Genomic DNA, 57,671 nt, shown 5'->3' with positions numbered 1-57,671 from the left:
CGCAGAACGGCCGCCGCCTGTACCTGCACGTGTTCGCGTGGCCGATGGGTCATCTCCACCTGCCGGGCCTGGGCGACCGGGTCGAGTACGCGCAGTTCCTGCACGACGCGTCCGAGGTCAAGCGGGTACAGGTCGACCCGTCCGCACCCGGGCACACCTACCTGACCGGCCTCCCCGACAACACCCTGACCCTCAAACTCCCGAACCGCGCACCCGACGTCGACACCTGCGTCATCGAACTCTTCCTGAAGGACTGAGCCCACCGAGTACTGCGGCTCCCCTGAACGACGAAGGCACCCACCTCGACCCGGTGGGTGCCTTCGTCCTGTCCGAGTGTCCAACTGACCTGGTGAACTGCGGGGCCGTGAGACAGGTTCTGGTGGGCTCGCACCTGATATTGCCTGTCCGCCGCACCCGGAAGGTGTCGCTCCTCCCGGCAACCGGCAATGCCCGACGACCGGCCTGGGCACGCCGAGCCATGGCTGCCAAGATGCACGACTCGACCGGGCACCGGCGGCTGCTGTTCTACTGGCGGATCGTGGTGGGGTCGGTGGGCGGCGGGGTGAGGTGGAGGGCGGTGAGTTGGGCGGTTGCCTCGGCGTCGACGGGGACGCCCCAGGCGCGGAAGAAGTCGCTCAGATCGTGGCCGGCCGTACGGCTGCTGAGTACGACGAGGTTGCGCAGCCGGAGCACCTCGTCCGTGTAGTCGCTGGCGTACGGACGCTCCACCCGGACGAGCTTGTGCAGGTTCGGCCAGAAGGTGTCGCCGAACGCCAGGCGGAGCTGCTCGAACATGACCAGCTTCTCGTAGGGATCGAACGTGGTGCCGTAGTTGACGCCTGGGGAACGGAGCTTGCCGGGGGCGCTCTGCCAGGGCGTGAGGCCGGTCTTCGCGTCCGGTGCGTGCAGCCGCGGCTGCTGGCCGTACTTCGTGGCGAACACCGCGTTCACCGCGAGCGAGTAGACGTTGACCGTCACCTCGGTCAGCGAACTCGGCTTGTAGGTGATCTGCTGATGCTGGTGGCCGAGCTCGTGGTAAATGCCCCAGCCACGCGTCCGCAGCGCCGCGACGGTCAGCATCCGGTCCTGGATCGGCGGCGGGAACGACATGTGGCCGTGGGTCGCGTACGCCCCGACCCCGGTGATCGCGGACGGGTACCCGACGAAGTGGTACCGATGCGCGAGGCGGACGTGCTGCGGCGCGGATCCGTCGTACCCGCTGGTGGCGTCCTCGATCCGGATGATCTCCTCGTAGGTGGACAGCAGGTCGGTGTGGTTCTCGGTGCGGTACGTCAGAGCGGACGCACGCTCGACGGTGATCATCGCGTGCGGGCTGAGAAGTTCGACGTACGGCGTGAGGCGCTCGTCGAGCTGGCGCTGGAACTCGGCCTCACCGGTGCAGCCGAGGACGAAGTACGGCATCGGCTGAGCCTGCTCGCCGATGCTGACCTTCGCCTGGCCGGTGTCGCCGATCAGCTTGAGGTAGACGACGCCCCCGCCCGCGTCGGTGACGGTGTTGCGGCCGACCTGGAGCGGGTACGCCCGCGGTGACTTGAACTCCTTGCGCGCGTCGGCGTCGGGTGCGCCGATCACGAGCGTCGGCGCCAGGCTTCCGGCGTGGACGACCACGTTGAGGGCGGTGTCCGCGGGTAGGTAGTAGCCGGTGGAGCGGAGTTCGCTGGCGCTCAGCGAGTTCTGCGTACGGGCGAGTTCGGTCGTGCGCGCCGACGGCAGCGCGGGGATCGTGATCGTGCTGGTCTGGGCGTGCGCCAGACCCGGTACGGCGGCCAGCGCCACCCCGGCTCCGGCTACTTGAAGGACCCGTCGCCGGGTGAACTGCCCCGCGAGCTGAGGGCGGGCGTGCGGCATCATCGAACAACCTCCTGGTTGAACTTGCCAGCACCCGGCGACCCGGCCGGCGCTTGTCGCCGGCCCCGGTTGCTTGCGGAAACTCAGGTGAAGGAAACGGTGTGGGTGGCGCCCTTCGTACCGCCGACGGCGACGTCCAGCACCAACTGCTTGCCGGAAGCAACCACCGTGACGGCGGGATCCTGCGCGACCACGGCACCGACCCGCCGATCGATCGTCACGCGAACCGTGGTGACGGTGCGACTCGGATCAGCCACCGCGACTGTCGTCGTCCGGCCGTCCTTGCCGACCACTACGGACGCCGGACCGTCACAGGCGATCTCGGCGACCGCACCGGCCGCCCAGAAGTTCGCCAGGACCAGGTTCTCGCGGTGCGACCGGATCGCTTGAACAATCGGATTGTTGACAAGGATCGTCATCCCCGGATCGGCGGCGCGCTCGGCCGTCTGCCGGCTGGTCGCATTAGGTAGCACGACATATGCGTAGTCGCCGGTCGCCGTCCCGTGCTCGAGGACGAGCTTCGCGTAGCGGCGGGTGTACGGCGTGTTCGAGCCGGCCGTGTCGTTGCCGTTGTTGATCTCCGCCCAAGACCCGGTCCGATCCTCACGCTCCACACGGAGGCGGCCACCGGCCGGGAAGACGTAGCCGGCGACGCCGTCCAGATGCGCCCAGCAGGGATCCTCGTGCGTGCCGTCCGTGGCGGGGCGCCCGTCCAGCGCGAGCGCGGCCGTCCCGTTCTCGTGGAGATTCCGATTGTCGACAATCGTCTCGACCGGGTAGCCGTCGGTCCCGGCGATTCCGGCGCCGAGGGCAACGACCGAGTCGCGGAGGCAGAACCAGGACTTCCTGGCCTGCAAGGTCTTGTCGTGATTGATCAGGTGCATGCCGACCGCGCCGGCGACGTTCTTGTACGACGCTCCACCGACCCAGTCGGCGTACGCCGCGACCGTGCCGGTGCCGCTCCCGGAGCCACCGGGCTGGCGCGGTTGCGTGCTGACCGTCGTACCGGGCATCCGTTGCGCGTCGACCGTCGGCCAGTACGCGTCGTCGAACTGGGACTGATCCCCGTTGTACAGGTAGGTCATGCCGTCGCCGACGTACCAGCCGCGGAGGTTCTCGCCGTTGCCCCACTCGTAGCGGGCCATCCGCTTCGACGACATCGCGATCGCGAACGTCCAGCCCGGGCGGCGGTGCACGACGCGGTCCTGGTTGTAGAACTGGTAGTGCCGCGGGAGCGCCGGCGCCGGTACGACGCCGGTATCGGCGAGCAGCGCCTTCGCGCGGGAGATCTCCGGGATCGACGCGCCCGGGAGGTAGTCGTCGAGACGATCGCGGGTGATCCAGCCCTTCGCGAGCGCCTTGTACCGCGAGGCGTACGGCTCCGCGACGCCGCTCGCGAGGAGCAGGACCGTCGACGTCGTACCGTGCCCGTTGCGGTGGTCGCCGGCGCGTTCGCGGGAGATCGCGCGGCCGGAGACACAGTCCATCATCAGACCGTCGACGATGAACGGCGCGAAGCTCGCGTCGACCGCGTCCAGGAGGACGGCGCGGTTCGGGTCGGCGATCTCCCAGGTGGAGCCGCCGAGCAGGGCGATCAGGTTCGCGACACCGCCGAGCGCCACGTTGCCGTACGTCCCGACGTACGCGAGGTTGCCGTGCTGGACGAACGAGCCGTCGCGGTAGAAGCCGTCGCCGCTCGTGACGTAGGTGAAGACGCTGTTCTTACCGGACTCGGCGACATCGCTGAGGGCGTCGCGGGCTGTCGACAATTTGACGGTCGACTTTCCGACGATGCCGCGGAGCGCGACGATCAGCGCCTTGTCGACACGGTTGGCGCCGGTCTCGCGGAGCGTCGGCGAGTTGGTCCGCCGGTTCGGGTCCGGGACGAACCGGTCGACGGCCGTCAGGTACTTGGCGATCTGCTCGGCGGACAGGACGTCGTACGCGAGCACGCAGATGTCGAGCAGCGCCCGCGGCGTACCGATCTCCCAGAACCACCAGTTCCCGGTCTCTTTGAGCGTCTCGTTGTAGGAGGTGGCGTTCAGGAAGTCGAGCCCGCCACTCAGCAACTCCGCCGCGGTCGTGTCCAACTGCGTCCCTCGCGTGGCGCGGGCCAGCGCGATTGTTTTCAGGCGCGTGTAGCTGATCGAGAAGTTCCCGCTCGACGGGCTCAGCGGCAGGTCCGACCAGAGCATGGTCCGGTCCGCCGAGGTGATCATCCTGTCGAGGTACTGCTGCGCCTGTGAGCCCAGGGCGGCGAGCGCCCCGGCGTACGCCGGATCGGTCGCGTCGATCGCCCCGCCGGTGTTGAGCTCGGCCCACCGCGCGCGGAGTACGTCGTACTCGTCTTCCGCGAACGCGCGGGTGGGCAGCCCGAGCGTGCTGAGCGCACCGGCGGCAAGGCCGGCCTGAAGCAACAGCCGACGACGGATGAAGGGCGGCATCGCGGACTCCTCAGGGCGGTAGTAAACGCTTACCGCCAAGCCTGCCGTCTGCTCGTAACAGTCGTCAACAGCTGACTGTGATCAGTTCTGATCACTTCACGGGAGCAGGTCCCGGACCACCGCATCGGCCAGCAACCGCCCCCGATCGGTCAGCACAAGCCGCCCCGCCCCCGACCCGCGATCGCCAATCCCGCCGCCGTCGACCCCATCGGCCCCATCGGCGCCGTTGTCCGCGATCAGCGCGAGGCCGTCGGCGACCACCTGGTCCGCGGCGGTCCGGCCGGCCTCGTCCAGGACCTCGAGAGGCAGTCCCGCCGACAACCGCACCTCGAGCAGCACTCGCTCGACGCGCCGGGTCTCCTCGTCGAGGGTCTCCCGCGCGTGCGCCGGGCTCTCGCCGGCGTTGATGCGTTCGGCGTACGCGGTCGGATGCTTGACGTTCCACCAGCGCACCCCGCCGACATGGCTGTGCGCGCCCGGCCCGATGCCCCACCAGGTGTCGCCGCGCCAGTACAGCTCGTTGTGCCGGCAGCGCGCCGCCGTACTGCGGGCCCAGTTGGACACCTCGTACCACCGCAGCCCTTGGGCCGACAGCAGTTCGTCGGCCAGCACGTACTTGTCTGCCAGGTCGTCGTCGTCCGGCATCGGCAGCTCACCGCGCCGGATCCGCCGCGCGAGCTGCGTACCGTCCTCGATGATCAACGCGTACGCGCTGACATGGTCCGGCTGAGCCGACAACGCCGACTCCAGCGACGCCCGCCAGTCGTCGAGCGACTCCCCCGGCGTCCCGTAGATGAGGTCCAGGTTCACGTGCTCGAACCCGGCCGCGGTCGCTTCCTTCACCGCCTGCAACGCGCGGCCCGGCGTGTGCTGCCGGTCGAGGATCCGCAGTACGTGCGAGGACGCGCTCTGCATCCCGAAACTCACCCGGGTGAAGCCGGCTTCCAGCAACGCCTCGAGGTATGCCGGGTCGACCGACTCCGGGTTCGCCTCGGTCGTCACCTCCGCGCCCGGCGCGAGACCGAACTCGTCCCGCACCGCGGCCAGCATCTTCCCCAGATCGGCGGCCGGCAGCAGGGTCGGCGTACCGCCCCCGAAGAACACCGTGTCGACCGGCCGGTCCAGATCACCCAGAACCCGCCGCGCCATCCGGACCTCGTCGACCGCGGTCCCGGCGTACGACGCCTGCGAACCGCCGCCGCCCAACTCGCGCGCGGTGTAGGTGTTGAAGTCGCAGTACCCGCACCGCGACGCGCAGAACGGCACATGCAGGTAGAAACCCAACGGCCGACCGGCAGCCTCCCGGACAGCACCATCCGGCAACGCCCCGTCCCGGGGCGCAACCTCCCCCTCGGGCAATGTCGACGGCACACCCCCATCGTACGGACCACACGCGGCGCCTAAGGACAGGTATTCCTCTGCCGCGGCCGCGCCCGCCACGCTCAGCCCGACCGCGAGCGACCCCCATCGGCCGACCACCTCCTGTCGTCAGGCCACCTGGGGTCGTTTCTTGATCGGATCGCCGAGCGGCAGTGGTAGCGGAGTGTGCGGGGACGGTTACATTCGGCTCATGGAGACCGAGGCTCAGCCCGTCGGACGTGCCACCCGGAACGCGGTCGTGGTCGCGATCATGCTCGGAATGCTGCTCGCGGCCCTCGATCAGACGATCGTGGCGACCGCGCTGCCGACCATCGTGAGCGACCTCGGCGGCGCCAACCACCTGTCCTGGGTGGTCACGTCGTACCTGCTCGCCGAGACGATCATGACCGCGCTGATCGGGAAGTTCGGCGACCTGTACGGGCGCAAGCCGATGTTCCTGCTCAGCGTCGTGCTGTTCCTGGCCGGCTCCGCGCTCTGCGGGATGGCGGACTCGATGCTGTGGCTGGTCGGCTCCCGCGCGATCCAGGGGCTCGGCGCCGGCGGGCTGATGGTGACCGCGATGGCGGTGATCGCGGACGTCGTACCGCTCAGCGAGCGCGGCCGGTACCAGGGCGTGATGGGCTCCGTGTTCGGCGTCTCCACGGTCGCGGGACCGCTGCTCGGCGGGCTGTTCGTCGACCACCTGAGCTGGCGGTGGGCGTTCTACGTCAACCTGCCGCTCGGCATCCTGGTCCTGATCGTTGCCTCGATCACCCTTCCTTCGGTGAAGGCCGCGGTCGGGCCGAAGATCGACTACCTCGGCATCCTGTTCATCGGTCTCGCCGCGACCGGGCTGACGCTGGTGACGACGTGGGGCGGCAACGAGTACGCGTGGACGTCGACGGTGATCATCGCGATGGCGGCCGGATCCGTGGTCGCGCTGGTGCTCTTCGTCCTGGCGGAGCGGCGGGCGGCGGAACCGTTGCTGCCGTTGCGGTTGTTCCGGTCCGGCGTGTTCACGGTGTGCTCGATCATGAGCTTCATCATCGGGTTCGCGATGCTCGGCGGGGTCACGTATCTGCCGACGTACCTGCAGTTCGTCCACGGCGCCTCGGCGACGGAGTCCGGTCTGCAGATGCTCCCGCTGGTACTGGGACTGCTGGTCGCGTCGGTCGGCGTCGGCCAGGTGATCAGCAAGACCGGGCGGTACCGGCTGTTCCCGATCGTCGGCACCGTGCTGATCGGCGTCGGGCTCTTCTTACTGTCTTTGCTGGACAATCAGACGTCGTACGTCGAGACCGCCGGGTTCATGATCGTGCTCGGACTCGGCGTCGGGCTGTGCATGCCGGTGCCGACGGTCGTCGTGCAGAGTACGGTCGACTACTCGGACCTCGGTGTCGCGACCTCCGGCGTGAGTTTCCTGCGGACGATGGGCAGTTCCTTCGGGGTCGCGGTCTTCGGCTCGATCTACGCACATCAGTTGCCGGAGAAGCTCGGTGCCGCCGCTCAGGCCGCGCAGGTCGATCCTCGTCTGGCGTCGACGGTGGAAGGCGTCCGTGGGTTGCCCGATGCGGCGCGTTCCGTCATCACCGCGGCGTACGCCGACTCGCTCCATGTCGTGTTCCTCTGGGCGGTTCCGGTCGCCGGTCTGGGTTTCCTGACTGCCCTGCTGCTGAAGGAGGTTCCGCTCCGCGACACCGCGCGAATGGCGGCCTCGGACGTCGGCGAGAACTTCGCGGCGCCGGCGTCGTTCGACTCCGAACGCGAACTGCAGAAGCTCGCCGCCCTCGTCGTACAGCACCACAAACGCAACCCCGCGCCCGAGGTCCTGGCCGAGTCCGGGATCCCGCTCAGCCACGCTCAGGCCTGGATGATCATGCGGGTGTTCCGCGGCGGCGCCGAGTCCGGCTCGGCCACCCTCGCCGAGATCACCGGTGAGCTCCGCATGCCGCCTGGTGTGCTGGAGCCACTCGCCACCCAGTTGGTTGCCGACGGCTACTTGTCCGAGACCCTCGGCCACTACCGCTTCACGAGCCTCGGGCTGGAGATGTTCCAGCGCTTCGTCGGCGCGTTCCGGATCTGGATGCTCGACAGGCTTACCGACTGGGACCCCGAGAACTCCGAGGCCTTCTCCCAGGCCGTCGACCGGATCGCCGAACAGATGATCGACCAGGGTCAGTCCCTCACCACCGGCAAACACGCCGCCGCCCTCACCACCACCGGGTGACCAACCGCTTAAGACTGCTGGGTCCACAGGCGCCTCGGAGGGTAGCCGTCGGGCCGGTCGGCGACCAGGTTGACGCCGCCGGTTCCCGTGGCGGCCCTGAGTCGCAGGCGATTGGACTTCATGGTGTAGGTGAGGGGCACACGGAGGGCTTCCAGGAAGTCTTGTTCCATGGCCGCGGCTCGGCCGCTGGGGTTGGTCGGGGTGATGCTGAGGTGCGTGAAGGTGAGCGTGTCGTCGGCTCGGGCAACAGTTGCGGCGTAGGCGCTGCTGCCGGTTGAGCCGCTGGCCAGGGTTCCGTTGAGGACGAGAGTTGCGGGAACGGCGCTGCCGTAGTACCCGAAGTGGCCCGTGTCGCGGAGGATCGCCTCGACGGTCCACAGGGTGCCGTCGAGTGGAGGGTCGGGTTCGGCGAGGCGGATGTCCAGCAGGACGAACGTCGTACGGCCGTTGGTCAGAGTGAAGGTGTCGCCGTCCACGGTCCACTCCGGCTCGTGGACCAGGAATCCGAAGAACCAGTCGTCCTGAGTCGAGAACTCCGGACCGCAGTTCATCTGGGTCTGGATCGGGCCACTCGCGAACCGCAGCACGCCGTCCTCAATGATCTCGCTGCTGTCGAACCGCAGTACGCCGTCGTCGAGCATGATCCCGCCGCTGAGCGAGTTACACCCGGCCCGTGCGATCAGTACGCCGTCCTTCCGAATCTGCACCCTGATCCGCGTCCCCGGTACCACCGCCCGCTCCACACCGTCGTCCTGCACCGACACGGACAGGTACGTCTTCCCGATCGGCGACCCTTCCCCACCGATCAGCGGCCCGTACACCACCGTCATCTCGCTCCCCCTTCCGCTCCGGATCATCCCGCCGATCGTGACGCTGCACCAGACTTGCGCCCGCGCCGCCCGGCTCTGCGAACACCCCACGGTGTCTGGGAACAAGCTATTTCCTGTCCCCAGACACCATTGGTTGTTCCCAGACCCCGCGCCCGGCCACCGCGCCCGGCCACTGGGCTCGCGGCGGCGCGTATGCTCGCGCGCATGCTGAGTGATGGGGTGCGGACGATCACCGCTGGTGGGGTTGAGCATTGGGTGCGGGTGGCTGGGGCGGCGAACGACGGGGTGCCGTTGGTGCTCGTGCACGGCGGTCCCGGTGAGAGTTCGTACTCGATCGAGCAGTCGGTCGGGGACGAGGTCGCGAAGCTGGCCCCGGTCGTGTTCTACGACCAGCGCGGGTGCGGGCGATCGGCGCGTCCGGCCGATCCGTCGACGTACACGATGGAGCGGCTGGTCGCGGATCTCGACGAGTTGCGTACGGCGCTGGGCGTCGAGCGGATCGTGCCGTGGGGCGCGTCGTTCGGGTGCCTGCCGGCCGCCGAGTACGCCGTTGCTCATAGCAACCATGTGGAGGCGCTGATCCTGCACGCGCCGCCGATCACCGATCCGCTGCACCCGGGGCTGTGGACGATGCGGCCGGGTGCCGTCGACGTGTTCCTCACGCCGGACGAGCGGACGGCGCTCCGTACGCAGCTCGACGACGTCACGGAGCCGATCGAACGTACGGTCGCCGCGCTCGGGGCGATCGCGGGCAGCGCCAACGCTGCCCGGTTCTTCTATCACGACACCGCGAACATCCCGCCCGACGACGACAACGCGCCCGAGTCCAACCTGGAGATGGCGATGGCGCTGGTCGGCAACGAACGCGTGGAGCTCGCCGACGACCTGGCCGCCCTCGACGTACCGGTCCTGATCCTCGCCGGCCTCTGGGACCGCCACGTCGGCTTCGACATGCCCCGCGACCTCGCGACCCGGCTGCCACGGGCGACCCTCGAGATCTTCGACCGTTCGGCGCACTCGATCCACGACGAACAGCCCGGCGAGTACGTCGAGGCGATCCGCAGGTTCCTCGCCGGGACCGTTGACCTCGCTGCGCGCGACCGACAGGTGCTCCGATGAGCCTCTTCGCCGCTGTCGAGTACCCAGGCCGCGGTCTCGCGATCGGCCGCGACGTGGACGGCGTCCCGTTCTTCGCGTACTGGCTGACCGGCCGCTCCCCCGCCTCCCAGGCCCGCGAACTCGTCGTGCACGACCGCGAGATCATCGTCCGCGACACCTCCGGCGGCCCGCTCGACGACCTGCGCCACTACACGGCGGCCACCCGCGGAGACGACTGGGTCATCGTCGGCAACGGCACCCAGGTCGCCGAACTCACCGCCACCCGCGAGCACCAACCCGACCTCCAGCTCGCGCTGCGACAACTCACCTACGAACCCGACCCACCCATCCGCACGCCCCGCATCACCGCGACCGCCACACTCAACGGCCCGGACCTGACCGAGGTCATGATCGGGTCAGCCCGCGCGAACGACGCCGCGCCCGAACTCACCGAACATCCGTCGCTCTACGCGGCCCGCATCGCGCTGGGTACAGCACTCACCACGACGACCTACGCCGGCACAGCAGAACACGTCATCACCAACGGCGTCCCGAGAACCGTCGCGATCCCCGCCAACTGGTCCTCGCTGACCGACGAGATCTGGCAGTCGTTGCAACCTGCTCTCCGCGTCGCCGCGATCACAATCCGCCTGGACACCACCAACTTCACCGACGCGATCCTGCAATCCCGATAGGTACTCCACCGGAGATCACCTGCCGCTCCCCCACGCGCGCCCGCCGGCACGCGAGGGGAGAGGTGGCCGGGAGACTTCTGTTACTCGTACATCTTGTCGAGTACGTCGGCGTACTGGGTTTCTACGTGTTTGCGTTTGAGTTTGAGGCTGGGGGTCATTTCGCCGGATTCGACGGTGAGGTCGCGGTCGAGGATGGTGAACTTCTTGATGGTTTCCCAGCGGTTGAGGCCGGCGTTGAGTTCGTCGACGTAGCCCTGGACCATGGCGTGCGCGGCGTCGGACGTGACGATCTCGGCGTACGGCTTGCCGGCCAGGCCGTTCGCGGCCGCCCAGCCCTCGATCGAATCGGGGTCGAGGGTGACGAGGGCGGAGACGAAGTTACGCAGGTTGCCGTGCACGATGAACTGGCTCGCGTACGGGCAGATCGTCTTGAAGCGGCCCTCGATCACCTGCGGCGCGACGTACTTGCCGCCGGAGGTCTTGAACAGGTCCTTCTTGCGGTCGGTGATGAACAGGTACTCGTCCTCGAAGTGCCCGATGTCGCCGGTGTGGAACCAGCCGTCGGCGCCGAGCACCTCGGCGGTCTGCTCGGGCTGGTTGTGGTACCCGCTCATGACGCCGTCGCCCTTGATCAGGATCTCCCCGTCCTCGGCGATCTTGAACTGCGTCCCGGGGAACGCCGGCCCGACGCTTCCGAGCCGGTACTGCGTCGGCCGGTTCAGCGTCGATCCCGCCGAGGTCTCCGACAAACCGTACCCCTCGAGGATCAGCAGCCCCGCGGCGTGGAACCACTCCGCCAACGACTTGTCGAGCGCGGCCGACCCGGACACGAAGAACCGGATCCGGCCACCGAAGCGGGCCCGGATCTTCGACAGCACGAGCCGATCGGCGGCCGCGTACTGCGCGCCCAGCAACCCGCCCGGCTCCTTGCCGGCCTGCCGCAGCGCCGAAACCTTGGCACCGACCCCGAACGCCCAGTCGAACAGCTTGGCCTTCGCCCCGCCCTCGGACTGGATCATCGTCACGATCCGCCCGTGGGCCTTCTCGAAGATCCGCGGCGCCGCGGCCATGAACGTCGGTTGTACGACAGCCGCATTGTCGACAATCTTGTCGATCCGCCCGTCGACCGCGGTGGCGAACCCGAGCTGGAACTGGACGGCGAGCAGCACCTGGCCGAACACGTGCGACAACGGCAGCCACAGGAACTGCAGGTCGTCCGGTGACAGCACCTGCATCCCCTCGACCGCGGCGCCCTCGTACGTCCACACCGAGTGCGGCAGCCGCACTCCCTTCGGGCGTCCCGTCGTACCGGACGTGTAGATCAACGTGCACAGGTCGTCCGGCGTAATGCCTGCAATCCGATCGTCGACAATCGACGGGTGCTCGGCCAGGTAGGCGTCACCGAGCGCGTCGAGTTCGCCCAGGCCGATCACCCAGTCCCCATCGCTCTCGAGAGGCGTACCGTCCAGCAGCACGACCTTGCGCAGCGACGGTGTCTCGTTCCGGTGCTCGCGGAGCTTGTCCACCTGCCCGGCGTCCTCGGCGAACACCACCTGGACGTCGGCATCGGCCACGATGAACGCCACGTCGGACGAGATCGTCGACGGGTAGATCGTGGTGGTCGCGGCGGCGGCCAGCACTGCGGCCAGGTAGCACTCGATCCACTCGATCCGGGTGCTGGACGCGACGGCGACCCGCTGCTCAGGCTCCACGCCGAGCGCGATCAGGCCGGCGGCGCGCCGGCGGGTCAACGCCTCGGTCTCGCGCCAGGTCACCGACTTCCATTGGTCGGCGCGCGGGAACCGGAACGCCTCCCGTTCAGGGGTCGCCGCCACCCGGTCCAGGAACATCTGGGCCATGGTGTCCTTGCGGTTGCTGAGAAGCGCGAGCTGGCCGGAATCGGCGACAGGCTTCATAACTGGCCTCCATCGGGGGTCAAGTAACCGGAGGGTAATCGCTGGGGCCTATGCCTGACCATGGCACTCGCTTGCCCACCTGCACCTTCTCCATTACGTTTCCGCAACATGCGCATACGGTCGGTGGCTCTGGCCTCACTATCCGTTCTACTCCTCTGTTTCGGCGCTCCGGCCCACGCGGTGACCCCGCCGGCGGAGTTCGGGTCGGACTACGACGACCCGCGGACGCCCGCGCCGAAGGTCGCCGTACCGGACACCAGGCACTGCGAGGTGCAGATCGTCCGGAACCAGTTCCGCAACTTCGACCCGTACCAGGCGACGTACACGCCCCCGGCCGCGTGCCAGGGTCCGTGGGCCAAGGTCGTGCTGCGGATGCACGGCGAGGTGAAGGGCGTGCAGTACGACCGCCTCGGGCACATCACGATCGGCGGCGTCGGCGTCTTCCGGACGTCGACCCCGGAACCGAGCACCGACGGTATCGCCTGGGACGTCGAGAAGGACGTCACGTCGTACAGCCCGCTCCTGCGGACGTCGCAACCCGTCGTCATGGAGCTCGGCAACGTCGTCAACGACACGTACACCGGCGTGCTCGACATCACGGTGACGCTCGACTTCTACACCACCGACCGCCACACCCCGGCTGCCCGGACCGCCAACGACGTACTCCCGCTGCAGAACCAGACGCGTGAGAACTCGGACCTGATCGGTACGGCGACCTTGCCGCGCAACACGACCCGCCTGCTCGGCGAGGTCTACGTCACCGGATCAGGCGGCGGCTGCGAGGAGTTCTGGGACACGTCCGCGCCGGCCGAGACCGGGTACTCCTGCCCGGACGGATCGCCGTACCGTGAGGTCGACGTCAGCATCGACGGCAAACTCGCCGGGATCGCGCTGCCGTACCCGTACATCTACACGGGCGGCTGGTCGAACCCGTACTCGTGGCGCCCGTCCCCCGCACCGCGCGCGTTCGATATCAAGCCGTTGACGTACGACCTCACGCCGTTCGCCGGACTGCTCACCGACGGCAAGCCGCACGAGTTCCGCGTGCACGTCGACGGCGTACCGGCCGGCCAATCGGGCTGGTTCACCGTCCCGAACCTGCACGTCTGGACCGACGCCCACCGTGCGCAAACGACCGGCAAACTCACGTCGTACGCCGTCAGCCCGCTGGCCAAGACCGATGACGTGACCGGCGCACCGAACGCGGCGGGATCCGTCAACACCAAGGCATCTCGCACGCTGACGATCAGCGGGTACGTCGACACTTCAAAGGGCCGTGTCCGGACGAGCGTCCAACGCGCGCTGAGCAACGTCTCCAAGCACACTTGGGACGCCGGCGAGTCCCGCGCGCGCTGGACGCGAACTGGCGCGACACCGCGACGACGATCAGCAACGGCCGCGTCGACCGCACCGACCTCGACTACGGCAAGAACGGCGTACTCACCTTCTTGCCCAACGCAACGACCCCCGGCGGGTACGACGTCGTCACGGACCTGAAGATCCACGACACGATCCGCACCCCGGCGCGGACCAGCACCGAGACGTACGACGGTCGCGCGTCCTGGATCTACGGCGTACCGCGGGACCAACGGCACCCGACCGGGACCCAAACCGTCCGCTTCCGCGCGCTCGGTCACGGCTGCTACGACCACACCTTGACCGCGGTGAACGGCGTGTACACGAAGGACTTCTACCGCTGCTGAGCGAGACAGTTGCGGACTGTCTCCGCATCCGGATGGTCGAGCGCGTCCAGGATCTCCAGGGCCGCTGCGTAACTGGCGCGTGCGCCGTCACCGCGGCCGGCCCGGTCCTGGACGCGAGCCATCGCCATCAGGCAGTCCGCGGTGTCGAGCCGCCGGCCGAGCGCCCGCAGTACATCGACGGCGACCGTGTACAGGGCGATCGCCTCGTCGAACCGCCCGAGGCCGGCGAGCGCGTAGCCGCTGGTGTCGCTGGCCACCGCACGACCGAACTCGGAGTCCGACTCGGTGTACAGCTTCAGGGACTGCTGGGCGTAGTCCAGCCCAGCCTGGTACTCACCGAGCTCGGAGTGGTACCACCCGAGATTGTTGAGGGCGTTGGCCCGCGCGTCGACATGTCCGGTGCGCTCGTAGATCCGCAGCGCCCGCTGGGTGTGCTCGATCGCCCGCCGATGGTCCCCGATCCGCGTGTACACCCGCCCCAGCCCGAGTGATCCGTGCGCGATGGCCGCCTCGTCGTCGAGCTCCTCCGCGATGCCGAGCGCGAGCTCGTGCTGCCGGATCGCCTCGTCCCACTCGCGCATCGCCATGTGCCCGCGGGCCAGGTCGCGGCGCGTGTGCGCCTGCTTGGTGAGATCGCCGAGCCGTACCGCGGCCTCGAGCGCCAACTGTTGCGCCTGCGGGTACCCGGACCGGCCGCGGAAGTCGAGATAGTCCGCGATCGTCCATACACAAAGCCACAGCGCCGCATCGGCACGCCCGGCCGCGGCCCGCAGTACGGCGAGATTGTTCGGCTGCTCCGCATCGAACCAGGCGAACGCCTCGTCGCGGGTCGTCGGCGCGACCACCTCGACGTCCGCGGGAAGCTCCGGCAGCTCGACCCGGACCCTGCTGGGCGCCAGCAGGACCGCGGCCGCGAACCCGGTGTGGACGAGGTAGCCGAGCAGCCGCTCGAAGGCCGCGTCCGCTTCGGCGGGCTCGCACAGCTCCTGCCCGTAGGCGCGCAGGAGGTCGTGCAGCACCCATCGATCCGGCTCGATCTCGATCAGCTGATGGTTCGCCACCAGCTCCGCGGCCATCCGCCGCGCCGCACGGATCGGTACGCCGGCCAGCGCGGCCGCCGCTCCGGGCGTGATCTCGGTGCCGGGATGCTGCGCGACCAGCCGGAACATCCGCGCCAGCTCCGGTCGCAACTGCCGGTACGACCAGGAGAAGATCGTCCGTACGCCGACACCGTCCGCGGTCGACAACGCGTCGAGCGGACTCTCACCGAGCGCCCGGACGAACGACGCCAGCGACCGCCGGGGGCGCAGCGCGATCTGCGCCGCGAGCAACGAGAGGGCCAGCGGCAGACCGGCACAACGTTCGACCAGCGCGTCGACGCTCGCCGGATCCGACCCGAACCGCTCCGCACCGATCCTTGCCGCCAGCAACTGCTTCGACTGCGGCGGGTCGAACACGTCCAGCCGGATCGGCTCCGCCTGTTCCGTCGCCACCAGACCGGCGAGCTCGTTGCGGCTGGTGACGACGGTGCAGCATCCGGATCCGGTCGTCGCGAGTGGGCGGACCTGATCGGCGGAGCGCGCGTTGTCGAGGACGACCAGGACGGCCCGTTCGGCCAGCAGGCTGCGGTACAGCGCGATCTGTGCCTCGGCGTTCGCCGGCAGCCGATCGGGCGGCGTCCCGAGTGCGACCAGGAAGCGCGAGAGGATCGCTTGCGGGTCGGCCGGTTCCGCGACGGGCGAGAAGCCGAGCAGGTCGGCGTACAGGATGCCGTCGGGGAAACGGTCCTCGACCCGACGGGCCCAGTGGACCGCGAGCGAGGTCTTGCCGATGCCGGCCGCGCCGATGACCAGGCCGAGGTTCGCGGTCGGGAGCAGTTCGTCGAGGCGCCGGAGGTCGTCGGTGCGGCCGGCGAAGGCGGGAATGGTGGCGGGAAGCTGATGCGGTACGACGCCCGTTGCGGTGCCCGTGCCCGTTGCCGTGCCCGTTGCGGTGAGGAGTTCGGTGTGCAGGGTTCTGAGTTCGGGGCCGGGGTCGGCGCCGAGAAGCTCGCGCAGCCGGTCGGCGACATCGCCGTACGTGGCCAGAGCAAGCGCCGTGCGGCCGGAGGCTTGATGGGCGCGGATCAGCTGCGCCCAGAAGCGTTCACGGGTCGGGTGGCGCTCGGCGAGTTCGGTCAGTTCGGGGACGAGGTCGGCGGACTCACCGGCGGCGAGGCGCGCGTCGACGTACAGCTCCTGCGCCTGGAGGTGCTCCTCGTCGAGCCGGGGGATCAGGTCACGGGCGTTCAGGCCCGCGAGCGGCTCGCCGCGCCACAGTGCCAGGGCAGCGGCGAGGGGCTCGATCCGGTCGGCGGGATCGGTGAGCGCGGCGGCGCTGCGGACCAGGGACCGGAACACCTCGACGTCGACCTGCGCGGGATCGACGCGGAGCGAGTAACCGCCCGCGTCCGTGCGGACCATGGTTCTGCCGGTGTCACCCAGCGCGGTGCGCAGCCGGGAGACATAGATCTGCAGCGCCGAGCGCGGGTTGCCCGGTAGCTCGTCCTCGTTCCACAACAGCTCGACGAGGTCGTCGATCGGCGTCGTCCGATTGACCCGCAGGACGAGCGCAGCCAGCAGCGCCGCAACCCGGCGCGACGGCAACGGTACGACGTCGCCGTCGGCCGTCCTGACCTCCACGGCCCCCAGCACCCGGAACTCCAGCCCGGCCACCTCCCTCGCCAGAGCCCTCAACCCTAGGGCATGTCTCCCTGTCCCGCAGTAGGCGTGGGACCGGGAGACATGCCCTAGGGCACGGGAGGTCAGCGTGCAGCGAGGAGTTCGGCGATCTGGACCGCGTTCAGGGCGGCGCCCTTGCGCAGGTTGTCGTTCGAGACGAACAGGATCAGTCCGCGGTTACCCGGGACGGACTGGTCCTGGCGGATACGGCCGACGTACGACGGGTCCTGACCGGCCGCGAGCAGCGGGGTCGGGAGGTCCGTGACGGCGACGCCCGGCGCGGCGCCCAGGAGCTCGGTCGCCTGCTCCGGAGTGATCGACTCGGCGAACTCGGCGTGGATGCTGAGCGAGTGGCCGGTGAAGACCGGCACCCGGACGCAGGTGCCGGCGACCGGAAGGTCCGGGAGGTGCAGGATCTTGCGGCTCTCGTTGCGGAGCTTCTGCTCCTCGTCGGTCTCACCGGTCCCGTCGGCAACGATCGACCCGGCCAGCGGGAGCACGTTGAACGCGATCGGCCCGGCGTACACCTTGGGCTCCGGCAGCGTGATGCCGTCGGTGCCGCGGGCCAGCGCGCCGCCGGTCTGCACCAGCTCACGCGCCTGGTCCTCGAGCTCGCTCACGCCGACGCCGCCGGAGCCCGAGACGGCCTGGTAGGTCGAGACGACGAGGCGAGTCAGGCCGGCCGCGCGGTGCAGCGGGGCCAGCACCGGCATCGCGGCCATGGTCGTGCAGTTCGGGTTGGCGACGATGCCCTTCGGGATCGTGGCGAGGTCCTCGGGGTTCACCTCGGACACCACCAGCGGTACGTCCGGGTCCATCCGCCAGCCGGACGAGTTGTCGACGACGACCGCACCGGCCGCCGCGACCTTCGGAGCGAGCTCCTTCGACGCCGTCTTGCCGTTGGAGAACAAGGCGAGCTCGAGCCCGGAGAAGTCCGCCGTCGCCGAGTCCTCGACGACAACCTCCCGGTCCCCGAACGCCAGCTTCTTCCCCGCCGACCGCGCCGAGGCGAAGAACCGCACCTCGTCCACCGGGAAGCTGCGCTCAACCAGCAACTCCCGCATCACGCCGCCGACCTGACCCGTCGCACCGAACACACCTACTCGCATGAGTCAGACCCTAGTAGGTCCACACCACACCCGCCCGCCCGTTTCACCATCCGGCGCCCCGCCCAGACCCGCATTTCGTGGGTTGGCGTCCGCGATGCTGGGTTTGCGCCCGGGATCCTGGACGCAAACCCAGCATCTGGTGGGTATACCCACGAAAGGGGATCAATCGAAGCCGGTGAGTTGTCCGTGTGCGGGGCGGGGTGCGGATGGGGTTGGGGTGTGGGGGTTGGGTGTGCCGGTCAGAGGTCGGCGGCCAGGGTGCCGCCGTTGGCGACGTCGGTTTTCTCGATTTCGGTGAAGACGATGCGGACCGCTTCGCGCTTGGCGCCGAGGATGGCGATCGCGGAGTCGGTGACGGCGGCGACGAACTCGCGGCGCTGGTCGAGGGTGCGGCCGGAGAGGAGTTCGACGGTGATGTTCGGCATGAGGGGCGTCTCCTAGCGTGGACGGTTCCGTGACATGGGACAGTGTTTCAGATTCAGGACAGCGCTTTCAGGACAGGGCCGCCGCCGGGCGGGTGCCGACCTCGTCGGGGTCGGTGTTCAGCGAGTCGACCAGTTCGTCGACGTCCGCGCGGTTCTCCGGCGCGAGCAGGCCGAGTCCGACGTACACCACCAGAGAAGTTGCCAGCGGCAACGCGACGACCAGGGTGGTGTCCGTCGAGCCGACGCCGTACTTGACGATCGCCCACGCGATCAGCCCGGTCGCCCACGACGCCAGGGCGGCCCGTGGTCCGCTGCGCCGGAACCACGGCAGCAGCCCGAGCATCAGCGGGATCGCGATCGGTCCCATCGTCGCGGCGACCAGGTCGACGACGATCTTCAGGACGACGCCTTCACCGTTGGTCGCGATCGCGATCAGCATGCTCACCGTGACGAACGTGAACGTGACGATCCGCGCCATCTTCAGCGCCGCGCCGTCGGTCAGCTGCCGGACGCGCGGCACCAGCACCGGCGCCAGGTCCCGCGTGATCACCGACGAGATCGCGTTCGCGTCGGAGGCCACCATCGCCATCGTGTGCGAGAAGAACCCGGCCAGCACCAGCCCGATCAGCCCCGTCGGCAGCAGCAGTTGCGCGAGGGCGACGTACGACTGCTCGGCCTTGCCCGGGTGCACCAGCAGCGGCGCCGCGCACATCGGGATGAACAGGATCAACGGCCAGACCAGCCACAGCACCGAGGACAGCAGGGCCGACTTCTTCGCGGCGGATCCGGACGGCGCGGCCATGTACCGCTGCGCCAGGTTCCACATGCCGCCGTTGTACTCGAAGGTTTTGATGAACAGGAACGCGATCAGGAAGATCGGCGTGTACGGCCCGTTCAGCGCGTCACCGTGCCCGGCCGGCAACTGGTCCCACATCTTCCACAGCGTCGGTACGCCGTCCAGGTGCGCGAGCACTCCGATGAACATCGCGACACCGGCCCCGAACTGGATCACGAACTGCCCGAAGTCCGTCAGTACGTCGGCCCACAGCCCGCCGAGCGTGGCGTACAGCATCGTCACGACGCCGGTGAGCAGGATCCCCCACCGGATCGGCACCCCGGTGAAACCGTTCAGGAGTACGGCGATCGCGACCCATTTCGACGCGATGTCGACGACCTTCAGCGCAGCACCGGAGTACGCGAGCGCCTGCTGCGTCGACAGGTTGTAGCGGCGCGCGAGGTACTCCAGCGGCGACACGACCCCCTGTTTGGCCCGCAGCCGGTTCCAGCGCGCCGCGAACAGGAACGCGCCGATGCCGACACCGACGCCGATCGTCATCGCCCACCAGACGTAGACGGTGATGCCGTACGAGTACGCGACCGCCGCGAACGCGACGAACATGACGGCGCTGTAGCCGGACATGTGGTGCGAGATACCGGACAACCACCACGGAATCCGGCCACCGGTCGTGAAGTAGTCCACGACCGTCTTGATCTTGGTGCGCGACCAGACTCCGATCAGCACCATCAGCACGAAATAGCCGACCAGGACCGACCAGTCCAGAACGGTCATCAGAGAGCCTCCCAGGGGCGATGGGTTGGTTGAGAGGTTCCATTGACCAGAACCTGGTGTCAAGACACGGAACCTGGAACATTTCCGCGCCCAGTTCCAAGGCTCAACCACGATTGACAGGTGGTTTCGCTCAGTAGAACCTAGTTCCGTGACTCTGCAGATCAGGCACGCCACCCATCCCGAGCAGCTGCCCGGCTTCGACACGGCCGCGCTGCGCCGCCACTACCTGGTGGACGAGCTCTTCGTCCCCGGCGCCGTCACCGCGGTGCTCACCCACCACGACCGGATCGTGCTCGCCGGCGCCCGCCCGACGGACGGGCCGCTGACGCTCGGCACCTACCCCGAACTGCGCAGCGAGTTCTTCCTCGAACGCCGCGAGGCAGGCATCGTCAACGTCGGCGAACCCGGCACGGTCACCGCCGACGGAACGAAGTACGAGCTGACCACCGGCGCCTGCCTGTACGTCGGACGCGGCGTCCGCGACGTGGTCTTCGACGGACCTGCGGCGGCGTTCTACGTGTTCTCCGCGCCCGCGCACACGAGCTTCCCGACCGCGCAGGTCAACCCCGGCGAGGGCAATCGCCTCGAGCTCGGCGATCAGCAGACCGCGAACCGCCGGACGATCGACCAGTTCATCCACGCGGACGGCGTTCAGAGCTGCCAGGTCGTGCTCGGCGTGACGACGCTGCACGCGGGCAGCACCTGGAACACGATGCCCGCCCACACCCACGACCGCCGGACCGAGTGCTACCTGTACTTCGGGCTCCCGGAGACCGAGCGGATCGTGCACCTACTGGGCGAGCCCGACGAGACGCGGCACCTGCTGGTAGCGGACCGGCAGGCGGTCATCTCCCCCAGCTGGTCGATCCACTCCGGCTGCGGCACGTCGTCGTACAGCTTCGTGTGGGCGATGGCCGGCGAGAACCAGGCGTTCGGCGACATGGACGGTGTCGACGTACGGGACCTGCGGTGACGGCTTTCAGTCTCGAAGGACGTACGGCGTTGGTCACCGGAGCCCGGCGTGGGATCGGCGCGGCGATCGCTGCCGGGTACGCCGCTGCCGGCGCCGAGCTGATCCTGATGGCCCGGGACGCGGCGCTCGAGGACACGCTCGAGGCGATCAAGCAGAACGGCGGCGGCGACGCGTCCGTGGTGATCGCGGACTTCGCCGACCCGGCCGCGGTCGAACGAGCGGCCGCGGAGATTGTCGACAACCGGAACGTCGACATTCTGGTCAACAACGCCGGCACGATCCGGCGGGCGCCGGCGGCCGAGACCACGACCGCGGACTGGCAGCACGTGATCGACGTGAACCTCAACTCCACCTGGGCGGTGACGCGCCCGGTCGGGGCCGCGATGGCGCAGCGGCGGACCGGGAAGATCGTCACGATCGCGTCGTTGCTGAGCTTCCAGGGTGGGATCACCGTCCCGGCGTACACGGCGAGCAAGCACGCGGTGGCGGGGCTGACCCGGGCGCTGGCCAACGAGTGGGGGCCGGCCGGGGTCCAGGTGAACGCGATCGCGCCCGGGTACATCAGCACCGACAACACCACGGAGCTGCGCGCCGACCCGGAGCGGGAGGTCTCGATCCGGCAGCGCATCCCGGCCGGGCGCTGGGGACGGCCGGAGGACGTCGTGGGAGCCGCGGTGTTCCTCGCGTCGGCGGCGGCGGACTACGTCAACGGGCACGTGCTCGCGGTCGACGGTGGCTGGCTGGCGAGGTGAGGAGTGGCAGGATGTCCGACATGAGTTCGCCCTCGGCCATCGACAAGACGTTGATGGTGCTGGACGCCGTACTGGAGCACTCGCGGTTCACCGACGTGGTGAACGCGACCGGCCTGGCCAAGTCCACGGTGCACCGGATCATGGCGTCGCTGGTCGAGCACGAGTTCGTCACGCAGGCCGACGACGGCTCGTACCACCCGGGGCCGAAGGCACTCCGGCTCGCCGGTCACGCCCTCACGAACGTCGACCTCGCCACCGTGGCCCGCCCGGTACTCGCGGACCTCGTCGCGCAGACCCGGTGCACGGTCCACGTCGGCCTGCTGAACGGCGACGAGGCGATCTACGTCGCGCGGCTCGACGGCCCGAAGCCGTACCGGATGCCGTCACGGGTCGGCAAGGCGATCTGGCTGCACTGCACCGGTATCGGCAAGGCGCTGCTCGCGGAGAAGGACGACGAGGCGCTCGACGTCCACATCACCCGGACCGGTCTGCCCGCCCGCACTCCCCTGACCCACACGTCGGCGGCCACGCTGAAGGCCGATCTCGCCCAGATCAGGTCCCGCGGCTACGCACTCGACGACGAGGAGAACGAGCCCGGCATCCGCTGCGTCGCCGCGGTCATCCACGACCACACGGGCGCCGCGATCGCCGCGGTCAGCATCTCCACCCTCTCGCTGGAACAGTCGATCGCCCAGGTCGCCCTGATGGCCCCCGCCGCCATCGAAGCCGCCCGCAAGATCTCCGCAGCCCTCGGCTACCGCGAACCCACCAGCTGATCCCCCGCCTGCCCCCCTGCCTGATCCCCCGCCTGACCCGCCGCCTGACCCGCCGCCTGGCGCGCCGCGGCCCAGCGCACGACCGGGACCGAGAGGATGCCGACGGCGGCGAACCAGAGGCCGAGGATGATCCAGCCGGGGACGCCCAGGCCGAGTGGGAGCAGGGCGAGGACCGTGGGGGCGACCATGGTGCTGATCGACATGCTCGTGTTCCAGACGCCCTGGTACTGGCCTTGGGCGTGACTCGGCGCCAGGTCGAAGCTGAGCAGGAACGATCCCGAGGACTGCAGCAGTTCGGCGATCACCTGCACCAGAGCGCCGACGGCGAGCAGACCGACCGCGATCGCGGCGTTGCCCCAGGTCGCGCCGGCCAGCAGGACCATCGATGCCAGCAGCAACAACCCTGCGGTGCGGGTGGCGCGGGCGGCCGTCGACGGATCGGCGATACCGCGCGACGAGCGCACCTGGAACAGCGAAACCACGACGGTGTTGATGATCAGCAGCAGCGCGATCGTCCAGCGCGGAGCGTCCGTGTGATCGACCACCCAGAGCGGGATCGCGACATCGAGAACGGCGAAGTGGATGCTCATGCCTGCGTTGAGCGCGGCGACCGCGAGGTACCCACGGTCGCGCAGCGCGATCCACACCGGCCCGCCGTCGTCATGGGGTTGCGGCGCGACCCGCGGGATCGCCAGGACGACGAACGCCGCGATACTGCTGAGGACGGCGTCGAGCACGAACATCAGGCGGTACGCCGTACCGGTGTCGAAATGCAGTGCGAACGCGCCGATCCCCGCCCCGGCCATGATGCCGATGTTCGTGACGGCCCGCAGGTACGCGCGGGCCGCGACCCGGCCGGCGCCGTGCGTGATGGCGGCGATCAACGCGGCGCGCACCGCTCCGGCGCCGCGGTCGACCATCGTCAGCACGATGCTCACGACCAGGAACTGCCAGAAGGTGTGCACGAACAGGTACACCAGGGACAGGCCGCACACCGTCAGGCTCAGGACGACGAACAACCCGCGCGGCCCGCGCCGATCGGCGAGATGCCCGAGCGGTACGGCGGACAGCAGGCCGAACAGGCCCGCGATGGTCAGACCGAGCCCGACCTGAGCGATCGAAAGGCCGACGATCCGCGTGAAGTACAGCACGCTGACCGTCATCAGCAACCCGTTGCCGACCCGGCTGAGCAACGTCGCCAGCGCCAACGCCCGCAACGGCCCCGGCTCCGGCAGCACCCCCTTCACCACAACCCTTCCCCTCTCCTCATTTCCCTGGCAGACCCACCAAATACCGTGGCTGACCCATCAAATGGGGGGTTAATGACCCGTGACACGGGTGTGGAACCCCGCATTTGCTGGGTCAGCCAGGGAAATTGGAGTTGCGCGGTCGGGAGGGGTGCGGGCCGGGGGCTCATCCGCGGGAGAGGCCGCGGGAGAGGACGCGGTGGGCGGTGTCGCGGAGTTCGTCCATCAGGTCCACGCCGGAGTCGAGCATGCGACGGAGCTTCGCCGGGTCCTGGGCGCCGAACATCTCCGCGATGGTGACCTCGTGGTCCGGGCGGCTGATGATCTCGATCGGGTCGCCGGCGCCGATCGTGCCTTCGCGGAGCACCCTCAGGTACGCGCCGGGGCAGCCGGCCTGGTGGAAGCGCTTGACCCAGTGCGGCTCCTGCATACGGTGCTGGAACGTGATGCACGGGATGCGCGGCGCGCGGACCATCACCTCGACCTCGTCGCCGATCCGCCAGACCTCACCGAGCAGCGCACCGCTGATGTCGACGCCCTCGGTCCGCAGGTTCTCGCCGAACAGACCGGTCGGGATGTCGCGGCCGAGTTCGGCGGCCCACCAGTCGGCGTCCTCCTCGGCGTACGCGTAGAGCGCGAGATCCGGGCCGCCGTGGTTCTTGGTGTCGCAGACCCGGTCCCCGGCGAGACCCAGCTCGCCGACCCGGACCCGGCCGGGCTGCGGGCGCTTGTCGATCGCGGTGAACCCCGTCTCCTTGGGACCCGGGATCAGCTGCTCCACCACATTGACCGTCAACAACCGCATACCGTCATCCTCTCCCGCGAAACCGCTCCGGAGCCACCGGTTTAAGCGGGAGTACGGCGACGATCAGCAGGGTGGCCGCGGTGGCGGCGACCCCGATCCAGGCGGCCGCGCCGTACCCGGACTCGCGGGGGAAAACGCCTGTCGTGTGGGTCGCGAGGATGAGGCCGCCGAGGGCGCTGCCGGTGGAGAAGCCGACGCTCCGGACGACCGCGTTCACGCTCATCGCGCTCGCGGTCTCGGCAGCCGGGGTGACGGCAAGGATGACGACCGGCATCGCGGCGGAGAACGCGCCGACGCCGAAACCGAGGATGCCGATGGCAAGGATCGGTTCGACCAGGTGTGATCGGGCGACCGCGAAGAGTACGAACGCGGCGAGGACCACCGCAGTACTTGCTGCCAGCAACGACCTGGCACCAAGGCGTAAGGCCGGGATCAGCCGGCCGGCGACGAACCCGAGGAGCGAGAACGGGACCAGGACCAGACCGGCCTGGAAGGAGCTGAGGCCGAAACCGTACCCGGCCGCCGCGGGTGTCTGTACGTAGCGGGTGATCAGGCTGAAGAGCAGGTACATGCCGACGCCGCCGACCAGCATCACGAGGTTCGCGGCGGCGACCGCGGGATGCCGAAGGAGCCTGATGTCGACCAGCGGACTCCCGGTGCGGACCTCGAGGAAGGTCCAGCCGATCAGGAGCAGGAGCGCGGCCGCAAGGAGCGCCGTGGCCGGGGCAGGGTGATCACCGATCTCACCGATGGCGAGGAGCAAGGCAGGCAGGGCGATCGCGAGCAGGATCGCACCGCGGACGTCGAGACGGGACGACGGCCGGTCCGGGGCCTGCGGTAGCGCGAAGACGGCGGCGACAAGGGCGGCCGCGGTGATGACGAGGCCGAGCCCGTACGCCGCGCGAACGCCGGCGAGGTCGGTGAGCAGCCCGGACAACGGGTAGCCGATTCCGATTCCCGCGGTCGACGCGACGGACAGCAACCCGATCGTCCGCGCGGCCCGCTGCTCGTCCAGGTGGTCCCGCGCGACCGCCATCATCAGCACGATCAGCCCGATCCCGGAGCCCTGCAGCGCCCGGCCGACCAGCAGGAACGCGAACGGCAGCGGGATCACCGTCAGCAGACTGCCGACGACCTCCACCGCCAGCATCACCAGTACGACGGTGCGCCGCCGCGGGCCCGACCCGAGCCGCCCGAGGACCGGCGTCGTCACGGATCCCGCCAGCAACGCGATCGTCAACGTCCACTGGGAGGCGGCGAGCGAAACGCCGTACGCCTCGGCCACGGCCGTGATCAACGGTGCGCCGAGGCTCCCGATCACCGCGCCGACCAGTCCGACGAAGACCAAGAACCCCACGAGCACTCGCGGGGCCCGCACCAGGGTCGGCGCGTTCATCGGTTGGTGTCGGTGGTGATGTGGGTGAAAAGCCCTGGTTTGATGCGGGTTCTGGCCTGATGGGACCACGGTTCGTCGACCTGCGGGAGATCCAGGGCGGCGTTCGTGTTGAGAAGCATGCCAAAGGCAAGGAACGCCTTGACGGTGACCGGGTCCAGTTGCGCGGTGTCCGCCACGGACTGCCACAGCCGCGCGAAGCTCGCCCGTACGGCGTCCCGCACCTCGCCGTCGCCTGCTGCCGCCGCGGCCGTGCCCTGCAACTGGAGCAGGAGCGTGGTGCGGTCGGCGAGCATGTCGTTGTACTCCTGCCCCATCGCCGCCAGCGCCTCGACCCCGCTCGCCCCACCGGCGGCCGCGACCATCGCCAGCCGCATCCGCTCGAACGCGGCGTCCACGCACTCCAGGAACAACAGTTTCTTCGTCCTGAACAACCGGAACACGTACGCCTGCGTGATCCCGGCCCGCCGCGCGATCGTCTCGGTCGAGGCGCCGTACAGCCCTGCGGCCGCGAACTCCTCCTCGGCGATCCCGAGTACCTGCTCGCGCCGTTCCTGCCCGCTCATCCGTGTCGGCATACGCTCGAAGTTAGTAGGTAGTAACTACTAACTTCAATCGGATGTCTGCTAGCTCACGTCAGTCCTGGATGGCTTTGACGATGGTGATGTTGCGAGTCAGCCAGTCCTGGGGCAGGGAGTCGTCGGTGCCGGCGGACTCCAGGGTCCAGAGCACGTTGAGCATCTGGCGGACGATCACCCAGTTGCGGGCCCGGTCCTCGTCGAAGCCGGCGGCGTCGATCGTGGTCCAGAACCGCTGCCGGACCGCGAACCGTACGTCGTTCACCTCGTCCCAGCGGTTCCAGATCAGCGGCGCGACCTCGAAATGCGGATCGCCGGAGAACGGCTTCGGGTCGATCACCAGCCACGGTTCACGGTCCGCGGCGAGCATGTTCTCGTAGTGCAGGTCGGTGTGGATCAGCCGGCCGTCGGTCGCGGGATCGGTGATGAAGTCCTCGGCCAGCGAGATCGCCTGCTCGACGTACCGGTGCGGCACCGGCGCCGACGCGGGCAGTTGCCGGAACCGCTCCGCCCAGCGCTTCAGCTCCCCCGACAGCGTCCGGAACTGCGGTCCCGCGGGCACATGCAGCCGCTTGTAGGTGCCGCCAACGAGCTCGCAGGCGTCCAATACGTCGATCGTGGTCAGGTCCCGCGGTTCGAGGCGCTCGAGCAGCAGCGCGAACCGGCGCGGGTCCGCGCGCAGCAGCTGGACGGCACTGTTGCCGGCCCAGGCCCGCAGCGCCAGGTGCTCGGTCTCCGCCTCCCAGTGCGGGAACTGCACCTTCAGCACGGCCCGCTGCCCCTGCGCGAGCACCGGTACGACGATCGCGCAGTTCCCGTACGCCGCCGTACCGTCGACGCGCAGGTCCCACTCGTCGAGCAGGTCCCGCAGCAGCCGCGGCAGCCGATCGAGCCAGTCGGCCCAGTCCTGCCCGCGCGAGGCGACGACGAGCAGACCGTCAGGAATCTGGACCGGCACTAGGGGCAGGCTCTCACTTCTTGCCGGCCTTCTCTCCGGTGTCGGACGTGCGGAGGGCGGCGATGAAGGCCTCCTGCGGGACCTCGACGCGGCCGACCATCTTCATCCGCTTCTTGCCTTCCTTCTGCTTCTCGAGCAGCTTGCGCTTCCGGGTGATGTCACCGCCGTAGCACTTCGCGAGCACGTCCTTGCGCATCGCGCGGATCGACTCGCGGGCGATGATCCGGGACCCGATCGCGGCCTGGATCGGCACCTCGAACTGCTGCCTCGGGATCAGTTCCTTCAGCTTGCCGGCCAGCGCGACGCCGTACGAGTACGCGTTGTCGCGGTGCACGATCGCCGAGAACGCGTCGACCGTCTCGCCCTGCAGCAGGATGTCGACCTTGACCAGCGCCGCCGCCTGCTCACCGGTCGGCTCGTAGTCGAGGGACGCGTAGCCCTTGGTCTTGGACTTCAGCTGGTCGAAGAAGTCGAAGACGATCTCGGCCAGCGGCAGGGTGTAGCGGAGCTCGACGCGGTCCTCGGACAGGTAGTCCATGCCGCCGAGGCTGCCGCGCTTGGTCTGGCACAGCTCCATGATGACGCCGATGTAGTCCTTCGGACTCAGGATCGTCGCCTTCACCACCGGCTCGTAGATGTCGGCGATCTTGCCCTCGGGGAACTCGCTCGGGTTGGTGACGACGAACTCCTTGCCGTCCTCCATTTCCACCCGGTAGACCACGTTCGGCGCGGTCGAGATCAGCGCCAGGTCGAACTCGCGCTCGAGCCGCTCGCGGACGATCTCCATGTGCAGCAGCCCGAGGAAGCCGCACCGGAACCCGAACCCGAGCGCCCCCGACGTCTCCGGCTCGTACTGCAGGGCGGCGTCGTTCAGCTGCAGGCGTTCCAGCGCGTCACGCAGCGTCGGGTAGTCGTCGCCGTCGATCGGGAACAGACCGGAGTACACCATCGGCTGCGGGTGCTTGTAGCCGCCGAGCGGATCGGTCGCGCCGCGGACGGCCGCGGTGACGGTGTCACCGACCCGGGACTGCCGGACGTCCTTCACCCCGGTGATCAGGTAACCGACCTCACCCACACCGATACTCGGCGTCTTCACCGGCTCCGGCGAGATCACGCCGACCTCGAGCATCTCGTGCACCGCGCCGGTCGACATCATCTTGATCCGGTCCCGGTGCGTCAGCTCGCCGTCGACCACCCGGACGTAGGTGACGACGCCTCGGTAGGTGTCGTAGACCGAGTCGAAGATCAGCGCCCGCGGCGGAGCGTCCTTCACGCCCTTCGGCGGCTCCACCTGCGCGACGATCTCGCTGAGCAGCTCCTCGACGCCCTCACCGGTCTTCGCGGACACCTTGAGCACGTCCGACGGGTCGCACCCGATGATGTGCGCGAGCTCCGCGGCGTACTTCTCCGGCTGGGCGCTCGGCAGGTCGATCTTGTTCAGCACCGGGATGATGTGCAGGTCGGCGTTCAGCGCGAGGTACAGGTTGGCCAGCGTCTGCGCCTCGATCCCCTGCGCGGCGTCGACCAGCAGAACGGCGCCTTCACACGCCTCGAGCGACCGCGAGACCTCGTATGTGAAGTCGACGTGACCGGGTGTGTCGATCATGTTCAGGATGTACGTCGTACCGTCCGGGGCCAGCAGGCCGCCCGGGGACTCCGGGCCGGGCGTGAACGGGAGCCGGACCGCCTGCGACTTGATCGTGATGCCGCGCTCGCGCTCGATGTCCATCCGGTCCAGGTACTGGGCCCGCATCGAGCGGTCGTCGACCACTCCGGTGATCTGCAGCATCCGATCGGCCAGCGTCGACTTGCCGTGGTCGATGTGGGCGATGATGCAGAAGTTCCGGATCAGCGACGGGTCGGTGCGACCCGGCTGCGGCACTTTCGTGGGGCCAACGGGCACGGAGGGGATCCAGTTCTAGTCTCGGAGGTATATCCGGTCAATCATCCCATGGCGGTCCAGCAGATTCGAAAATCAGTGGATCACGCCCGCTAGCGTGGTGACGCATGGCGCATGCTGCTGGGGTTCGGTTGCCGTTCGAGAAGCTGCCCGCCGCGGTGCGGGCCTGGGTGGAGCGCTCGCTCGGGTCAGTCGTGGTGTCCGCGGCCACCCAGCAGGGCGGCTTCTCCCCCGGCGTGGCCGCCCGCCTCGTGACCGCCTCCGGCCGCCGGGCGTTCCTGAAGGCGGTCGGTACAGAGCTCAACCCGAAAACACCGGAGCTGTTCCGGCTGGAGATCACCGCGATGCAGGGGATCGGCACGGTCCCGATGGCACCGGTCCTGTACGACGTGTACGACGACGGCGACTGGGTCGGGATGCTCTTCGAGGACATCGACGGCCGGATGCCCGCGCATCCGTGGGAACAGGCTGACGCCGACAGGGTGCTGGGCGCGCTGGAGGAGCTGACCGACGCGCTGGACCCGTCACCGTGGCCGGACGCACCTCTCGTCGCCGAGCGCAGCCACGACTTCTTGAGCCGGTGGGACCTGGTGCTGCGGGACGGTCTCGCCGTCCCTGACTGGATCGAAGGGCGGGTGGAGGAGCTCGCGGAGCTGGCGCGGTCCGGGGTGCGGGCACTTGCTGAGGGCAAGGCGCTGGCGCACTACGACCTGCGCGCGGACAACATCATCCTGACCGACGACCGCGTGGTGTTCATCGACTGGGCACACCCGGGCCTCGCGCCTCGCTGGGTGGACACGGTGATCCTGCACGCGGAGATGCGCACTTCGGTGACGCTGCCCGAGCTACCGGACGACGAGGCGATCACGGGGTTCGTCGCGGCGGTCGGAGGTGGGCTGTGGTGGGGTTCGGCGCAGCCGGCACCATCCGGTATCCCGACGGTGCGGCCGTGGCAGCGGGAGAGCGCTCTGATGCATCTGGACTGGGTGCGGGAACGGACGCAGCGTTCCTGAGGGTCGGGCGTCTCTAACGGTGTGACGAATCAAATGGTGAGCATCGGACGCCCGGCGCCTGCTCAGGCGGCCGTGTCGGCGCTTTACCAGCAGCACTGGGCCGGACTGGTCCGGCTGGCGGTGCTGATGGTCGACGACCGGCAGGCGGCGGAAGACGTCGTACAGGAGGCTTTTGCCGAGCTGTACCGGCGCTGGCCGTTACGGGGGCCCGATGCGGCCCTGGCGTACCTGCGTACGGCGGTGCTGAACCGCAGCCGGTCTGTACTGCGACGGCGTAAGGTCGCGCGGCTGTACATCCCACCGCACGAGGCGCCGAACGCCTCCGCCGAGAGTGCCGCCGTACTGAGCGAGGAACGGACCCAGGTACAGCGGGCTCTCCAGGGACTGCCGCGGCGGATGCGCGAGGTCCTCGTCCTGCGCTACTACCTCGATCTCCCCTTCGCCGAGATCGCCCAGCTTCTCGGGATCAGCGAGTCCTCCGCCCGCGCCACGTCGTCGCGCGGTCTCGCCGTCCTGACCGAACGCCTCGAGGAACTCCGATGACCGACACCGAAACGCGCCTCCGCGACTACCTGCACGCCCAGGCCGCCACCGTCCCCGACAACGCCCAGGGCCCGGGCCTCGAGCCACCCGAACGCCGCCGCAACTGGCCGGTCCTCGCGGCCGCCGCAGCCATCGTCGTGGTCGTCGTACTGGCAGCATCCCTGCTGAGCCGAGGCGACCGACCCGACCCGGCGCGGCGCCCGGCCCCACCCGTGTCCGGAGCGGCACCCCAGGTCCCGTACACCGTGTACGAGGAGAACTCGCTCCACGACGGCAAGCAGAAAGTGCGCATTCCGAAGGGGGTCGACGGCTTCTTCTTCGGGCGGGCCGGCGGTGGCTGGCTGGGCCAGCAGATGCCCGGGGCCGGCCGGTTCCGCCCCGGCATCCTGCTGCCGAACGGCACCTTCCGGACGCTCGGCCCGGACCGGTCGGGCTTTCAGGTCCTGTCCCCGGATCGCAAGCAGGTGGCGATGTTCCACTACCTGTCCAACACTCGCGGCCAGGTGATCGTCGTCGACATCCAGTCCGGGAAGCAGGTCGCCCAACTGCCCGCCGCCGCCGGGTCGCCGGAGCTCCTCGGCTGGAACCAGGACGGCCTGTGGATGAACCGAGGAAAGGCCGGACTGGTCGTCTGGCAGCCGGCATCCGGTCGGCAGCGGCCGGTGTCCGTTGACGGCTTCGACGGCAGCGCGGCGATTCCACCGGCGGCCGGGACCATCGTGGTGTCTGCCAAGGTCGACGGGAAACCATGCCTCAAGGCCGGAGCACTGCGAGACGACGGCTTCAAGGTACTGCGGGAGTACTGCGCGGAAGGGCAGGCGCACCTCTACCCAGTGCTGTCACCCGACGGCCGGACCATGATCCAGAGCGAGCGGGCGGAGGCCATCGACATCAACACCGGTCAGGTCACCAAGCTGCAACTGAAGGACCGCATGACGGACACCCTGCCGCTGCCGGTATTCGAGAACGGCACCCAACTGCTGACGCTCACCGAGACGATCGGGGACGGTGGCGTCATCCACAACCAACTGTTCCGCTGTGACGTCACGTCGGGCGAGTGCAAGCTGCTGGTCGAGAAGGCCGACGGCTGGACGATCCACGAGCCGTAAACAGGCAACGAGGGCGGCCCCGGTGTGGGGCCGCCCTCGTCGCTGTTTCAGCTGTCTACGCGGACGATGGTGGAGCCGGAGCCGTCGGCTCCGTCGGTGAAGTGCAGCTGGCCGAGGTACCTGGTGCCCGCGGTCAGACCGGTCCAGCTGGCCGTCACACTCGCCTGACCGGCGACCGTGACCGGTTGGCTGGCCGGTGTGACGGTCAGGTTGCCTTCAGCCTTCTGCAGCTCCCAGTGGTCGAGTTTGACCACCTGCTCGTTCGCTCCGGCGTACAGGTCGACGTACACGTCCACCTGACCACCTGCGGGCTGGGAGAGGTTCACCTCTTCCTCAGCCGAGCCACCGGTGCTGCTACCGAGCAGAGTCGCCGTACCTGCCTTGTAGGCGAACACGTCCAGATCAGTGCCGGCCGGGTAGTCCGCGTCGAACGTGGAGAACCTCGCGTACGTCGTACCCGCCGGGACGTTCACGGTGAACTTCGCGACGTGGTCGTTGACCTTCGGCGCGGTCGTCGGGAACGACACGCCACCCGGGTTCTTCAGCGCGGCCTCGCCGACCGTGGCCGGGTTCAGGCCCACCGCGGTGGTCTCGAGCGATCCGGCGTACCCGGCCGTGACCGGAACCTGCACGGACCCGGCGGTGCCGGTCCCGTTGACCTGGACCGGCGCCTTGACCGTCAGCGGCTTGACCGCCAGCGTGCTCGCGACCGTGTGGTTCACCGACTTCCAGACCAGTCGCCCGAACGAGTACTGCTCGAGTGGGGCGCCGTCGTTCTCGATCGTGACCTTGTACGTCGTACTGCGGCCCGGGAGCGTGACCAGGATCCGCGGTGTCACGGTCACCTTCAGGCCCTTGAGGCCCTCGACCTTCGGGAAGTAGACCTCCGGGACCTGGCCGACGTTCGTCACGGTCCGGGTCACGGTCTGCTTGCCGGCCAGGTCACCGATCGCGATCGTCGGGTAGTTCAGGTCGCTGAGGTCGATCTTGCCGTTCGCGCACAGCTCGTGCGTGCTCGGCACCTGCCCGGAGCCGCAGATGAACTTCGTCCAGTCGGTGTACGTCGAGTCGTAGACCAGACCCGGGTCCATCCCGAGCTTCGGCCGCACCTGGCCCGCGCCGTACCCGAACGGGGTCGCCTGCGAGCCGGAGTCGTTCTGGATCGGCTTGCCGCTCGCGTCCTTGTCGGTGGCGGTCGTCATCAGCGCCGACTTGATCGCCATCGGGGACCAGGTCGGGTGCTTGCTCTTCAGCACGGCCGCGATCCCCGCGATGTGCGGCGTCGACATCGACGTACCGCTCATGAACGCGTACTCACCACCGGCCGCGCTGAACGCGGTCGTCGCGGCCAGCACGTTGGTGCCCGGCGCCATGATGTCCGGCTTCAGCAGGTCGCCGTTACCGGCCGGGGACGGACCGCGGCTGGAGGAGGCCGCCACCTTCGGGGCGTTGACCTTCACCGGCGTTCCGGCGCCGATGGTGGCCGTCGGGTTCGCGGTACCGCTCACGTACGCCTTGACCGCCGGCGTGGCCTTGTCGTCGAGGTGGACCGTCGGGACCGTGTGCAGGTCGGCGTCCAGCGTGCCCGGGACGATGTTGAGCAAGATCATGCCGACACCGCCGGCGGCCTTCACCTGCGCGCTCTTGTCGACCCGGGCGTTCACGCCACGGTCGCAGACCACGATCTTGCCGGTGGCCTTCGCCGGGTCGAGCGTGCCCGCCTGACAGAGGGCGAGGTTCGCCGGGTCCGCGTTCGGCAGACCCGCGTCCTTGGCCAGCACCACCGGCGTCGCCGGCGTACCGGAACCGATGCCCGCACCGGTGTAGGACTTGCCGTCGCCGAGCGTCACCGTGGTCTGGATGTCGCGGTCATGGGTGCCGTTGGCAACCGACGTGACCCAGGGGTACGTCTTGCCGACGGTCGCCTCGCCCGGACCGGTGTTCCCGGCGCTGGTCGCGACGAACACGCCCGCCTTGGCCGCCCGCAGGAACGCGAGCCCGGTGGCGTTCACGTACGTCGATCCGCTGCCGGAGATCGAGTAGTTGATCACGTCGACGCCGTCGGAGACCGCCGCGTCGATCGCGGCCACGATGTCGGCGTCCGTACCGCTGCCGCCGCCGGTCGCGTCGACCGCCCACAGCGCCTTGTAGATCGCGAGCCGGGCGTGCGGCGCCATACCGGAGGCCTTGCCGTAGTCGCGGCCCATGACCTTCATGTCGACGCCGTAGTTGCCGGCCGCGGTGCTGGCGGTGTGGGTGCCGTGGCCGCCGTAGTCACGCGGCGACTTGAACTCGTCCGGGATCGGGCGGGTACCGATGCCCTTGTCGAAGTACCGCGCGCCGATCACCTTGTTGTTGCAGGTGACGGGCGCCTCCTCGCCGGCCTGGCAGGTGCCCTTCCACTTCTTCGCGACGATCGCGTCGGAAGTCTTCGTGGTCTTCAGCGGCGCGAAGCTCGCCCGCTCAGGGACGTACCCGGAGTCGATCACGCCGATGATCACGCCGTCGCCGGCCTTGTCGATCCCACCCGCCTGCTGCCAGGCGCCGCCCTTGCCGGACAGGCCGAGGAAGCGCGGGGTGTCGACGGTGTCGGCGTGCTGGATCTCGCTCGGCTCGACGCTCTTCACCCCCGACGACTTGGCCAGCTTGACCGCGTCGTCGTACGGCATCTCGGCGGAGAACCCGGCGTACGTGTAGCTGTAGTCGTAGAGCTTCTTGACGCCCGGGACCTTGCTCAGGACCTGGTCGCGTTCGCCGGCGAGGTGCTTCACGTAGTCGACGACCGGCGCCGCGGTCTTCAGCAGCTTGCCGCCCGGCACCACCTTGGTGGCGGCGAGGCCGGCGATGTCACCGGCGTACTCGGCGACCGGGGAGTCGTCGAGCTGAACGATGTACGAACCGGTCTCGGAGCGCTTGACCTCCGGATCGGCGGCCGGGCTCGGGGCCGGCTGGCTGGCGCTCGCGGCGTTCACCAGCACGGGTACGCCGGCACAGGCGGCGATCAGTGCGGTGGCCACGACGATCGCCGGGCGTTTGCGGGTCACGCAGTTCCTCCAGGCTTGGACGGAGCGATGGCGGAGCCCTTGGCTCGCGGGCCCCGAGTATGCCGTCAGGGGTGCCCGCTGTCACGCACGCGGACGGAGGTGCAAGGGAAAACCCCTGATCAGGCAACTAGCCACCACACCGACGAGGGCCAGGAACAGGACCACGCCGACGGCGATGAGCAGGATCTTGAGCTTGAGACTGAGCGGCGAACCGTCGTACTCCGCACCGCCGTCGGTGATGCCGGCTGCCGGTACGGCGACCTTGACTGTCATCCCAGCGGGAACGCGGCCCGGGGTGAAGACCGTCGGCTCTCCTTTGGTTGCGCAGGGCGTCTGTTTGTCCTCGGTGTACGCAGTGCAGGACGCGGTGGTGACCTTCGTCGGTGCGACCACCCGGACCTCATGCAGGGGCACTTGTGGATAGTCGACCCACGAGTTCTCAGCCGCCCGGACCGGGTCGGGCCAGTTGAGTTCATACCCGTCAGCTGTCTTGTCCAGCGCGCCGTGAACGCGGTACCGCAGCACATAGCTCACCCGATGCCCCGCCGGCCGGTTGTCCTCCCCGAGTTGGATGAGCAGATCGGACAGCCGGCTGTCCCAGCCGTCGTTGCCGGTCCCGGACATCGGCGGCAGGGCCGGATCCAGCACCTTCGTCCGCACCGGCACCGGTGCGCCGGAGCGATCCGTGGCGGTGACGTCGGTCACCTTCCAGACCCGATCCTTGCCCCGCTCGGAGACCTGCTGGTCGATCGGCCCCTCAGCGGGCCGACGGAGGTGAACGATCCGGTCGAGCGGCAGTCCAGACCTGTTGTACTCGTAGTCGATCGTCTCGGTGACGTCCACAGCACCGTCCGCACGGATCTCGTACTGCGCTGTCACCTGCGCATCCTCCGTACGCCCGGGATAGAACGGCTCACCGCCGTCGCGCACCAGCGGGACGGCGACCCCGCCCACCGCGAGAGCTAGCGCTGCTAGCGCCACGATCCGCATCACTCTGCCGTCGACCACGGACAGTAGTCTGGCGGTTCGCGGTTTCACTTCGCTTTCAGCCGTGCTGACGCCGGGTCCCGGTTTGGCTGGAGGTGCCGCTTGTTGGTAATCTGTTCCTTCGCGTGCCCACGGGTGGTGTACAGCCGTGCGCGCAACACCATCCTGTATTGACCGCACACACCTGATCGAGGCTCTGCTCCGTGGCGAACATCAAGTCCCAGATCAAGCGCAACCGCCAGAACGAGGCTGCGCGACTTCGCAACAAGTCGGTGAAGTCGACCCTCAAGACGGCTGTTCGCCGCTTCCACGAGGCCGTCGAGGCCGGCGAGGCCGAGAAGGCCAACGACACCGCCCGCAAGGCCGGTCGCCTGCTCGACAAGGCCGTCAGCAAGGGCGTCATCCACGCCAACCAGGCGGCGAACCGCAAGTCGGCCATCTTCAAGAAGGCCGCCTCCCTCTAACACCAGGGCCGCGTCCCGAACGCGCCCCGCCAACGATCGGCCCGGTCCCAACCGGCCGATCGTTTTTGCGTACCCGAACCAGCCTCAAGCGGGCGGTCAGCGGCGGCCGTGGGCTCGGGTGATGGTGAGGACCATGCGTTCGAGGGCGTAGCCGGCATCGCCGGAGGCGCCCTTGACGTCTGCGTCGGCCTGGGCGACCGCCTTGATCGCGGTCGCGAGACCACCCGGAGTCCAGCTGCGCGACTGCTGCTTGAGCTGCTTGAGCTTCCACGGCGGTACGCCGACCTCGCGCGCCAGGTCCGCCTCCCGCATCCCACTCGGCGCGCTCGCGTACTTCGCCAGCCCCCGCAACCCGCCCGCCATCGCGCTCGTCACCAGCACCGGCGCCACCCCACAGTCCAACGCCCACCGGAGCTGCTCCAGCGCCGGCTCCGTCCGGCCGGCGATCGCCGCATCGGCAACCGCGAAGCTCGTGACCTCCGCACGCCCACCGAAGTACTGCCCGATCAGCTGCGTAGTCACCGCCTGACCACCAGAGTCCGACACCAACTGCGAACACGCCCCCGCCAGCGCCCGCAGATCGTGCCCGACCGCGTCCACCAGCGCCGACGCCGCACCTTCGTCGACCGTCCCACCGTGCAACCGGATCTCCCCGGCCACGAACTGCGGAAGCTCCCAAGCCTTCGGCGCCGTCGCGACAACCTCAGTGACCGATGCCTTCCGCAACTTGTCGAGGACGCCCTTCCCCTTCTGCCCACCGGAGTGCACGAACACGGCGAGTACGTCGTCCGACGACGACCCGGCGTACTCGATCAGATGCGGCGCCATCTCACTCGGCAGGTTCTCCAACCCGCGCAGCACCAGCACCCGCTCGGTCGCGAACAACGACGGCCCGGTCAGCTCCGCGAACACCCCGACGTCCAGCGTCGACGCCTCGAGATCCGTCACCTCCACTGGGCTGTCACCCCCGGCCGAAGCGTTCTTCGACACCGCCGCGATCGCCGACCGCACGGCCCGATCCGCCAGGAACGACTCGCTCCCGGTCACGAGAAGCACATCACCCAGCTTCGGCGCAGAACCTTTACGAGCAGCCACCCCGTCAGCATCCCACGCCCTCCCGACAATCCCCGTGCACCCCCACACCAAACCAGCAAGGATGACCCCCATGCCCCCACCCGACGCAACGACCTCCTCCGACGCGACGCATTTGCCTGGCGCGCTGAGCTCGCCTGTCGATGCCTTGGTTCTTGTGGATCTGCAGACTGCGTTCGTCTCCGGTCCGGGTGCTGTGCCCGGCGCCGCTGCCCTCCTGGATCGGGTGAGCGACCTGCTGGACCGAGCCCGGGCCGCCGGCGCGCTCGTCGTACACCTGCAGAACGACGGTCCGCCCGGCGCGGACGACGAGCCCGAAACGCCCGGTTGGGAGCTGTACCTTCCGCTCAAGCCAGGACCCCGTGAGCACGTGATCCGCAAGCCACGCGACGACGGCTTCGACGCGACGCCACTCGGGGAGATCCTGGTATCGGCCGGCGTACGTTCGCTCGCCATCTGCGGCGTCATGTCGGAGATGTGCGTACACGCAACGTCCAAGACCGCCCTCGCCCGCGGCTACCGAGTAGTCCTCCCGTACGACGCCCACGCCACGTACGACGTACCCGCCGTCCCCGGCGTAGCGGACAAAATCCCAGCCCACGTCGTCTCGCGGGTCGCCGCATGGTCCCTGGGCGACCAACCAGAAAACACCACCCCAACCTCCGCCGTCACCTTCTAGCTGCCTCCTGTAGCTGTGGGTGTGTGGTGAGAGCGAGGTGGTTGTTGGTGTTGGTGACTGTGAGGGGGCCGCTGACGTTGGTGGTGGCGGTTCGGGTCGCGTTGTGGGACAGGAGGTCCAGGGTTCTCGGCGCCGGGTGGCCGTAGTCGTTGTCGCGCCCGGCTGAGATGAGCGCCAACCGCGCGTTCGCAGCAGCGATGAACCCAGGGTCCTGCTGAGCTGAACCGTGATGCGGGACCTTCAACACATCCGCCCGCAGGTCGACTCCCGTCGCCACGACAGCGCGCTGTGATTCCGGCTCCAAGTCACCGGTGAGGAGGATCCGAAGGCCGTCGAGCTCGACCATCATCGCGATGCTGGCGTTGTTCTCCGGCGACCCTTCATCCGTCGACGTCGCCGAGGACGTACCCGGCGCGGGCAACGCCGGCACCTTCGCCGGCCACAGGGTCGTCCAACTCACCTTCCCCACGACCCGCTGCTCGTGGAACGCGACAGTACGCACAACCACCCCGTGCCGCGACGCCAGATCAACCACGCGATCGTATTCGGCCCGCGGCGAGAAGTACGGCGTCACCTCGATCTCGTCCACCCGCCGATCGTTCAGTACGCCGGCCAGCCCGCCGACATGATCCGCATGGAAGTGACTCAGCACGACAACCGGGATGTACTCGATGTCGAGGTCCTTCAGACACCGATCCATCGCCGCCGGATCCGGCCCGGTGTCGACGACAACCGCCGTACGATCACCCGCCCGCAACACCAACCCGTCGCCCTGTCCGACATCGCAGACGACGAACAACCAGTCGTCCGGCGGCCAGCCGAGCGATCCGACGGGACGCAGTACGACGACCGCGAGCAGGATCACCGCCAGGATCATCGCGATCGGGCGAGCCAGGATGCGGTGCAAACCCAGCACGAGGGCCAGGCAGAGCACCATCAGTACGACGATCCCGACCACGGTCGCGGGCCACGCGTTGGCGGCGCCCGGGAGATCCGCGCCTTCGCGAGCAACCAGGATGATCCAGCGAGCAGGCCATCCGGCAGCCCAGCCGACAACTTGCGCCAACTCGCTGCTGATCAGAGCCACACCGGCCGCGACGAAACCGAGAATCGTGGCGGGGCCGACCATTGGTCCCGCCAACAGGTTCGCGGCGACGGCGATCAGCGACACCTCACCCGACAGCCACGCGACGACCGGCGTACAGGCAAGCTGCGCCGCGAGCGGGCACGAGATCGCGTCGGCCAGCCAGCCAGGCATCCACCTCGCCAACGCATCCCGCCACCCTGGTCCGAGCAGGATGATGCCGGCGGTCGCAAGCACCGACAGCGCGAACCCGGCCGAGCGCGCGAGCGACGTCTCCAGCAGCAGCAACACGATCACAGCGACCGACAGACTACGCACGGCGCGGCGCCGCCCTCCCCCACTGGTCAGAGCCGCCAAGGCGATCAGCCCCATCGCGGCCGCCCGAAGGACGCTCGGCTGCGGTCTGGCCAGCACGACGAACACGACCACTGTCAACAACCCGACCACGGTCAGCCCACGCGCCCGTACGCCGACCAGCCGCGCCAGCGGGAGGAGGAACGCGAGTAGGAGCGTCAGGTTCGTCCCTGACACGGCGGACAGGTGGGTCAGGCCCGTGGTTTGGAAGTCCGCGTTGAGGTCCGCTGATACGCCGGAGACGTCGCCCATCACTAGTGCCGGGACCAGGCCGCGGACGTCCTCGGGCTCACTTGCTACTGCTTCTCGCAGTCCTGCCCGGACCTGCTCAGCCGCACGCAGCCACCACGGTGGTTGATCTACAGTCCGCGGCGGCGACCTCGTCGAGAGCATCGCGGCCACCTCGGCGCCGCCTTCTACTTGCTCGAGCCTTCCGCTCGCGTCGACATGCTGGCCGTATCTCACGTGCTCCCATTTCGCGGTGCCTACGACCAGCACCGGCGTACGTATCCGCTGCCGGATCGCGTGGACCGAGCCGGCGCCGCTGCGGATCTCCTCGATGGTCGCTCTCACCACGACGTACGGCGGCCGTCTGCTCGTGGTGCTCTGCCGGAGCGACGGATCCCCGTCGATCTTGAGCCGAACGGTGACTGTCGCCGAACGGGTCGCGAGCTCCTGCACGGGTCCCGCGCGGAGGGCCGCGGTGTGCAGCCCGGCGGCGATCGCCAGCCCGCCCACGACAACCAACGAACCAACGATCGCCCAACCAGCCGCTGTACGAGCCAGCCAACGTGTCGCCCATCGACGCACCGAGCCGGTCGCCGGATCAGTTGCCTGCCCGACCGCGGGATAAGCCCACGGGGCCGTCACCCGAGCCGTCGCGGGACCCGTCGCCGGATCAGTTGCCGGGTCGGTTGCCGGGTCGGTTGCCGGGGTTCCGGTTGAGGGGGTGCGGCTCGTGCGCCGGAGGGTCATCCCGAGTGTCGCGGCGAGTGCCAGCGCGCATGCGGCGACGATTCCGCCGACGACCGGCGGCTGGCCGACCAGCACCGCCGTTGCCAGCCAGCCCGCAGCCGCCGGGATGAGCAGCCGCGCATCGAGCTGCTCATGCTCGGTCGCCTCCACGGTGGTCGGGTCAACAGCCTCAGCGGGTGCAGGCTCGGCGGACTCTGCGGGTGTGGGCTCGGCGGACTCTGCGGGTGTGGGCTCGGTGGCTTCATCGGGTGTGGGGGTCGGTTTGGGCGGGTGGTTGGTGGGGTCAGGTGCGGACATGGGGTTTTAGGGAGTCGAACTTCTTGGGGCCTACGCCGGGGACCTCCTGGAGTTGGTCGATGGTGGTGAAGGGGCCGTTCTGGGTGCGGTAGTCGAGGATTCGTTGGGCTAGGACTGGGCCTACGCCTGGGAGGGCGTCGAGTTGGTCGAGGGTGGCGGTGTTGAGGTTGACGGGGGCGGTGGGGGCTGAGGACGGGCTGGGACCGGCGGTTGCCGATGGTTGGGTCGGGGGTGGGGGTTGGGTGGTTGCGCCGACGATGATTTGTTCGCCGTCGGTTACTTGGCGGGCGAGGTTCAGGGTGGTGAGGTCTACGCCTCGGAGTGGGCCGCCGGCGAGGGTGAGTACGTCGGCCACGCGGGAGCCGGCTGGGGCCCGGATCAGGCCGGGGCGGCGTACCTTTCCTGCGACGTGGACCACGACCGGCGGCGGATTCGAGGAGGTTCCGTCGCCGGGGGGCTGGGTGGCGCCTGAGGTTGGGTTTGGGCCTGAGGCTTGGTTCGTGGCGGGTGGCTGGTTGGTGGCGGACGGGTTGGCGGCTGGTTGGGTTTGGGCTGGGCCGGGATTGGGTGTTGGGCGGATTACCGCGGAGCCTGTGGTTGTGGTGGATGGGCGGGTGTCGGGGAGGGGTTCGGGGCGGGCTTTGAGGAAGGTCCAGGCGGCCCAGGTCAGGCCGAGGACGAGGAGTACGGCCAGGACGGCGATGTGGCGTGGGGTGAGGGTCCAGCGGGCGTCGCGTAGTCGGTCGGGTTGGGGTTGTTCGGGGGTCCATCCGCCTCGCACCTCATCACGCTCCTCCGGATATTCGTCTGGTGGCTGTCGTCCGCTTGGCGGGTCGCCGCTGGGGTGTACGTCGCGGTCGGTCGTGCCGGGCGCCCAGGGCGCGGCGCGCGGGCTGCGCGGGTCGCGCGTTTGAGTGGTCCGATCGGCGGAGGTTCGCTCGGCGGAGGTTTGCTCGGTGGAGGTTTGCTCGGTGGCAGTTGTTGGAGCGGCAGGCGGCTGGTTGGTGGCGGGCGCCGGGGCGGCGGAGGGCTGACTGGTGACGGGGCGGTTGGGGTGGGTTTGGGTGGTGGGTGGGGTGTGAAGGTGGGTGGTGGTTGGGTGCGGGGGGCGGGGGGTTAGGCGGGCGAGAGCTCGGGCTCGGGCGGCCGGGTCGGGGGGGGGGGTGCGGCGGAAGACCTTCACGCCCAGAGAAGGTACGAGTCTGGGGCGTGGGTGAGACGCCGACTTCAAAGCTGTGGAGAAACCGGCCGTTCGGGGTGGAACGGAGGATCGGGTGCTCGTATGAGGGCGGGGGCGCCGGATGATTGCGTGGCGCGGTGCTGGGCGGAGGTGGTTGGGGAGAATTTCCTGCCCGATGTGGAAAGTAGTCCTCCCCAGTTCCCAAGTCCGCAGTTTCCAGGTCCCCGAGTCGTGGGTTGCGGCTGTGATTGGTCGCCGAAAGCCACGACTCGATGAATCGCCTGGGCTCGCGGCACTCGCTCGAAGGGGCCGGAGTGGCGCGCGGAGGTTGGGTGGGTCGTGGCCAGGCGGGCGGGCAGGCGGGCAGGCGGAGGTACGGGAGCTGGCCTGGGCGCGGCGGTAGGCGAGGGCGGCGGAGGCGGCCGGGCCAGACGTGCGGCGGAGTGATGAGGCGCCGGGGCGGTGAGGGCTGGGGTGCGGGGTGTTAGTGGGGGCCTACTACTACTGCTAGGAGGCCGGGGCCTACGTGGGCTCCTATTACGGCTCCTACTTCTCGGAGGACTACCTCTTCGGCTTGGGGGAGGCGGGTGGCGAGGTTGTCGGCGAGGGTTTGGGCTTTTTCCAGGTTGGCGAGGTGGTGGACGGCGATTTGGACGGGGGTGTCGCCGGCGCGTTGGACGGCTATGTCGGCCAGGCGGGCGATGGCTCGGCTGGAGGTGCGGACCTTTTCCAGGGGGACGATCCGGCCGCCGCTGATGGTGAGCAGTGGCTTGACCGCTAGCGCCGTACCGAGGAGGGCCTGGGCGGCGCCGATGCGGCCGCCGCGGCGGAGGTATTCGAGGGTGTCGACGTAGAAGTAGGACGAGATGGACTTCATGCGGGCCCGGGCGGCGGCTTCGACGGTGATGGCGTCCTCGCCGGCGGCGGCTGCTGCGGCCGCTGCAAGGACCGGGAAACCTAGTCCCATAGCCAGCGAGCGGGAGTCGACCACGTGGACCGGGACCGGGGACTCCTTGGCACCGATCATCGCGGCCTCGAACGTGCCGGACATATCACCCGACAGGTGGATCGACACGATGGCCTCGGCACCGTTCTTGGCGCACTCCGCGTACGTCTCGGCGAACGTCTGCGGCGCCGGCCGGCTGGTCGAGACCGGTGTGAACGTCTTCAGCGCCTCCGCGACCGCATCCGCCGACGTGGCACCGTCGTCGTACGACGTCCCGCCGATCACGACCTGGAGCGGTACGACGGTCAGCGGGTGGCGGAGCAGCTCGTGCGTGGACAGACCGGCCGTGGAGTCGGTGACGACCTGCACGCGGGCTGCCATGCAGCGAGGTTACCGGACAGTTTAGGGCGTGTCTGCCGGTCCCACACCGTCGCGAGCAGGTGCTCCGTGCGGCGAGGTGCCGTGCCGAGTGCCGCGCAGTAGGTGTGGGACCGGCAGACACGCCCTCAATGTCCGAGCGCAGTGCCAAACTCGACAAGATGAAGGAGACAGCGACCGAAGTCACACAGCTGCAGGTGCTTCTCGACGCGGCCTACGAGCGGTCGACCGAGCATCTGCGCAACATCATCACGGGGCCGCGGCGGCTGGACGCCGGGGAGCTGGTGCAGGTTCTGACCGGTATGTGCACGCTGAACCTGGCCACCGTGACCGCGCGGGGTGAGCCGCGGATCAGCGCTGTGGACGGCCACTTCCTGCACGCGCGGTGGGTGTTCACCACGTCGGGGTCGGCGGCGAAGGCGCGGCACCTGAAGCAGCGCCCGGCGGCGAGCATCTCGTACGTCGACGGCGAGCGGATCGGCGTGTTCAGCCACGGGGACGTCGAGTTCCTGACCGCGGATCACCCGGACTTCGCCGAGATCGAGGAGCACCTCACCAATCACTACGGCAGCTCGCCGTCGAGCTGGGGCGACGACATCGTCTACTGCCGGCTCCAGCCGTCGTGGATGGTGGGCTACGCGTTCGACAAGTCAGCTGTGCTGGACACACCAGCGAGGTGAAGGCCACCCCTCCACGGGACCTTCACCTCGCTTTTGGTTGTGCCGGGCTACTGACGTCCCCTGTGCGTCACCAGCCCGGCTCGTCCTGCTGACTCCCCCTGGTTGTCAGCCGAAGTTGGTGGGTCCTCGGCGAGCTACTCCCCGTATCCGGCTCCATGAGAACCGGTCTGACCGCGAGCTCGTCGAGGTCCCGGGAGGTCCCAGCGGCCGGCCGGCCGGTGGGTGACCAAACCCACCGGTTGATCCGCGCCAGCCGGGTCGTGGCACTCGTCCCCTGTGTCGTGTGCCTGACCCTGTGCTGGGACCCCGCCCCGGAAGCAGTGCCCTGACGGTGCACCGCGCCCGGTACAGGCAGGACAGATCCACACTCCACAGCACTCCGGAGCTCTCGGCCGCCGGTCGGCGCCCCCACCAACCAGCCACCGGAGGCCCTCCGCGTCGCCTTCGCCGGGCTGGGCAGCTGGGCCGTTCGCCATGGCCTCTTCATGGTTCACCACCCTTTCGCTGCCTGTCACCGATGTCGGTCTCTGCTTCGTGGAACCTGCCCTACGGCTGTAATTCTTTGTCCGGCAGCCATGTCAGGACGAGGCAGAACAACCGGCAGTTACCCGGCAGCTTCAGCAGATCCGCGTCACAAAAGCGGCGAAGAGAGCGCAGCAAGTACGTCGTTGGCCAGCCGCTGTACGGCGGCCGACGGGTCCGGCTCCGGCCACCCGTCCGCGACCGATGCGCTCTCGCACGACTCCTGCAGGACCGCCCACGCGGTCGGCAGCATCGGCGGGTCCATGGACCGCTGCCACGCCAGCAACTGACCGCAGATGGCGTCTCCGGCGTCAGAGCGCCCTAGCGCGTGCAGCACCGCCACGGCTTCCGGCAGTACTTCGAGCAGGTAGACGACCCGCCCTTCGAGCAGCAACCGGTTGAGCGCGTCCAGAATCGTCACGCGCGCCTGCTCGGCCTCACCGGCGGCACGGGCCAGCCGGGACCGGTAGAGCATCACCAGGTAGTCGAAGTACCCACGGTGGCCGCGGATGTCGGCGTCGGCCTGGTCGAGCAGCGCCCGCGCCTCGTCGTACCGGCCGTCGTGGTACTCCACCATCGCGAGGCACCCAGCGACCTTGGTGCGCTCCGGATCATCTGACGCCTGGCTGTCGCGGGCGAGCTGCGCCCAGTGACGGGCACCGGACAGGTTCCCCAGCTCCAGATCGACGCGGCTGAGTGCCATGTACGCGATCTCGTCCGGGTAGACCCCCGGATTGACCAGTGCAGCCTCCCAAGCAAGCAGGAGCTCCTTGGCCTCGACCAGACGACCCCACCGCAGCAGCGCCAGCCCACAGGTCGCCTGCACCGTGGCAGACCGCTGTACGTCGCCATGCTTGCGAGCGTCGTCTACGAGCGCGGGGATCTCGGCCAGGCTCTGCGTATCGAGCAGGTGCGACCCGGACGACACCCAGCCGCCCCGGGCGACCAGGCCCATCTCTGTCTCGCCCGGGATCAGCGTGCGTGCCTCTTCGTAGTGCCGGCGCGCTCCACGGATGTCACCGGTCAGACTGGACAGCCGCCCGGCGATCGCGAGCAGCCGACCGCCAACCTCCTTGTCAGAGACATTGGAGGCGCACAGCGTCGCCCAGCGGATCCCGCTCTCGGCGACACTCGCCTGGTACTGCCACGCGATCCGGAACCCGAGCACGATCCGCGCCGCGGTGTCCCACTCCCCCAGCTCACCTGCACGCGCCAGCGCGACCTCGAACAGCGCCGAGTTCGCATGCGCGGCCCGGTAGCGCCGATCGCGATCCGGTGACGACCACGCGCCCTCCAGCCCCGAGACGTACGTCGTACACCATTCGACTGCCCGGTTCCGGAACTCGGTGAGGTCGTCGTCCTGTGACGACAGCCCGGCGTACGCGTGCTCCCGGATCGTCTCCAGCAGCTTGTACCGCGCGCCGTACAACTGCTCGAACTCGTGCACAGGCTGCAGCAGCGACTTCTCGACCAGCTCGGCGAGCAGCATCGGTACGTCGCTCTCGTCGATCGGAGTGCCCGTGCAGACACCCGCGACAGCCTCGAGCGTGAACGGCGACCCGAGCACCGAGGCCCGGTACAGCAGCTGCCGCGCCGCGTCCGAGAGCGCGTCGACGCTCCACGCGATCGTGTCCGCGAGCGTCCGCTGATGCGGCGCACCGAACCGGCGCGGCCCGGACAGCAGCCGGAACCGGTCGTCGAGCGCAGCGAGAATCGCCTCCACCGACAGCGAGCCTGCCCGCGCGGCCGCCAGCTCGAGCGCGAGCGGCAGACCGTCCAGCCGTCGGCACAGCCGCGCCACGGTCGGGGCATTCGAAGGGGTCAGCGTGAAGCCCGGCCGCACCCGCGCGACACGGCGGCAGAACATCTCGACTGCCGGCGAAGCGGAGATCGCCTCGAAGTCCTCGTCGTTCGCCGGAACGCCGAGCACCTGCACCCGGCGGACCACCTCGTCCGGCAGACCGAGCGGGATCCGGGACGTGACCAGGACGCCGATCCCCGGGAAGCTGCGGACCATCCGGTTGGCGACCGTCGCGACACCGTCGAGGACGTGCTCGGCGTTGTCCTCGACGATCACCAGGTCACCGGGCCGGCGCCCGGACAGTACGTCGTCGAGGTCCGACGTACCCGGGGCTGTGCCGAAGGCGTCCAGGATCGCCGACGGTACGGCGGCATCGCGCTGGACGGTGGTGAGGTCGACGACCACGACGGTGGTGTCGGCGCCGGAGAACCGGTCCGCCGCGGCAAGCGCCAGCTCGGTCTTGCCGACCCCACCGGGACCGACGAGCGTGACGAGCCGGTTCTGCCGCAGCAGCGCCTCGAGCTCGAACAGCTCTTCTTCGCGGCCGACGAGACCGTCAGGGATCGGGCGGGTGCCTCGCCAGCGCAGACCGGTCGGTACGGCGTCCGCGACCGAGACGACCGGCGGCGACGGCTCCACCGCCCGTACGACGGGACGCACCGAGCCATGCCCCGCGGCCGCGAGGAAGCGATCGGTGTCGTCGGGCCGCAGACCGAGTGCCGAGGCGAGCAGGCGGACGGAGTCCTTGCGCGGGCGCGCGACCCGGCCGGCCTCCATCTCGCGGATCGACCGCACACTCAGCCCGGCCCGGTCGGCCAGCTCCTCCTGGGAGAGACCGGCCTGGACCCTCAAGTCGAGCAACAGATCGGCGAATCCCCGCCGACCGTCCGCCCGGCCATCCGTGTCCGACACAGCCTGTCACCCCTCTTAGGCCTCACGTTCCTGTCACAACATAGCGTGACAAGCGGCCCGGCGGCGGGCGTGACCGGGCGGCGGGATGCGGCCTGGATCACACAATTCGTTGATCGGGGCAACGGGTTTCGAATTGCTGCGAACTCAGAAATGCACGTTTCAAGCAGTCGCGCGAACCGAGCTGGATTCATTGTCGGTGGGATACAGAGAAAGGATGCCGGCCCAGTCGTCGAGACGGGCGCGGGTATCCGCACGGCCCGAGTCGGCATTCAGCAGGCTGCCGTCGGAAATACCACGGGTAGCGCGAACCAGCAGCTCAGCGGTGACGTCGCGCAGCGTGTCAAGGGCAGCCATGACGACAATTCAAGCCGAACCGTGTTTCGCAAACGTAACGCGACCGCCAACATCACGATAAGTCACCAAAATACGGCCCGGGTTATTACCGGGTAGTCCGCTAACCGGCCAGGAACGACAGGCGGACGTGGCGGTCGGGATTGTCGCGGTTGGTGTCGACGAGGCAGATGGATTGCCAGGTGCCGAGCGTCAGGCGGCCGGCCAGGACCGGGACCGTCGCGTACGGCGGGATCAGGGCCGGGAGCACATGGTCGCGGCCGTGGCCGGGTGAGCCGTGGCGGTGCTGCCAGTCGAAGTCCCGCGGCAGCAGGTCCTCGAGGACCGCGAGCAGGTCGAGATCGCTGCCGGCGCCGGTTTCGAGGATCGCGACGCCGGCGGTCGCGTGCGGCACGAACACGTGCAGCAGGCCGTCGCCGCGACCGGAAACGAACTGTTCACACCGGCTCGTGAGGTCGAGGACGACCTCACGAGCACCGGTATGAATATCGAGGACGACCGAGTCCATCAGGCGGGGACGATGTTGACCAGCTTGGGCGCCCGCACGATCACCTTGCGGGTGCCGCGGCCGTCCAGCGCCTTCTGGATCGCCTCCGAGGCCAGCGCCAGCTGCTCCAGGTCGGCGTCGGAGATGTCCGGCGAGACCTCCAGCCGGTCCTTCACCTTGCCGGCGATCTGCACCACGCAGGTGACCGAGTCCTGGACCAGCAGCGCCGGGTCGACCTTCGGCCAGCCGGCCTTGGCGACGGTCGGCTCGTGGCCCAGCTCCTCCCACATCTCCTCGGCCGTGTACGGCGCGACCAGGCTCAGCACGATCGCCACCGCCTCGACCGCCTCGCGCACCGCCGGGTCGGCAGCACCCGGACCGGAGTCGATCGCCTTCCGGGTCGCGTTCACCAGCTCCATGATCCGGGCGACCATGACGTTGAACCGCTGCGAGTCGATCAGCTCGGCCGCGTCCGCCACCGTCCGGTGGGTCAGCTTGCGCAGCTCGGCGTCACCGGTCGCGGGGTCCGCGCCGACCGGTGCCTCGACCGCTCCGGCCAGCCGCCAGGCCCGCTGCAGGAACTTCAGCGAACCGCCCGGGGACATGTCGGCCCAGTCGATGTCGTCCGACGGCGGTCCCGCGAACACCATGGTCAGCCGGACGGCGTCCACGCCGTACTCGTCGATCATGTCGCCCAGGTTCACGCCGTTGCCCAGGGACTTGCTCATCGCCTTGCCCTGGTTGATGACCTGGCCCTGGTTCAGCAGCCGGGTGAACGGCTCCACGACGCTCAGCAGGCCCATGTCGTGCAGCGCCTTGACGAAGAACCGCGCGTACAGGAGATGCAGTACGGCGTGCTCCTTGCCGCCGACGTACTGGTACACCGACATCCACCGCTCGGCCGTGGCCTGGTCGAACGGACCGTCGGTGTACTCCGGCGACAGGTAGCGCAGGAAGTACCAGGACGAGTCGACGAACGTGTCCATCGTGTCGGTGTCGCGCTCGGCCCGGCCACCGCACTTGGGGCAGTCGACCTCGACCCACTCGCGGGCCGCGGCCAGCGGCGACACGCCCTTCGGCTGCAGGTCGGCGCCGCGCAGGTCGGGCAGCTCCATCGGCAGCTGGTCGTCGGGGACCGGGACCTCGCCGCAGGACGGGCAGTGAATGATCGGGATCGGGCAGCCCCAGTACCGCTGGCGGCTCAGCAGCCAGTCGCGCAGGCGGTAGTTGATCGTCCGCTCGCCCAGACCCTTGCTCTCCAGCCAGTCGATGATCCGCGACTTGGCCTCGGCGACCTCCAGGCCGTCCAGGCTGATCTCGTCGTTCGCGCTGTTGATCGCCGGACCGTCACCGGTGAACGCCTTGCCGTCGAAGCCGTCGGTCGGCTGTACGGTGCGGACGATCGGCAGGCCGAACTTCTCCGCGAACTCCCAGTCCCGCGTGTCCTGCCCCGGGACGGCCATGATCGCGCCGGTGCCGTAGTCGGCCAGCACGTAGTCGGCCGCCCAGATCGGGATCCGCTTGCCGGTCACCGGGTTGATCGCGTACGAGCCCAGGAAGACACCGGTCTTCTCGCGCTCCGTGCTCAGCCGCTCGATCTCGGTCTCGCCCTTGACCTTCGCCAGGTAGGTGTCGAAGGCCTCCTGCTGGTCCGGCGTGACCAGGGTTGCCGCCAGCTTCGCGTCCGGCGCCACGACCATGAAGGTCGCGCCGAACAGCGTGTCCGGACGAGTGGTGAACACCTTGATCGGCTCGTCGCGGCCCTCGACCTGGAACTCCGCGAACGCGCCCTCGGAGCGGCCGATCCAGTTGCGCTGCATCAGCAGGATCTCTTCCGGCCACTGCAGCAGCTCCATGTCGTCCAGCAGCCGCTGGGCGTACTCAGTGGTCTTGAAGTACCACTGGGTCAGCTCCCGCTTGGTGACCTCCCAGCCACAGCGCTCGCAGCGTCCCTGGACCACCTGCTCGTTGGCCAGCACGGTCTGGTCGTTCGGGCACCAGTTGACGTACGACGCCTTGCGGTACGCCAGACCGCGCTCGTACAGCCGCAGGAACAGCCACTGCGTCCAGCGGTAGTACTCCGGGTCGGACGTGTGCAGTCGCCGCGACCAGTCGAAGCTCAGCGCGTAGCGGCGGATCGACTCGGCCTGCGTCTCGATGTTGGCGTACGTGTACGTCGCGGGGTGCTCGTTGCGCTTGATCGCGGCGTTCTCCGCCGGCAGACCGAACGAGTCCCAGCCGATCGGGTTCAGCACGTCGTACCCCTGCTGGAACCAGTAGCGCGCCAGGACGTCGTGCAGCGCGAACACCTCGGCGTGGCCCATGTGCAGGTCGCCGGACGGGTAGGAGAACATCGTGAGCGCGTAGCGACGCTCGGCCGAGCCGTCGTCCTTCGCCTTGAACGGGTCCAGCTTCTCCCACACCGGACGCCACTTGGCCTGCATGGCGTTGAAGTCGTAGCCACCCCGATCGATCGAGGCGTCCTCTACCTGCTCCGTCACGGTCCTACTCCAGCTTCGTGTCTTGTTTGAGCCTAAATCTGCCAGAAATGAAAAATCCCCTCACACAGGAGGGGGTGCCGCACTGACCGGCGCTTCAGATCGCGCCTGGTTGCCAGTACGGCTACGTAAGGAGCAGGCTCACTCGCATAGCAGCAGGATAGCACCGGGTGCCGCGACCGTCCGAGACGGTCACGGCACCCAGCGCGGTCAGCCGACAGGTACGCCGAACGTCTTCAGCCAGTCCTGGACGACCTTGATGTCGATCCGCTGCAGACCGTCGAGGTAGCGGCAGTTGGCCGTGTAGCCGTAGCTGGTCACGGTCACCTGGTAGCCGTTCAGGAACGTCGGGCCGCCGGAGTCACCGAAGCAGGTGCCGCCGGTACCGCGGGTGTCGTGCTCGTTGCCGTTCACCTGCAGGATCTGCGGCGTGAGCTTCTGCCCCGGCTCCTCGGCCCAACGGCGCAGCAGTGGGTACGACATCGGCGTGGGCTTCTGCGGGCCGGAGTCGGCCTTGCGGACCTCAGTGCCGTAGCCGACCGACGTGAAGATCGTGCTGTTCAGCTTGGGCTGCTGGTACGCGTTGAGGTAATTGCTGGGCGCGATCTTCGCCGGAGCGATGTTCGTGACCGGCCGGTCGAGCACGATGACGCCGACGTCGTTCCAGTTGTCCAGGTCGGTGAAGTCGGAGTACTTCGGGTGCGAGTACGCCGTACCGGACTTGTAGCCGGCCTTCTCCAGCTCCGCCTGCGTGTAGCCCTTCGACGGGTCCGCGGCGACCGGGAACGGCGACGGCGGCTGCTCGGCGATCACCGAGTCGAACGTCACCAGGGTCTTGCCGAGCGTGCCCAGCGTGCAGTGCGCCGCGGTCACCACGACGGTCGGCGAGACGAGCGTCGCCGTACAGCGGAAGCGCCCGTCAGGTTGGTAGAACAGGATCAGACCGACGTTCGGGTGCGCGTTGCCGTCGGGTTCGCCGCCGGTGATGGCGCTGGCGGACAAGACCGGTGTGACGGCCAGTCCGAGAGCCAGCGCACAGATGCCGATGATGCGGCCCAGTCGACTCCTCATGTGTCCCCTCCAGGGGTACGGCGTGACTATGTGCCTGCATTTGAGCAGCGACGTCATCCGCTGTCCAGAGTTCGTTTGACTACCCTCTGTGGCCGTCCACTTGGGGAAGATGGGCGCCACAGCCGCGCTGATGATGACGGCGGTAGCTGTTCCCGCGGCGGTGGCGCTGCAGCAGGACGACGGCCCGAAGCCGGCTGGTGAGACGTGGGTGCGGACCGAGTTGTTCTAGATGCAGTGGGGGCGGTTGGGCTGCGGATATGCGCGGGTCGACAGTACGTATACGTCCACTGGCCGGCGATCTGGTCGTCCGTCCGGTGCGGGGTGACGGGTAGTAGGTGTATACGTACTGTCGACCTGCAGCCTTCGGCTGACCACGTCCAGAGGTCGGCCGTGCCGGGGCGAGAGACCCCCTCTGGGTGCTGCGGACAGGAAATAGCAGGTCCCACCGCACCAGAACCTGTCTCGCGGCCCGCAGTTCACCCACCCATCGGACAGGAGCGGTGAGGTCTCCCGGATCGTCAGGCGGCCTCAAGGGTTCGTTCTAGATGAACTCGGTGCCGCCGGCGCGGCGGTGGTCGCCGGGAGTGCGGCCGTACTTGCGTTTGAAGGCAGTGGAGAACGGACGTACGTCGGAGTAGCCGCAAGCTCTCGCTACCTCGGTGATGGACAGGGTGTGGTCCAGGAGGAGCTGTGCCGACAACTCGAGCCGGAGGCGGCGCAGCGTCGACATGATGGACGCACCGGTCTGCTGCGTGAAGAGGCGTTCGGCGTGCCGCTCGGAGAGGTGTACGGCGGCTGCCACATCCCGGACCGTGATGGGCCGGGACAGGTTGTCTCGGAGGTGCCTCTGCATCGCCTCCACGACCAGAGGTCCACGGTCCCGTCTGACGGGCTCCACCGCGAGATCCTCATCCAGTGCGAAGGCACGAGCCGTTTCCATGACCAGCGTCGCGCCCAGTGCACCCAGTACGGTGCCGTACCCGGACACCGGCGCAGCCGCCTCCGCAGCCAAGCCCGTGATGAGTGCAGGCAACGCACCGGTTCTCGTGGACATGACAGGGCCGTCAGCACGTGTCAGCCCGGACCACCATCCGCGTTCGTCGGATCCGGGACGAAAGGTGAAGCCCCAGAACGCGATGCCGAGCGGCGACGTGTGCGAGGACTCGATCTCGTGCACGTCACCGGGGCGCGCGAGGAACACTGACCCCGGCACCACGTCGTACTGCACTGCGCCGTTGTTGAAGCGGCCCTCGCCGGAGTAGGCGAGGCAGACCTCGTGGAAGGAGTGGCTGTGCCAGTAGTTGCGCCAGTACTCCGGCCGGTAGTGGCCCCAGCTGAGGAAGTCCGCGCGGAAGCCGTCGACCTCGCAGGACTCGAGCAGTCCCGCGAGGTCGACGAAACGATCCGCTGCGGCAACGGATACGAGGCTCAAACAGCGCTCCTGCCCGTGGGGTCGACTCCCCGCAGCATCATGCCCTGGCCGAGTGACCACTCGTGCGTCTTGACGGTCGGCGGGTCGGACGGGTCGCGGTACTGGACCAGCCAGGTGGTGCGCGCCTCGTCACTGGTGTTCACCCCGGACCCGTGCACGGTCAGGTAGGTGAAGAACAGTACGTCGCCTGCCTCGGCCGGCTGCGGTGTCGCCGCGTCGAACGACGGCTCCAGCAGGTGGTACGACCCCTCCGGGCTGTGCTCCCGTGGCCCCTCCTGGTGGCTGCCGGGAATCACCCGGACACAACCCTTCTCGACCGGTGCGTCGTCGAAGTGGAAGATCGCCGCGCCGACCCGGTGATAGGTGTGCGGGAAGAACGGGTGGTCCTGGTGCAACGGGAACGGCGAACCGTTCTCCGGCGGCTTCACGAACAGCTTGGTGTGGTGCAGTTGCACGTTGTCCACACCCATCACCGCGGCGGCCACGTCGGTGAACCGCGGGTCCACCAGGAGCTTCGAGAACTCGGCGTCGTAGAACTGCGCGTCGTGCAGGTGCTGCAGCTTCGTCGGCGCCTCGGTCATGTCCCGGGCGGCGCCCCAGGTCGGGTCGTCGGTCCGGTTCAGCTGGGCCAGCAGGTCGTGGCTGCGCTGCCGGTAGTGCGCTGCTTCTTCCTTGCTGAGAAGGCCTTTCACCAGCACGAAGCCGTTCTCGGCATACTGCTGCGCGAGCGTCGAGAGTTCGGGGCGCCCGTCTGTGATCGTCATGTCGGAGTACCTCCTGATCGGGTACTTCGAGCCTACGAACGCCGGCGCCCGGACGGGAGGACCCGACCGGACGCCGATGTTCGTCAAACGGACATGCCTACTCGTCGGCAGGCTTCTCGTCGATCGGTACGGCGATCGGCCGCAGCCGGGCCCACGCCACGAAGACGGCGGTGAACACCAGCATCCCGATGCCGCCCCAGAGGTTGATGTTGATCCCCGCGGCCTTGTCGATCTCGGCCTGCTTCTCGACGATGCCGAGGACGGTCAGCACCACCCCGTAGATCCCGACCAGGGTCGCGATCACGATCCGGATGTCGAACGCCCCGGCCTTCTTCTTCTCCGCCATCACAAGCTCCCAATCAGCCGAAGACGATGTTCAGGACGATGGTCATCGCCAGCGAGATGCCGGCCAGCAGGACCGGCCTGCGGTACCAGCCGTGGTCACCGCGGAGCGTCACCTCGGTGCGCTGCTCCTTCGGCGTCAGCGAGTACACCAGGCCGACCAGCTCGGATTCCTCCTTCGGCCGGGTCATGGTGCTGACCAGGACGCTGACCAGGATGTCGACCACGAACGCCGCGCCGGCGCCGACGAAGCTGGCGCCCTGACCGGGCAGGTTGATGACGCCGTTCTCGGACAGGATGAAGACCACGATCGCCGTCGTCGTACCGCTGACCAGGCCGATCCAGCCGGCCGCCGCCGTCATCCGCTTCCAGAACATACCGAGGATGAACGTGGCGAACAGCGGCGCGTTGAAGAACGAGAACAGCTGCTGCAGGTAGTCCATCAGGTTGCTGTAGCCGGAGGCGATCGCGGCCGTGCCGATCGCGATCAGCGTGCCCGCCACGGTCACCCAGCGGCCGGTGCGCAGGTAGAAGTCGTCCGGCCGGTCCTTGATGACGTAGCGCTCGATGATGTCGTACGACATCACGGTGTTGAACGAGCTCAGGTTGGCCGCCATACCGGCCATGAAGGACGCCAGCAGACCGGTGATCGCGAGGCCGAGCATGCCGTTCGGCAGCAGGTCGCGCATCAGCAGCAGGATCGCGTCGTTGTAGTCGACCTCGCCGCTGCCGGTGGCCTTGAACTGGGCCAGTTCCGGCACGATCACCGCGGCGATGATGCCGGGGATGATCACGATGAACGGCACGAACATCTTCGGGAACGAGCCGATGATCGGCGTCCGCCGGGCCGCCGACATGTTCTTCGACGCCATCGCCCTCTGCACCTCGACGAAGTTCGTCGTCCAGTAGCCGAACGAGAGCACGAAGCCGAGACCGAACACGATGCCGATCACCGACAGGAAACTGTTGCCGAACCCGCTCAGCGCGTTGCCGGGCCAGGCCGACATCTGCTCGCCGCCGCCCGGCGACGCGGTCACCTTGTCGACCAGGCCCTGCCAGCCGCCGACCTTGTGCAGGCCGACCAGGGTCAGCGGCAGCAGCGCGGCGACGATGACGAAGAACTGCAGCACCTCGTTGTAGATCGCGGCCGACAGCCCGCCGAGCGTGATGTAGCTGAGCACGATCAGGGCGGCGACGATCACCGACACCCAGATCGGCCAGCCGAGCAGCACGTTCACGATGGTCGCGAGCAGGAACAGGTTCACGCCCGCGATCAGCACCTGCGCCAGGGCGAAGCTGATCGCGTTCACCAGGTGCGCGGGTTTCCCGAACCGGCGGAGCATGAACTCCGGCACGCTGCGGACCTTGGAGCCGTAGTAGAACGGCATCATCACGACGCCGAGGAACAGCATCGCCGGGATCGCGCCGATCCAGAAGTAGTGCACGGTCGGCATGCCGTACTGCGCGCCGTTCGCCGACATGCCCATGATCTCGATCGCGCCCAGGTTGGCCGAGATGAACGCCAGGCCGGTGACCCAGGCGGGCAGCGACCGGCCGGACAGGAAGAAGTCCAGGCTGCTCGACACCGCGCGTCTGGCCAGGTACCCGATCCCGAGCACGAAGACGAAGTAGAGCGCGATGATGATGTAGTCGATCGCCGTGGCATCCAGTCTGAGGATGGATTGTTGCGCAAGCATCGGGCCTCCGGATCACCGCTGTGACAGATCGTGTTGTTACCGGTCAGGAACGTTACTCCTACTTTCAACCAAACACGGCGGCGACCCGGCCGGTTCTCCACCCAGATCTCCACCCGTGGTCGGTACCCACAAATGTCCGCGCAGACCTACCGTCCGTGACATGAGCCTCGGAACCTTGCCCAACGCCCTCGTCGTGATCGCCGTCGTGGTCGTCGTACTCGCGCGGCGGCTGTCCTGGTCCGAGCTGGAGAACTCCGACGCCGACGTGTGGCGCGGCCCTCTCGTGCTGATGGGCGTCGGGGTCTACCAGCTGTACGACCGGCACACCGTCCTGGGCGCCGTCGACGTCGTACTGCTCGTGGTCGGTGCCGTGCTCGCGCTCGTGGCCGGTGTCGGCTCCGGACGGGTCGCACAGGTCCAGCGGCGCGCCGGGAAGGTGTTCTTCCGGCTCGGGATGCCCGGGCTCGGCATCATGGTGGCCTACCTGGTCGTCCGGCTCGGACTCGCCGGACTCGGCCATCTGCTCGGCGCCTCGGTCGCCGGCGGCGGCGGCGGCGCGCTGATGGTCTCGATGGGTGCGAACCTGTTGACCCAGTCACTGATCATCCAGAGCAAGGCGAGCCAGATGGCCGAGGAGTACACCAACCAGTGAAGCTGAAGGCGCTGCTGCCGCCCGGTCCGCACGGAGAGAGCGGCTGGGTCGGCCGGGTGCTCACCACGGGGGTCGCGGTCGCCGTACTGGCCACCGCACGGCCTGCGGCCGCGTGGGTCTGGGTGGTGCTCCTGGTCACCTTCGCCGCGTTCGTCGTCGGCTCGGTGCTGATGACGGCTCGTCCTTACGTCTCGCTAGCACTGCTAGCCCCCGTCGCGGTCAGCAACGCGCTGATCGCCGGCTACCCGCAGTCGAACGCCCTGGTCCTGGTGCTGGTCGCGATCACCGACATCGCGGTGATCGACTTCGGCCGTCGCGGCAACCGGCCGATCATTGCTGTCGGCATCGGTGTCGCTGCCGGGTACGCGGGGTCGGCCTGGTGGTTCGGGCAGCCGGACACCTGGTACTTCTCCCAGCTGCTCTGGACCGCCGCACTGACCGCCTTCGGGTTGAACCGGCGCCAGTACGAGGTGCAGGCGCGGCAGACCGAGCAGCTACTGGAGCAGACCCGCCTGGCGCAGAGCGAACACGCCCGCGCGGCCACGCTGGAGGAGCGTGGGCGGATCGCTCGGGACCTGCACGACGTACTGGCGCACTCGCTGGGCGCACTGAGCGTTCAGCTCGAGGTAGCCGAGGCACTGCTGGAAGAGCGTGGTGACACGGCCGGTGCGCTGGAGCGGGTACGTCGCTCGCGCCGGCTCGCCGTACAGGGGCTGACCGAGGCCCGTGATGCTGTAGCCGCGCTGCGGGCGGATGAGGTGCCGGAGCTCCCTGCGGCGTTGGCTGCGCTCGCAGAGCAGCACGAGGCGGATCATGGCACCGCCGTGCGGCTGACTGTCACCGGCCGGCAGCGGCTGGAGTCAGGTGTCACGGTTGCACTGCTCGGCGCGGCGCGTGAAGCGCTGACGAATGCGGCGAAGCATGCGGCTGGTCAGATTGTTGACATGAGGCTTGTCTACGAGGACGGCGT

General features: G+C 68.7%; 48 protein-coding genes (2 of these 48 running past the window's edge). 18 read left to right on the top strand and 30 right to left on the bottom strand.

Annotated features, from left to right (window positions below; translation table 11 throughout):
• Positions 1–257: the 3' portion of an alpha-L-fucosidase gene (locus tag E0H50_RS20225; protein ID WP_131290752.1), read on the top strand. The gene continues 1,003 nt to the left of window position 1, outside the view; 257 of the gene's 1,260 nt are visible here — the last part of the coding sequence; its start codon lies off the left edge, out of view; it ends in the stop codon at positions 255–257.
• A gap of 268 nt (positions 258–525) precedes the next feature.
• Here E0H50_RS20225 and E0H50_RS20220 read toward each other — a convergent pair whose 3' ends face one another.
• From E0H50_RS20220 to hemW, 3 genes are all read right to left on the bottom strand, one after another.
• Positions 526–1,872: a M60 family metallopeptidase gene (locus tag E0H50_RS20220; protein WP_202868229.1), complete on the bottom strand. Its 1,347-nt coding sequence runs from the start codon at positions 1,870–1,872 to the stop codon at positions 526–528.
• 80 nt (positions 1,873–1,952) lie between these two features.
• A complete protein-coding gene (locus E0H50_RS20215; RefSeq protein WP_131290749.1) occupies positions 1,953–4,313 on the bottom strand; it encodes a polysaccharide lyase 8 family protein in 2,361 nt (786 codons plus the stop codon).
• A gap of 96 nt (positions 4,314–4,409) precedes the next feature.
• Positions 4,410–5,684 carry a radical SAM family heme chaperone HemW gene (gene hemW / locus E0H50_RS20210; RefSeq protein ID WP_131290746.1) on the bottom strand — a complete coding sequence of 425 codons (1,275 nt, stop codon included), beginning with the start codon at positions 5,682–5,684 and terminating at the stop codon, positions 4,410–4,412.
• 199 nt (positions 5,685–5,883) lie between these two features.
• On the opposite strand from hemW, the gene E0H50_RS20205 reads away from it, so the two are divergent.
• Entirely contained in the window at positions 5,884–7,899 is a 2,016-nt protein-coding gene (locus tag E0H50_RS20205) for an MDR family MFS transporter (protein ID WP_131290743.1), read from the top strand.
• Positions 7,900–7,907: 8 nt separating this feature from the next.
• Here the strand turns inward: E0H50_RS20205 and E0H50_RS20200 are convergent, their stop codons facing one another.
• Positions 7,908–8,729 (bottom strand): META domain-containing protein, encoded by an 822-nt coding sequence (locus E0H50_RS20200; RefSeq protein WP_165547221.1) that lies wholly within the window; start codon positions 8,727–8,729, stop codon positions 7,908–7,910.
• 204 nt (positions 8,730–8,933) lie between these two features.
• Between E0H50_RS20200 and E0H50_RS20195 the strand changes: the two genes are divergently transcribed.
• Entirely contained in the window at positions 8,934–9,848 is a 915-nt protein-coding gene (locus tag E0H50_RS20195) for an alpha/beta fold hydrolase (RefSeq protein ID WP_165547220.1), read from the top strand.
• Positions 9,845–10,522, top strand: coding sequence for an IMP cyclohydrolase (locus tag E0H50_RS20190; protein WP_131290735.1), 678 nt, complete (start codon positions 9,845–9,847; stop codon positions 10,520–10,522). Before E0H50_RS20195 ends, E0H50_RS20190 begins: the two co-directional genes overlap by 4 nt.
• A gap of 80 nt (positions 10,523–10,602) precedes the next feature.
• Here the strand turns inward: E0H50_RS20190 and E0H50_RS20185 are convergent, their stop codons facing one another.
• On the bottom strand, positions 10,603–12,438 hold the full coding sequence (locus E0H50_RS20185; protein WP_131290732.1) for an AMP-dependent synthetase/ligase: 1,836 nt from the start codon (positions 12,436–12,438) through the stop codon (positions 10,603–10,605).
• A 108-nt stretch (positions 12,439–12,546) separates the two neighbouring features.
• On the opposite strand from E0H50_RS20185, the gene E0H50_RS20180 reads away from it, so the two are divergent.
• A complete protein-coding gene (locus tag E0H50_RS20180) occupies positions 12,547–13,935 on the top strand; it encodes a peptide-N4-asparagine amidase (protein ID WP_202868228.1) in 1,389 nt (462 codons plus the stop codon).
• Entirely contained in the window at positions 13,887–14,141 is a 255-nt protein-coding gene (locus tag E0H50_RS43465; protein WP_202868227.1) for a hypothetical protein, read from the top strand. The genes E0H50_RS20180 and E0H50_RS43465 overlap by 49 nt, the downstream gene beginning before the upstream one ends.
• Here the strand turns inward: E0H50_RS43465 and E0H50_RS20175 are convergent.
• The 4 genes from E0H50_RS20175 to E0H50_RS20160 form a co-directional block, all read right to left on the bottom strand.
• Entirely contained in the window at positions 14,129–16,834 is a 2,706-nt protein-coding gene (locus tag E0H50_RS20175; protein ID WP_131290729.1) for an AfsR/SARP family transcriptional regulator, read from the bottom strand. The genes E0H50_RS43465 and E0H50_RS20175 overlap by 13 nt on opposite strands.
• Before the next feature lie 110 nt (positions 16,835–16,944).
• Positions 16,945–17,970 carry an aspartate-semialdehyde dehydrogenase gene (locus E0H50_RS20170; protein WP_131290725.1) on the bottom strand — a complete coding sequence of 342 codons (1,026 nt, stop codon included), beginning with the start codon at positions 17,968–17,970 and terminating at the stop codon, positions 16,945–16,947.
• 239 nt (positions 17,971–18,209) lie between these two features.
• Positions 18,210–18,395: a tautomerase family protein gene (locus E0H50_RS20165; RefSeq protein WP_131290722.1), complete on the bottom strand. Its 186-nt coding sequence runs from the start codon at positions 18,393–18,395 to the stop codon at positions 18,210–18,212.
• Between the two features lie 67 nt (positions 18,396–18,462).
• Complete coding sequence (locus E0H50_RS20160) at positions 18,463–19,965, bottom strand: sodium:solute symporter family protein (RefSeq protein ID WP_131290720.1); 1,503 nt, start codon at positions 19,963–19,965, stop codon at positions 18,463–18,465.
• Between the two features lie 148 nt (positions 19,966–20,113).
• Between E0H50_RS20160 and kduI the strand changes: the two genes are divergently transcribed.
• Genes kduI through E0H50_RS20145 form a run of 3 tightly spaced genes read left to right on the top strand, consistent with a single transcriptional unit; the run spans position 20,114 to position 22,466 of the window.
• Positions 20,114–20,938 (top strand): 5-dehydro-4-deoxy-D-glucuronate isomerase, encoded by an 825-nt coding sequence (gene kduI, locus E0H50_RS20155; RefSeq protein WP_238151090.1) that lies wholly within the window; start codon positions 20,114–20,116, stop codon positions 20,936–20,938.
• Positions 20,935–21,690, top strand: a complete 756-nt coding sequence (locus E0H50_RS20150) for an SDR family oxidoreductase (protein WP_131290717.1) — start codon at positions 20,935–20,937, stop codon at positions 21,688–21,690. The genes kduI and E0H50_RS20150 overlap by 4 nt, the downstream gene beginning before the upstream one ends.
• Positions 21,691–21,710: 20 nt before the next feature.
• A complete protein-coding gene (locus E0H50_RS20145; RefSeq protein WP_131290714.1) occupies positions 21,711–22,466 on the top strand; it encodes an IclR family transcriptional regulator in 756 nt (251 codons plus the stop codon).
• Here E0H50_RS20145 and E0H50_RS20140 read toward each other — a convergent pair.
• The 6 genes from E0H50_RS20140 to lepA all read right to left on the bottom strand — a co-directional run bounded on the left by E0H50_RS20140 (position 22,445) and on the right by lepA (position 29,350).
• Positions 22,445–23,716 (bottom strand): MFS transporter, encoded by a 1,272-nt coding sequence (locus E0H50_RS20140; RefSeq protein WP_131290711.1) that lies wholly within the window; start codon positions 23,714–23,716, stop codon positions 22,445–22,447. The genes E0H50_RS20145 and E0H50_RS20140 overlap by 22 nt on opposite strands.
• 163 nt (positions 23,717–23,879) lie before the next feature.
• Positions 23,880–24,518 (bottom strand): MOSC domain-containing protein, encoded by a 639-nt coding sequence (locus E0H50_RS20135; protein WP_131290708.1) that lies wholly within the window; start codon positions 24,516–24,518, stop codon positions 23,880–23,882.
• A gap of 4 nt (positions 24,519–24,522) precedes the next feature.
• Positions 24,523–25,914 carry an MFS transporter gene (locus E0H50_RS20130; protein WP_131290706.1) on the bottom strand — a complete coding sequence of 464 codons (1,392 nt, stop codon included), beginning with the start codon at positions 25,912–25,914 and terminating at the stop codon, positions 24,523–24,525.
• Complete coding sequence (locus tag E0H50_RS20125) at positions 25,911–26,489, bottom strand: TetR/AcrR family transcriptional regulator (protein WP_202868226.1); 579 nt, start codon at positions 26,487–26,489, stop codon at positions 25,911–25,913. Before E0H50_RS20125 ends, E0H50_RS20130 begins: the two co-directional genes overlap by 4 nt.
• A 58-nt stretch (positions 26,490–26,547) precedes the next feature.
• On the bottom strand, positions 26,548–27,447 hold the full coding sequence (locus E0H50_RS20120; protein WP_131290703.1) for an aminoglycoside phosphotransferase family protein: 900 nt from the start codon (positions 27,445–27,447) through the stop codon (positions 26,548–26,550).
• Between the two features lie 13 nt (positions 27,448–27,460).
• Complete coding sequence (gene lepA, locus E0H50_RS20115) at positions 27,461–29,350, bottom strand: translation elongation factor 4 (RefSeq protein WP_202868225.1); 1,890 nt, start codon at positions 29,348–29,350, stop codon at positions 27,461–27,463.
• A 104-nt stretch (positions 29,351–29,454) separates the two neighbouring features.
• Between lepA and E0H50_RS20110 the strand changes: the two genes are divergently transcribed.
• The 3 genes from E0H50_RS20110 to E0H50_RS20100 are packed head-to-tail and all read left to right on the top strand — an operon-like array spanning position 29,455 to position 32,012.
• On the top strand, positions 29,455–30,360 hold the full coding sequence (locus tag E0H50_RS20110; protein ID WP_131290700.1) for a protein kinase family protein: 906 nt from the start codon (positions 29,455–29,457) through the stop codon (positions 30,358–30,360).
• Positions 30,361–30,393: 33 nt separating this feature from the next.
• A complete protein-coding gene (locus tag E0H50_RS20105) occupies positions 30,394–30,903 on the top strand; it encodes a SigE family RNA polymerase sigma factor (protein ID WP_131290697.1) in 510 nt (169 codons plus the stop codon).
• Entirely contained in the window at positions 30,900–32,012 is a 1,113-nt protein-coding gene (locus E0H50_RS20100; protein ID WP_131290694.1) for a hypothetical protein, read from the top strand. Before E0H50_RS20105 ends, E0H50_RS20100 begins: the two co-directional genes overlap by 4 nt.
• A 47-nt stretch (positions 32,013–32,059) precedes the next feature.
• Here E0H50_RS20100 and E0H50_RS20095 read toward each other — a convergent pair whose 3' ends face one another.
• Together E0H50_RS20095 and E0H50_RS20090 are read right to left on the bottom strand one after the other, a co-directional pair.
• Positions 32,060–35,056 carry a S8 family serine peptidase gene (locus tag E0H50_RS20095; RefSeq protein WP_131290692.1) on the bottom strand — a complete coding sequence of 999 codons (2,997 nt, stop codon included), beginning with the start codon at positions 35,054–35,056 and terminating at the stop codon, positions 32,060–32,062.
• Between the two features lie 81 nt (positions 35,057–35,137).
• On the bottom strand, positions 35,138–36,064 hold the full coding sequence (locus E0H50_RS20090) for a DUF2207 domain-containing protein (RefSeq protein ID WP_131290689.1): 927 nt from the start codon (positions 36,062–36,064) through the stop codon (positions 35,138–35,140).
• A gap of 182 nt (positions 36,065–36,246) precedes the next feature.
• Between E0H50_RS20090 and rpsT the strand changes: the two genes are divergently transcribed.
• The gene (rpsT, locus tag E0H50_RS20085) at positions 36,247–36,507 is read left to right on the top strand and encodes a 30S ribosomal protein S20 (RefSeq protein WP_131290686.1); all 261 of its coding nucleotides are present in this window, start codon (positions 36,247–36,249) and stop codon (positions 36,505–36,507) included.
• Positions 36,508–36,603: 96 nt separating this feature from the next.
• Here rpsT and holA read toward each other — a convergent pair whose 3' ends face one another.
• The gene (holA, locus tag E0H50_RS20080; RefSeq protein ID WP_238151089.1) at positions 36,604–37,563 is read right to left on the bottom strand and encodes a DNA polymerase III subunit delta; all 960 of its coding nucleotides are present in this window, start codon (positions 37,561–37,563) and stop codon (positions 36,604–36,606) included.
• A 109-nt stretch (positions 37,564–37,672) separates the two neighbouring features.
• On the opposite strand from holA, the gene E0H50_RS20075 reads away from it, so the two are divergent.
• The gene (locus E0H50_RS20075; protein ID WP_131290681.1) at positions 37,673–38,278 is read left to right on the top strand and encodes an isochorismatase family protein; all 606 of its coding nucleotides are present in this window, start codon (positions 37,673–37,675) and stop codon (positions 38,276–38,278) included.
• Here E0H50_RS20075 and E0H50_RS20070 read toward each other — a convergent pair.
• From E0H50_RS20070 to E0H50_RS20055, 3 genes are all read right to left on the bottom strand, one after another.
• Entirely contained in the window at positions 38,268–40,988 is a 2,721-nt protein-coding gene (locus E0H50_RS20070) for a ComEC/Rec2 family competence protein (RefSeq protein ID WP_238151088.1), read from the bottom strand. The two genes, E0H50_RS20075 and E0H50_RS20070, sit on opposite strands and share 11 nt — an antisense overlap.
• The gene (locus E0H50_RS20065) at positions 40,975–41,769 is read right to left on the bottom strand and encodes a ComEA family DNA-binding protein (RefSeq protein ID WP_131290678.1); all 795 of its coding nucleotides are present in this window, start codon (positions 41,767–41,769) and stop codon (positions 40,975–40,977) included. Before E0H50_RS20065 ends, E0H50_RS20070 begins: the two co-directional genes overlap by 14 nt.
• 883 nt (positions 41,770–42,652) lie before the next feature.
• Entirely contained in the window at positions 42,653–43,495 is an 843-nt protein-coding gene (locus E0H50_RS20055; RefSeq protein WP_131290675.1) for a DegV family protein, read from the bottom strand.
• 158 nt (positions 43,496–43,653) lie between these two features.
• Between E0H50_RS20055 and E0H50_RS20050 the strand changes: the two genes are divergently transcribed.
• Positions 43,654–44,172, top strand: coding sequence for a pyridoxamine 5'-phosphate oxidase family protein (locus E0H50_RS20050; protein ID WP_131290672.1), 519 nt, complete (start codon positions 43,654–43,656; stop codon positions 44,170–44,172).
• Between the two features lie 631 nt (positions 44,173–44,803).
• Here the strand turns inward: E0H50_RS20050 and E0H50_RS20045 are convergent.
• From E0H50_RS20045 to E0H50_RS20025, 5 genes are all read right to left on the bottom strand, one after another.
• The gene (locus tag E0H50_RS20045) at positions 44,804–47,407 is read right to left on the bottom strand and encodes an ATP-binding protein (protein WP_131290669.1); all 2,604 of its coding nucleotides are present in this window, start codon (positions 47,405–47,407) and stop codon (positions 44,804–44,806) included.
• 159 nt (positions 47,408–47,566) lie between these two features.
• On the bottom strand, positions 47,567–47,761 hold the full coding sequence (locus E0H50_RS20040) for a hypothetical protein (RefSeq protein WP_131290666.1): 195 nt from the start codon (positions 47,759–47,761) through the stop codon (positions 47,567–47,569).
• A 100-nt stretch (positions 47,762–47,861) separates the two neighbouring features.
• Positions 47,862–48,266 (bottom strand): YjbQ family protein, encoded by a 405-nt coding sequence (locus tag E0H50_RS20035; RefSeq protein ID WP_131290663.1) that lies wholly within the window; start codon positions 48,264–48,266, stop codon positions 47,862–47,864.
• Complete coding sequence (gene leuS, locus E0H50_RS20030) at positions 48,266–50,746, bottom strand: leucine--tRNA ligase (protein WP_202868224.1); 2,481 nt, start codon at positions 50,744–50,746, stop codon at positions 48,266–48,268. The genes E0H50_RS20035 and leuS overlap by 1 nt, the downstream gene beginning before the upstream one ends.
• Positions 50,747–50,953: 207 nt before the next feature.
• Positions 50,954–51,814 (bottom strand): S1 family peptidase, encoded by an 861-nt coding sequence (locus E0H50_RS20025; RefSeq protein WP_131290660.1) that lies wholly within the window; start codon positions 51,812–51,814, stop codon positions 50,954–50,956.
• Positions 51,815–51,902: 88 nt separating this feature from the next.
• Between E0H50_RS20025 and E0H50_RS43030 the strand changes: the two genes are divergently transcribed.
• Positions 51,903–52,043 (top strand): hypothetical protein, encoded by a 141-nt coding sequence (locus E0H50_RS43030; RefSeq protein WP_165547219.1) that lies wholly within the window; start codon positions 51,903–51,905, stop codon positions 52,041–52,043.
• A gap of 312 nt (positions 52,044–52,355) precedes the next feature.
• Here the strand turns inward: E0H50_RS43030 and E0H50_RS20020 are convergent, their stop codons facing one another.
• From E0H50_RS20020 to E0H50_RS20005, 4 genes are all read right to left on the bottom strand, one after another.
• Positions 52,356–53,246, bottom strand: coding sequence for a helix-turn-helix domain-containing protein (locus E0H50_RS20020; protein ID WP_131290658.1), 891 nt, complete (start codon positions 53,244–53,246; stop codon positions 52,356–52,358).
• Positions 53,243–54,010 (bottom strand): phytanoyl-CoA dioxygenase family protein, encoded by a 768-nt coding sequence (locus E0H50_RS20015; RefSeq protein ID WP_131290655.1) that lies wholly within the window; start codon positions 54,008–54,010, stop codon positions 53,243–53,245. The genes E0H50_RS20020 and E0H50_RS20015 overlap by 4 nt, the downstream gene beginning before the upstream one ends.
• Before the next feature lie 97 nt (positions 54,011–54,107).
• Positions 54,108–54,356: a hypothetical protein gene (locus tag E0H50_RS20010; protein ID WP_131290652.1), complete on the bottom strand. Its 249-nt coding sequence runs from the start codon at positions 54,354–54,356 to the stop codon at positions 54,108–54,110.
• A 13-nt stretch (positions 54,357–54,369) separates the two neighbouring features.
• Complete coding sequence (locus E0H50_RS20005; protein ID WP_131290649.1) at positions 54,370–56,049, bottom strand: sodium:solute symporter family protein; 1,680 nt, start codon at positions 56,047–56,049, stop codon at positions 54,370–54,372.
• Between the two features lie 160 nt (positions 56,050–56,209).
• Here E0H50_RS20005 and E0H50_RS20000 point away from each other — a divergent pair, with 160 nt between their 5' ends.
• Both E0H50_RS20000 and E0H50_RS19995 read left to right on the top strand, forming a co-directional pair.
• Complete coding sequence (locus E0H50_RS20000) at positions 56,210–56,701, top strand: hypothetical protein (protein WP_131290646.1); 492 nt, start codon at positions 56,210–56,212, stop codon at positions 56,699–56,701.
• Positions 56,698–57,671, top strand: partial view of a sensor histidine kinase gene (locus E0H50_RS19995; protein WP_131290643.1) — the 5' portion only. It continues 145 nt past the right edge of the window; the window shows 974 of its 1,119 coding nt (coding positions 1–974); it begins with the start codon at positions 56,698–56,700; its stop codon lies beyond the right edge, outside the window. Before E0H50_RS20000 ends, E0H50_RS19995 begins: the two co-directional genes overlap by 4 nt.

The organism is Kribbella sindirgiensis, from assembly GCF_004331435.1.
GTDB classification, from domain to species: domain Bacteria; phylum Actinomycetota; class Actinomycetes; order Propionibacteriales; family Kribbellaceae; genus Kribbella; species Kribbella sindirgiensis.
The sequence above is the reverse complement of the archived record's forward strand: the minus strand, read 5'-3'. Positions and strand labels throughout refer to the sequence as shown.

Excerpts from the sequence above, each read along its gene's own strand:
- E0H50_RS20220 (WP_202868229.1), bottom strand. The coding sequence starts at position 1,872 with ATGATGCCGCACGCCCGCCCTCAGCTCGCGGGGCAGTTCACCCGGCGA.
- E0H50_RS20215 (WP_131290749.1), bottom strand. The coding sequence starts at position 4,313 with ATGCCGCCCTTCATCCGTCGTCGGCTGTTGCTTCAGGCCGGCCTTGCC.
- E0H50_RS20205 (WP_131290743.1), top strand. The coding sequence starts at position 5,884 with ATGGAGACCGAGGCTCAGCCCGTCGGACGTGCCACCCGGAACGCGGTC.
- E0H50_RS20200 (WP_165547221.1), bottom strand. The coding sequence starts at position 8,729 with ATGACGGTGGTGTACGGGCCGCTGATCGGTGGGGAAGGGTCGCCGATC.
- E0H50_RS20195 (WP_165547220.1), top strand. The coding sequence starts at position 8,934 with ATGCTGAGTGATGGGGTGCGGACGATCACCGCTGGTGGGGTTGAGCAT.
- E0H50_RS20190 (WP_131290735.1), top strand. The coding sequence starts at position 9,845 with ATGAGCCTCTTCGCCGCTGTCGAGTACCCAGGCCGCGGTCTCGCGATC.
- E0H50_RS20185 (WP_131290732.1), bottom strand. The coding sequence starts at position 12,438 with ATGAAGCCTGTCGCCGATTCCGGCCAGCTCGCGCTTCTCAGCAACCGC.
- E0H50_RS20180 (WP_202868228.1), top strand. The coding sequence starts at position 12,547 with ATGCGCATACGGTCGGTGGCTCTGGCCTCACTATCCGTTCTACTCCTC.
- E0H50_RS20170 (WP_131290725.1), bottom strand. The coding sequence starts at position 17,970 with ATGCGAGTAGGTGTGTTCGGTGCGACGGGTCAGGTCGGCGGCGTGATG.
- E0H50_RS20165 (WP_131290722.1), bottom strand. The coding sequence starts at position 18,395 with ATGCCGAACATCACCGTCGAACTCCTCTCCGGCCGCACCCTCGACCAG.
- E0H50_RS20160 (WP_131290720.1), bottom strand. The coding sequence starts at position 19,965 with ATGACCGTTCTGGACTGGTCGGTCCTGGTCGGCTATTTCGTGCTGATG.
- E0H50_RS20145 (WP_131290714.1), top strand. The coding sequence starts at position 21,711 with ATGAGTTCGCCCTCGGCCATCGACAAGACGTTGATGGTGCTGGACGCC.
- E0H50_RS20135 (WP_131290708.1), bottom strand. The coding sequence starts at position 24,518 with ATGCGGTTGTTGACGGTCAATGTGGTGGAGCAGCTGATCCCGGGTCCC.
- E0H50_RS20130 (WP_131290706.1), bottom strand. The coding sequence starts at position 25,914 with ATGAACGCGCCGACCCTGGTGCGGGCCCCGCGAGTGCTCGTGGGGTTC.
- E0H50_RS20125 (WP_202868226.1), bottom strand. The coding sequence starts at position 26,489 with ATGCCGACACGGATGAGCGGGCAGGAACGGCGCGAGCAGGTACTCGGG.
- E0H50_RS20110 (WP_131290700.1), top strand. The coding sequence starts at position 29,455 with ATGGCGCATGCTGCTGGGGTTCGGTTGCCGTTCGAGAAGCTGCCCGCC.
- E0H50_RS20105 (WP_131290697.1), top strand. The coding sequence starts at position 30,394 with ATGGTGAGCATCGGACGCCCGGCGCCTGCTCAGGCGGCCGTGTCGGCG.
- E0H50_RS20100 (WP_131290694.1), top strand. The coding sequence starts at position 30,900 with ATGACCGACACCGAAACGCGCCTCCGCGACTACCTGCACGCCCAGGCC.
- E0H50_RS20075 (WP_131290681.1), top strand. The coding sequence starts at position 37,673 with ATGCCCCCACCCGACGCAACGACCTCCTCCGACGCGACGCATTTGCCT.
- E0H50_RS20070 (WP_238151088.1), bottom strand. The coding sequence starts at position 40,988 with ATGTCCGCACCTGACCCCACCAACCACCCGCCCAAACCGACCCCCACA.
- E0H50_RS20055 (WP_131290675.1), bottom strand. The coding sequence starts at position 43,495 with ATGGCAGCCCGCGTGCAGGTCGTCACCGACTCCACGGCCGGTCTGTCC.
- E0H50_RS20050 (WP_131290672.1), top strand. The coding sequence starts at position 43,654 with ATGAAGGAGACAGCGACCGAAGTCACACAGCTGCAGGTGCTTCTCGAC.
- E0H50_RS20040 (WP_131290666.1), bottom strand. The coding sequence starts at position 47,761 with ATGGCTGCCCTTGACACGCTGCGCGACGTCACCGCTGAGCTGCTGGTT.
- E0H50_RS20035 (WP_131290663.1), bottom strand. The coding sequence starts at position 48,266 with ATGGACTCGGTCGTCCTCGATATTCATACCGGTGCTCGTGAGGTCGTC.
- E0H50_RS20025 (WP_131290660.1), bottom strand. The coding sequence starts at position 51,814 with ATGAGGAGTCGACTGGGCCGCATCATCGGCATCTGTGCGCTGGCTCTC.
- E0H50_RS20015 (WP_131290655.1), bottom strand. The coding sequence starts at position 54,010 with ATGACGATCACAGACGGGCGCCCCGAACTCTCGACGCTCGCGCAGCAG.
- E0H50_RS20010 (WP_131290652.1), bottom strand. The coding sequence starts at position 54,356 with ATGGCGGAGAAGAAGAAGGCCGGGGCGTTCGACATCCGGATCGTGATC.
- E0H50_RS20005 (WP_131290649.1), bottom strand. The coding sequence starts at position 56,049 with ATGCTTGCGCAACAATCCATCCTCAGACTGGATGCCACGGCGATCGAC.
- E0H50_RS20000 (WP_131290646.1), top strand. The coding sequence starts at position 56,210 with ATGAGCCTCGGAACCTTGCCCAACGCCCTCGTCGTGATCGCCGTCGTG.